The sequence below is a fragment of the Asanoa sp. NPDC049475 genome, assembly GCF_040676915.1.
Classification (GTDB): domain Bacteria; phylum Actinomycetota; class Actinomycetes; order Mycobacteriales; family Micromonosporaceae; genus Asanoa.
This window is the reverse complement of record NZ_JBFAPY010000007.1, coordinates 234,740-289,512: the sequence shown is the minus strand read 5'-3', so window position 1 is coordinate 289,512 and position 54,773 is coordinate 234,740. Positions and strand designations below refer to the sequence as shown.

The following is a 54,773-nucleotide window of genomic DNA, read 5'->3' as shown; positions in this document are numbered from 1 at the left end:
CACGCCAAGAGACGCGATCAGCAGCGCCGGAGCACCTGTCACCGGAAGGCCGCCGCCCTCACCGGAACCGCCACCGACGCCCCCGCCGGCACCCAGGTTGAAGACGTCCGCCGCCGCGCCTAGACGCAGGAAGACCGTCTCGCCCGTGGCGTCGTCGACGCCGTCGTTGTCGGTGACCGCGTACACCTGGCCGTTGCCCGCGATGGTCAGGCCCTCGACCTTGTCCTGCACCCACCCGTTGTCCGCCTTGAGCGCCGGCAGCAGGTCGACCGCGAGGGTCTTGGTGGCCGTCGGCAGGGCCGAAGTGCCAAACCCAGCCGGCACGTCGAAGGTGTAGACCTTCTTGACCGAAGCCTTCAGCCCGCGCTGGTTGTCGCGCTCGATCACCGCGAACGTGTCGTTGTCGACCGGGACGAGCTCCGACAGGCCGATCCAGCCAGCCGGGGCAGTGTCGAGCTGGTAGCCCAGCCACGCCCACGTCTTGGAGGCCACCGAGTAGCGGCCGATCCGGACGGTGCCCTTCGGGTCGCTCTTGAGCTCGCGCTGCACCGCGACCCAGACCTGCTCGTCAGCGCCGGTCCCCGTCAGAGCGACGCCCTCGAAGCCGTTGCTCGTCACCGCACCGGCCACGTCGGCCGGCAGCGGGATCTCCTCCTGGACCGCACCCGACGCGTCGAGGCGGACGATCAGGTTGGGCTTCGCGGCGGTGCCGTCACCCTCGATGGCGATCCAGTAGCCGTCGCCGGCGGCGCGCGCCGCCACACCCTCGGCGTCGTAGCCGACCGGCTTGCCGTCCTTGGTCACCGTCAGCTCGCCACTGACCAGGGCCGGCCGCTGCGCCGTGTCGATCGTGAGCAGGCGGGTCGGCGTGTAGACGTTGTCGGTGATCGACACGAGCTGGTCCGGCTTGCCCGGCACCGCCGAGAGCCCGGAGAGAGCACCCCAAGAGATAGGAGCCTTCTTCTGACCCGGCTCGTACGCCGAGCGGATCGTCGGGAAAGCGCCCTTCGAACCGTACTTGAAGATCGTGACCGACGCGCGGATGCCGTCGTCCGGCAGGTCTTCCTCGCTCGACACCACGAGCAGGCCGCGGGACGGGACCGTGGTCACGCCCTCCGGGCCGTTGGTCGTCGGCAGGATCTGCAGGAACGTGGGCGCCTTGGGCTTGCTGATGTCGTACGCGGCGACGAAGTTGCCCCGCTCCGAGTTGACGAACAGCACCGGCTTGCCGTCGAACCTGCCGAACGCCACGTTCTCGGGCTCGGTGCCCTTGGCGTCGGAGCGGCCCTCCGGGTAGAGGCCGTGCGCGGCCGCCAACCGGTCGAACGAGTTGCCGGCGTCGTACACGACCTCACCGTTGCGCTTCCACACGGTGAAGCCGCGCGAGCCGCCGACGTAGTCGCCCTCGTTGGCGGTCGCGAACGTGTTGTCGTCGATCCAGGTGACACCGTCGGGCTCACGGCGCACGGTCACGGAGTCGTCCTGCGCGATCGTGCCGTCCTCGACGGTGTCCACACCGGACAGCTTGACCTGGCCGGCGCTGAAATCCTTGACGACCTTCTTCTTGTCGAGGTCGACCAGCGCGATGTGGTTGTTCTCCTGGAGCGTGACGACCGCCTCGTCCTTGCCGTTGATCGCCACGTACTCGGGCTCCGGGTCGCCGGGCGCGACCTTCGCGAGGCCCGTGAGCTCGACGGGCGTCGCCGCCCACTTCTTGACGTCCTTCTTGATGTCGATCACCTGCAGGAAACCGGCCGGCTTCTGCGGGATCTCGCCATCGTTGAGGTCCTCGTCGCGCTCGTTCTCGATCGCGATAGTGAGGTACTTGCCGCTGGGCGCCACCGCGATCGAGTCGGGCTGGCCGCCGAGGTCGATCTCGTGCACCTTGGTGCGGCTCGCCAGGTCGATGATCTCCAGCACGCCGCTCGTGTCGACGAAGTCCTTGCTGGTGTTGACCACCGCGAGCACGTAGTTCTGGTAGACCGCGACCGACGTCGGCTCGCCGGGCAGCGCGAAGGTGCCCTTCGGCTTCGGGTTGGCCGGGTCGGTGATGTCGAGGAAGCCGAGGCGCTCACCGGGGCTGTCGGTCGAGATGACCGTGTTGCCGTCGGTGCTGACCGCGCTGATCTCGGCGACGGTCTCCTGGTCCTCGGAGCTGTTCAGGTAGACCGGCACGGTGGCCAGCCGCTCGAAGCCGGCGAACGTGGCGTCGGGCGCCGCGGCGAAGGCCGCCTGCCCGACCAGGGCCGGAACAGATATGAGGCCGGCGACCATAGCCGTCCGGACAAACCGGCCGGTCGCGGGTGGTACAGACATGCTGACACTCCCAGATTTAGCGGACCTGCCTTGCTTAGTGGCCCGCGTTGGCCGGGACTCGACGGAAAAACCAACGGCCGGTGTCGTACGGGATGCGGAAAGGCGTGTGCCCCGGGATCTGCCCAGGCCGGCGCTAGGCTGAATGGATCTTCCTGATTGGGGTGGCTTGTGGATCTTGACGGTGGTTTGTCCTGGTCGCCGGCGGAGATCGACCGCGACAAGCCGAACGCCGCGCGGGTGTACGACTACTACCTGGGCGGAGCGCACAACTTCGCCGCCGACCGGGCCATGGCGGACGAGGCGATCGCGGACTGGCCCGAGCTACCGGCGATCATGCGGGCGAACCGCGGGTTCCTGCGACGGGCGGTGCGCTTCATGGTCCGCTGCGGCATACGGCAGTTTCTCGATCTCGGTGCCGGCCTGCCGACTTCCGGCAGCGTGGTGGACACAGCGCCTTCCGCACGGGTGCTGTGTATCGATATCGACCCGGTCGCGGTGGCGCACGGCCGGGCTCTGCTCGCGACCAACGAGTTGGTGTCCGTGGAACAGGCCGATCTGCGCGATCCCGCGGCCGTGATGGCCCTCGCCCGCACCGAGCTCGATCTCACGTTGCCCGTGGGTGTGCTGTTGGTGGCCGTATTGCACTTCGTCGAGGGCGACGCCGCCGCGGTCGTGGCCGGCTATCGGGACGCGCTGCCGTCGGGGAGCATGTTCGCGGTCACCCATGCCACCGCCGACGCGCAACCCGTGCGGGCCGCCACGCACCGGCAGCTCTACCGCCGCACGGCGCTGCCGATGACCATGCGGTCGCGCGCCGAGGTGACCGCGTTGTTCGCGGGCCTGGAGCTGGTGCCGCCGGGCGTGGTCGACATGACGCACTGGCAACCCGACCCGGACACGGACCAATCCATGGAGCTGGCCGGGTACGCGGCGATGGGCCTCAAGCCTTGAGGCGCGGCTCAAGCCCTGAGCCCAGTGCGCAGCTTTTCGACTGGCAGGTCGGTCAGGTAGACCGGCGTGCCGGGCTGCTGCCGCCAGCTCGCGTCGAGCGTGCCGGCGTCGACGGGGTCGAAGCCGAGCTCGTCGACGAGTCCCTCGACCACCTGCTTGGCGGCCGTGTCGTCGCCGGCGATGGGCAACGCGATCCGACCTGGTTCGCCGTGCGGCTTGCCGCCGTCAGCCAGCCGCGGGGCGCTGATGTTGTTGAACGCCTTGACGACCCGGGCGCCGGGGAAGTGATCGGCGACCCAGCGGCTCGAGCTGACCGCCCGGTCGGCGATGTCCTCGATCTCGCCGTCGCGCTCGGCGTAGTAGTTGTTGGCGTCCACGACGATCTTGCCGTCGAACGGCTGGGGCGGGAGATCCGGCACCGCCCTCATCGGGACGGCCAGCACCACGATGTCGGACTTCTCCGCCGCGTCACTCACGGTCGCCGCGGTGGCGCCGGTCTGGTCCGCGAGCGGTCTCAGCGACTCGGGACCACGCCGGTTGGCGACGGCGACGTCGTGCCCGATCTCCCGGAACCGCCTGGTGAGCGCGCCGCCCACTTTGCCTGAGCCCACGATGCCAATCCTCATCTGCTGGTTGCTTCCCGCTTCTGGCCAGCTCTCCCCTCGAAGCTTGCGGTTTCTGTCGGATTTCGGCGTTTTCACTCTGGGTGGTTAAGCCGGTCTGGCCTGGCTGGCAGGACAAGTTCCCGATGTGCCCATCCGTCCGATCTGGCACGGTTAGCGGTGTCTTTCGAAGGTGTGTCGTTTCGCTGGGGGTAGGTGGCCGGCCCTCGCAGCTCGTCCCGGGGCTGCGGGGGCCGGTCGTGGCACGCTCTAACTGATGGACGCCATAGGCATCGGGTACGAGGGCCTGACCCTCCCGTTAGTTGTCGCCCGGCTGCGTTCGCTGGGCGTTTCGGGGGTCGTCGACGTCCGTTTCGCGGCCCGGTCGCGGAAGCGGGACTTCAACAAGAAGGCACTGGCGTCGGGGTTGGCGGCGGCCGGGATCGGCTACACGCACGTGCCCGCGTTGGGCAACCCGCCCGCCAACCGGCCTGGCTTCGGTGGATCTGCCGTGGAGCTGGCTGCTGCCCGTGCAGCCTACGCCGCCCTGATGCCACCCGCCGCCTTGTCGTTGGTCGCCTCGCTGGCGGCTTCGGAGAAGGTCGCGCTGCTGTGTTTCGAGGCTGACCAGTCCCGGTGCCACCGCGACGTAATCCTGTCGGCCCTGTCGTGATCACCGTCGGGGTGGACCTGGCGGCCGCGGACGAACGGTCGGGTCTGGCGGTGATCTCATGGTCGCCAGGGCGGGCGGCGGTGTCTTCGGCCGCTCTCGGTGCGTCGGACGCTGCGATCGTGGCGGCCGTTCAGGGGTCGGACAAGGCGGGCATCGACTGTCCGCTGGGCTGGCCGGCGCCCTTCGTGTCGTTCGTGGCAGCTCACGCTTCCGGAGCGGTCTCCCCGCCCGCTCCGGGTGGTGGCGCGTCGTGGCGACGCCGGCTGGCGTACCGGATGACTGACGAGGTTGTCCGTGCGCAGACCGGGCTGATCCCGATGAGCGTGTCCGCGGACCGGATCGGCCACGCCGCGTTCCGGGCAGCGGGCCTGCTGTCGCTGCTCTCCCCCGACGGCGCGCCCCTGTCCCGCGCCGGCGACGGCCAGGTGGTGGAGGTCTACCCGGCGGCGTCGCTGTTGCGCTGGGGCTTGACCCATCGCGGCTACAAGCGGGCCGGTCTGGCGTCGGACCTGGTCTCGTCGTTGCTAGCCGCGGCGCCGTGGCTGTCGCTGGGCGCGTTCGAGCCACTGTGCCGCCGCAGCCACGACGCCCTGGACGCGGTGGTGGCGGCGTTGGCCGCACGAGCGGCGGCGACCGGCCGAGCGACCCAGCCGACGCCCGAGCAACTGCCGGCCGCGACCACCGAAGGCTGGATCGCCCTGCCGACCTCTCCCCTCGCGGACCTGGTCGCGGCTTCGCCTCAGTCGTCGTAAGGCGATTCGCCGAGTGCCTGCGCGAGCCGTTGCGGACCTCGTCGATCCCTGAACGGTCAGCCTTCGTACGAAGGCTCACCGAGCGCTTGAGCGAGCCGGTTGCGGACCTCGTCGATCCCTGAACGGTCAGCCTTCGTACGGAGGCTCACCGAGCGCTTGAGCGAGCCGGTTGTGGACCTCGTCGACGGCGAAGTCCCAACCGGTCAGGTTAGGCCCGCTCCAGTTGATGCCGACCCGAAAGCTGTCCCTAGCGAGGTCAGGCAGCGCCGCGTTTCGCCAGTTGTCCAAGGGCATGGAGACGACGCGGAACTCTGGACCCCAAAGCCGCGCGGCCCGCAGCGCCCGCTCCTCCGACGACCAGTAAGGGAATGCTGCCTGCCCGTCCTCGGAGACCGGCACCGGGCTGCCCTTGTCATCCCGAACCCACCACACCGTGCGCGACTCGACGACCTCACGAAAGAACGCCGCCGCTTGGGCGCCACTAGCGCTCACCGCGCTCCTCCGGCTTCGCTCGGCATGGACATCGCTTCCTCCAGGACACGGTCCGTCTGCTCTGCCGTCAAGCGTCGCAATTCCCAGATCAGCTCGGCCAGATCGGCCGCCGCCCGATGTGGCGGCCGCGGTTCACCCGGTAGCTCCGTGCCCGTCAGTGCGGCCAGGTCGTCGGGCGGGATGCCCAACACCGTGGCGAACGCGGCCACCAGCTCCGGAGTCAGCTTCTTCCGGCCATGTCCGATCGCTCCGATGGTCGACGCCGCGAGCGGACCCGTTCGGGTCAACCCGAACAGAAGCTTGGCGGAGCTGACCCAGCTCAGATTGCGGCTATGAAGCATCCTCAGGACCAGCGCACCAGGTCCGGGCTCGTACTGTTCGTAACTCCGCACGTCCTCGACCGGCTGCCATCGATCAACCTGGGGCAGCGACCGCACGAGTTGCCGCAACCGATGTCGTTGATCTGGCCCCAGAAGAACGGCGTGCCTGACGACCCGCTCGACCCTCGATTCGTCCCGCGCCGCCAAGGGAGCAAGGTCCTCGGGCACCTCCAGCCCGGCGACGACGAACAGGTCCGCGGCATGGAGTCCGAGCACGGGCGCGAGGCGCCGAAGCAGCGACGGACCCGGCTCGGCTCCGTCCACCACACGCTGGAGCTCAGGTTGGGTGACATCGACACCGCGATGAAGCAACAGCCGCGCCAACGGCGTCGCCACAGCCTTCGCCTCCCTTACACACAGGATGGTGCCGGGTCAGTCAACCTCGCGCGTCGACTTTTGGAAAGTGCTGGCACGCCCCACCCAGAAGCGCTTGGGTGAGGCGTACCAGGATCGATCAGGAAATCGCTATGTCCTCGTAGTAGTGGCGCAGGATTGTCTGGTAGCTGTTGCCCGCGTTCGCGAGGTCGCGCGAGCCGTACTGGGACATCCAGTCGCCGTCGACCCAGGCACCGCAGGCCGTCGTCGTCGCGCAGTAGTGCGCCTGCAGGATGTTGCCGCTGCGGGTCATTCGGGTCGACCACGTCGTGTCCACCGCGGCCGAGGTCGAAGTCACCGCCGACGACGGGCGGTAGACCTGGTCGCCGACATCGTCACGGACGTCGTAGCACGCTCCGCCGGGCGTCTTCCGGGTCGAGTGCAGCGCCCAGTACCAGGCGTAGCTCTTGACCGCCATGGCTCCCGACTCCAGCGAGGCGCGCGGCCAGCTCGAAATCCACTCGTTCGGAAGGACGTTTTTGACGTACGTCTTGAAGTCCACCCGGTCCACGCGACCGAGATTGACTCGGTAGACCAGAATCGTCGTCGGCAACTTGGTGTTGGTGCCGTCGGTGCTGCAACCCGTCGGCCCGCTCAGCAACTGGTGCGACGCGTTGTTGTTCTTCAGCGTCGCGTTGAGGTTGCCTTTCGCCCCGGCCGCGAAATCCTGGGTCGCACCGGCGTAATTGCTGTTGAAGTAGACCCGCACCGTCTTGCTCGTGCGGTTCCACACCGACGCGGCGTTGTTCTTCACGCACAGGCCCTGGCCGGCGCCCGATCCCTTGAACTCGTAACAGGTCGGCTGGGTCGCACCGTAATCGTCCTGGGAGTCCGTGAAATCCGAGATCGATCCGGCGTTGTTGCTGTTGTAGTAGTAGCAGAACTCGCCGCTGTCACAGACTCCGTCGCGGCTGGCGGCGGATGCCGCGGTCGGCGCGACGAAGATTCCCAGGAGGGCCGCTGCGAGCGCGGCCAGCAGGACCCTTCTCATGCGGTTCACCAGCTGCCCGGGACGTACGCCCAGCCCAGGTAGTCGGACCGGTCGCGGAACGTGTTGGTCTGGTAGACGGTCGGGCCGGTGCTGATCGCGCTGTTGCCGCCGATGGACAGCATCACGTGCCCGGCCGAGGTGGTCGACGTGAAGAACACGGCCGTTCCGGCCGGCGGGACCGTGCCGGTGTGAATGCGGCCGTTGTCACGCTGCCAGATGTAGTGGGCGCGAGCGGTGGCGAACCGGCCGCTGGTGCCGAACGCCCGCTCGACGAAGAGCTCGCATTGGTTGTTCCAGTCGGTGTGCCCGAGCCGCGCCTTCGCGAACGCGACAGCCTCGGCGGCGCGCGGGTCGGCCGGGTTGGTGCTGCCGCCGATGGCGTGGGAGGCGTTGTTGTTCTTCAGCGTCGCGTTGAGGTTGGCCTTTGCGCCGGCCGCGATCGTCTGGGTCGCGCCGGCGTAGTCGCTGTTGAAGTAGACGACCACGCTCTTGCTGGTGCGGTTCCACACCGACGCGGCGTTGTTCTTGATGCACAGGCCCTGGCCGGCGCCGGATCCCTTGAACTCGTAGCAGGACGGCTGGGTCGTGCCGTAGTCGCCGACCGACGTGGTGAAGTCGGAGATCGAGCCGGCGTAGTTGCTGTTGTAGTAGTAGCAGAACTCGCCGCTGTCACAGACCCCGTCGCGGGACGCCGCGGAGGCGGGCGAGGCGGCGGCCAGGATCGAGGTGGCGATGGCGAGCGCCGTACCGACGACGGCGAGGCTCTTGCGGATGTTCATGATGTCCTTCCCAGGGGTGGTTGGGCTTACTGCTGGCGCTGGTACTGCTCCCAGGTCTTGATCGGGATCCGGGGGCCGTCGTCCGGGCCGTGGTTGGCCAGGCCGTTCATGCCGAGGTAGTAGTCGCCGACCTGGTTCTGCGCCTGGGTGGACAGGTCGGTGTCGCTGATCGCCACGGCGTGGATGTGCCAGGGCCAGTCGCCCTGGCTCGGGTCGCGGACCCAGGCGGCGAAACCGACCTGGCGCAGCGCCCTGGCCGCGGCGGTGCGTCTTGCGGCGGTCATGCCGGTGACACTGATGTCGACCACGCCGCCGCCGTCGTGCGTACCGGCTGAGGTCGGGTCTCCTCCGGGGTTGTAGGAGCCTTGCTCGAGCACCAGGGTTTGACCGAGCAGGCGTTGGGTTTCGAGCAACATCGCCTGTGTACGGGCATTCACGACGAACCCGTCGCGCTGGACCTTCGCGCCCGGGCCGATCGTGTTGGTGACCGTGTAGCGGTTCAGGCCGAGCTTCGTCAGCGATGTCGTGCCGGGCAGCCCGTTGGCGGCCAGGCCGGTGTAGCCGAGCTCGCGCTGATAGGCCGCGTAGGCCGAGACGGTCAGGGTTCCGAAGTAGCCGTCGACCCATTTGGCGTCGAGCAGGCCCTTGGCTTGGAGTGCTTGTTCGACGGCGAGCACGGAGCTCTTCGCGCCCGGCGTCAGGGTGTTGTCGGCGCGGCGCGGGTCGATCTGGGCGGCCAGAACGGTGGCCTCCATGTTGACCTGCGCTGTGGTCGTCGTCGCTCGGGCGTTAGCCGGGGCGACGACGGCCACACAGAGCGCCGCGAGCCCGACGGCGTACCAGGGACGGCGCATCGATCCTCCTCGTGGTGAGTCGTGGACATCACCTTGCGAGGAGGCTTGAGGTGTTCGGTAGACCGCAACCGTTGTCAGATTCGCCAGGCCGGCACTGACCTGGACCGTTGCGGTGTTGTCAGCTTTGTCAGGCGGTGACGTTGACCATGAAGTAGACGGGCCGGCGGGTGGGGAAGTACTCCTGCCCGTTGGAGTCGACCATCTTCCAGCTGACCCAGCACTTGCCGGGGTGGCTCGGTGCGGTGACCTTGACGCTGATCATCACCTGGTCGCCAGGCGGCGTATCGCCGATCTCCACCCGATCTGGAGTCTGACAACCGTCGGCGTCCGCGGTGGGGTTGATGCGCGCGAGGTAGCGGTTGTGCCAGTCGACCTTTCCGACGTTGGCGAGGGCCCACACCTTGGTGAACTCGGTGTTGACCTTCACCTTCGTACCGTCGGGGATGGTGACGTCGCCGACGAACTTGCTCGAGTCGCCAGGGATCAACGAGTCGGAGAAAGGTGTTGAGGACGGCGTCGGTGCCGTCGCAGCGCTGGAGCCGGCCGGGCGCGACCACGGGTGGAAGGTGACGGTCAGGACGGCGGCCGCTGCGACGACGACTGCGGCGACCGCGGGCCACCATCGGTGTCGACGCGTTTCCTCCGCCTGCGGATGCTGGTCTTCTTCTGATTCGAGTTTGTCCACGGTGGCCGGTGTCACCGCCGGCTCGCGACGTTGGGCGTCTTCCCAACGTGTCCGCCACTGGGCTTCATCGGCTGCACAGGCGCGAACGAACTCGCGGGTGGTCTCCCATGAGGGAAATCTGGTGCCGGCAGCGGCCTCGTGCAACGTGGTGTGGGAGATCCGCCCCGACAGCCCAGCCATCTTCCGAAACGACGGCCCGCCAGCGGTTTCCCGCAATGCCCGCAACTGCTCAGCGAACGCTTCGGCGGCGATCCGGTCCTGAGTCGACTCCGCGGCAACACGCTCGTCCCTCATCGGTCCCCCATGTCAGACATCGTCGTCAGGCGTCGTCAGGGCGTGTAAGAGGGTACCGAACGCGCGTCGGCAGACATCAATGTGGTGGCCACCGCCCATTGAAGGAGAACATCGATGAAGAGCCTCAACCGAAGAGGTGTACGCGTCCTCGCGGCCGCCGCGCTGGCTGTGCCAGCGGCGCTGGCGTTCGCGGGCCCAGCGCAAGCGGAGGTCAACCCTCGCTGCGCAGGCTCGGTCCAGATCGGAGCGACGGCGTACGTGACGGCCGACGGCATGACCGCGGCATCGGTCAAGCAGTACAAGGGCTGCGGCAAGAACTACGCGTACACGTACGTGTGGCAGCAGTACCGGGCGTCCCATGGTGCGTACCAGGTCTGCACGTCGATCGTCACGGGAACAACACTGCGCGACCTGCAGTGCTCGAGCGGGCCGGACGTCTGGTCACTCGACGCGAACACGCTGTCGGTGTGCACACGAGCTCTGGGCGGCATCTCGGACGTCGCATCAAAGGAAACCGAAGTGCGCTGCTGACCGGGCAAGGACGGGCCCCGCACCGCCGTCCGGCGCGGGCCCGTCCACTACGTCATCCTGAACTGCGTAGCAGCGTCGAAGACGGCAGCGGCCTCATCGAGATATGCCTGCCATTCATTGTTGGATCGAGCCTGACCCGCCGTAGGAAATGGGATGCGGACAGCAAGCAGTTGGCGTGGGGTATCCCCGGGGTCGCGGCCAAGCCGCCAGGTCCGCGCGGCCCCCTCACCGGGGTAGACAAGTACCGCCCGACGCATGACGCTCTTGGGATCAACTACCAGGTGGCTGTAGGCGAACATCTGGTACTGATCGCTTCGCTCGGGAGACGCCGTAGCTGCCTTGTCCTTGTATTTGGCGTCCACGACCCACATATCTTCGGCTCTCCAGGCAACGTTGTCGGGCCGCGTCTTTGCCCGCTTGGGCGGGGGATCCGAGAGCCAGGGATCGACGACGAGGTCAGTCGGTTGATTGCCAGGGCTGAGGACGGGGTCAAACCCCGAGCGTAGTAGCACCTGGTGAACCACCCGCTCCCATAGCTCGTTGGTCTGGATGGATAGTTCGATGGGGTCTATCAATTGCGGGCCGGCGTTCTGCGCGGCATGTTCGGTCTCGGCCAAGATCGCCAAACTCAGCTGAAGGGCGTTGCTCCACTGCTGATCGAGCCGGCCAAGCCGTAGCCGAGATCCCACCACCAGCGCAACCCTTGGCGGCAACGTGGTTACGCCTCCCAGCGCACGGCGCAAGGCCACCGCGTCGTGGCGGAGCTGCGGCTCCGCGAACCGTCCGGGGAACGGAGATTTGACGCCACGGCCGTCGGCGATCCACTCCAAAGCGGCGCTAACGATGCCGAGCAAGATCGTCGACTCCGATAGCTCCTCGTAGCGACACGTCAGTCTCGGGTCGGAGGTCACCGAGTAGCGCATGGCGCTGCTTGGCTCAATCCTCCCGCGGACCGAAGAGCGTACGGTCTCGACTGCGCGATAACCGCGGCGAGTGGAGTTGATCCGTGCCAGCACCTCGTCGAGGAGGCGCCTGTAAAGCAGCGGCCGGTGGAGCGGCGACCTCCGAGGAAGCCCGGCGAGGTCTTGCGCGTTGAGGTTCAGGAGCTTCAGACGTTCGAAGAGTTCCAGAAGGCCCGTCACCGTGGCCTGGTCTTGTTCAGCGGGCGTGCGCACATCGCTCAGATATTTAGGCGCCGGATCGACATCGGGCGCGATCAAGCTTCGATCCCACAATGCCCCGTCAGCGTCGGCGCGTCGGGCCACGCCCAAACAGCGCCTCAAGATCTGTAGGGGTTCGGGGTCAGCTGCGGTGACATGTAGTCGGTTCGTCTCGTACAGGAGCAGATCATGGTGACGACGCCGGGACCAGTTAGTAACAGCCAGCACACGGCGGCTATCTGGCCGCCACATCTTCGGAGCCACTGTGATCACGATTTGATGGGCGCTGCCTCCTGCGGCAACAAAGCCAACTCGTGTGCCTTGACGAGCGGCTGCGATCGTCAAGCTCATTCGGTGTCCGCGTGCAGGCCGTTGGCTGGCTCCCGGGCATCCCCCGGCGACTCGGCTTCAGCCTCTGGATTGCGTTGGGCTGCGATTCGCGCTCCGCGCGCGAGCCCCGTGCCTTCGACCACGACCTGGAGCTCCAACGACTTGTGCACGAAGTCGTCGAGTTGAGCCAAGGCAGTCTGCGCGGTCTTGCTGAGGTGATCCAGGTCGGCGTGTTCGGTGAACCAGTCGCCCCGCGTGTGTGGGTCGAGCAGGCTTTCCGCGCCGAGCGCACGGACGGAGTCGATCAGCTGCGGGAGAATCGTGTACTGCCAATGCAGTTTGAGGCGGGATACCGCCAACTCGACTCCGGCCGCGTCTTGCAGCATGGCCGCCGCCGCGTAGAGGTATGAGTGCCCGAGTACCGCATCTGGCCCCAAACACGGCCGCAATGCGTGATCATTTAAATCCCGAAGCACACCAACAGACGTGGTGAACAGTTCGCGCGCCGGGTCCGACACAGTGCTGTTCAGCACGTCTGCCGTAGGCATCTGTGGTTCGAGGCGGTGGAAGGCGAACCGGCGCCGAAGTGCGGCATCGAGTGGGGCGACTGAGCGATCCGTCGTATTCGTCGTGGCGATCACGTAAACGTTGTCCGGAACGAAAAAGGAGCGCTTAGAGTACGGAAGTTGCGCCGGTGTAGGCGTCTCCCAGTCCTGTGCCTTAGCTGATGCCGTCGGCCGCCGGTGCCTGTAGCGGGCGCGGCGCGAAACCTCTAAAGTCAACAACAGGTCGCCGAATACACTTGGCACGTTGCAGCGGTTGAGTTCATCGAGCAAGACGAGCACATCTTTGTCAGGCGCCGCCACAGCCGCAGCACAGATCGATACAAAGAATCCGTCTTGAAGACCGAACTTTCCTGTCGATTCGACAGGTTGGTCAAACATCGTTGCGCCGGTGTCTTTAGCTTCTGGCCGAAGGCCCTCGATAAAGTCCTCATAGGAGCTACTCGGATGAAGAACAATGGCCCCGTACTTCCGCCCGTTGAACTCAAGCAAATCCCGCCCCGTCCGCTCGCGCCAACTCGCAGCAAGACGTTCGATCGCGTAGGACTTTCCTGTGCCGGGGACCCCTTCGAGCACGACGTTCTTGAACGTCATCAGGGCCTCAAAAACGGGGTCTTCGGTCATCGACGGCTCCGGCAGGGGCTCGGTGAGGTGGGGATGGGTGGTCGCGTCACCAAAAAAATCAGGGATCCGCTCGTTGAGAAAGCTCAGCAAGCCAAAAAGGTTGGCGTCGCCTATTTTGAACAGGTACCCCTGCTTGACGTTGCCCTGAACGTCAAATGGTCCGACGTCTGCGCTCCTATTGGGAATCTCGGCTCGAGGAATTGGGATATCTAGCTCGTGATAGTCAACCGGGCAAAGATTCCCGAGTTCACCCCAAGCCTCGCCACTGAAGCCCGCCGGACGCCGGGCCTCATACGGCGCTTCTGCCACTGTCCCAACGGCGCGAATCGCCCCGTTGGCGTAATGGACGATCCGCTGCCCCACCCGGAGCCGAGCCACATCGGTGTGATGCGCGACCCGATATCCAGCCTTCGTCTGTTGCGGCGCCCATACGAACCCACCGTCACGCTCAAGGTCGTAGGTAGCGCCCTGATTGACCCACCACAGGCCCGGAAGCGGAAGCACCTCAAGTCCCAGCGCCGTCAACCGAGCGATAGCTTGCGTGGCGTCGAAAGCACCAGCGGCTAGCGGTTCGCCGGCGGGCGTATAGCGGTGCGCCACACCGGCGACGGCTTTGGGATCGTAAAAGCGGCCTTTGTGGCGTAACACATATGTAGTCGCCGTACCAAACCCATACTTCGCGAGGAACGCCTCCCGACCGAGCTCATCGAACTCAGCGAGAGTCACTTCTACTGCGGATAGGTCGATCTCCGATAGGGACATGGCTGGGAGCCTAGATCCGGCCAACCACAGCGTCCACGCCCTCTTTCGCCCGGACCGAACGTGACCGCTCCTAAAAGGTCAAACCTCGCGTTTACGGCTTATCTCTTTAGTCTTCCCTGAATCTGTTCGAAGGCTCTGAAGCTGTTTGCACCTTCGGCGTCCAGCTCGGCATGACCGCGGCTGCACCGACATCAGCTCGGCCGGTGCTGCCAGTCCAGCAGCGTCAGCCGAACAGGCCGTGGACAACGGACCATCCGTCAAGCCGGATGAGGACCGGCCAAGCTCGGAGGTTCTACGGTGGACACAGCGAAGGCGTCCGACCGCTTTCGCTGGTCGGACGCCCTGCTTGACCTCGCGCGCCCGAAGGGACTCGAAAGCTGACCGACCTTCCGCCACTACTGCCCTTGGTGGGGACAACATCCGCACAGAGGCTGACGTCACGCGCACGCACGAGCGGCCGATGAAGCACTTCCCGCGATGGAGTTCAGACTGACTGCGGACGACCTCGCCGAGATCGAGACAGCGGTGACAGGGCGCCGTGCGCGACGACCGATGCCCATCCGCGTGGATGTCCACCCGTGGCGTAGGAACCGAGTCAGCCCCTCGGCGGAACCCTGCACCGTCGCGGTCCGTCAAGGAGTCGGCATTCTGGGCCGCACTCACCGCCGAGATGGAGTGCCGCTGCGGCAAACGTCCTCGGCTGCGGCGTCGCGTCGCCTACGCGAATGACCGCGGAGAGTTATCGCCATCTGACATAGTGTATTGGACGATCTTCCTCATCGATTAGCGTCTCAACATGTCTATGCGGGCGTTGGGGAGAGTGGCGCGCGCTCGCCTGGTAGAGCCAGAACAAATGAGCACAGTCGGAAGCGGTGCAGCGCGCCTACGTTCCGCGTTGCAGCCTGGACTGCCCGAGCGGCGGTACGGCCGGACCTGGCACCTCAGCCAGATGCGCGACGAGGCGGGCTTTCTTTATGGGCGTCTGGGGTTTGGACAGCAGGTCGGCGTGGATCTGTGGCAAGACGAAGTTCAGGACTTTGAGAAAGCGCGTGTTGACAGCGGAATCGCCGCACCGTTCGTTATTCGTATGTCTGATCTTGTCCTGGTGTACCAGCCACGTAGACAAGGGATCCGTCCGGAGTCGTTCGCCGGTGCTTTTCGAGCGATACTGAAACAGAGCGGTAGGCGTGAAGAATGGCGGATCGAAACTCTCGCTGGCGAAGGCGTCTCTTTCAAGGATTGGCGCACCACGGTCGACATTGTCACGCGGCTGAGGTTCCGGATGGAGCCACCAGATCTGCCGAAGCGGTACTCGTCGACGGTAGCCAGCCAGGTCGCTGCGGTGCACCCCGACCTCGCTGCAATCGAGTGGCGGGCGTCCGCCGGTCTCGACACGGACGCCAGTCTCGTTCGAGAACTGCTCGAGCAAGTTGCGAACGGCGTCGGCGAGATGGTGGCATACGGGCGCTGTGGGGCGACGGCCAATACTGAGCGGCGGTGGAACAGCGTACTCGGAGATGAAAACGTAATAATCGATGTTGAAGTGCCTGAGGATGGCGGAGAGGTCGGCCGCGAAATGCTCCTCGAGCAGTTCAAGGCGATCGAGGTTATTCAGTAACTAAGAATAAACGGGTCGGCAGGTCGCTACCGTTGGCCAGGTGTCGAAGGTGACGCCTCTCCGAAACCGATGTCGCCGCGGGAGTTTCTGCCAGGCGGCGGCCCAACATGGCCATCGCAAGTCGGTGAGAGAGTTGTACTCAACTTAAGACCAGCTCAAGCATCTCGAAGAGCTCGGCCACGTCGACCGTCGCTGCGCAGGCCTTGATGTGGGGCGCCAAGCCTGGAAACGTGCATCGATGAGGCCCGATACAACTCGGCACCGGCGGCGGGCCGTGGCGGTGGCCGGCGCCTTGCTTCGGTGCCATACGACCCGGCCAACTACAGGCTTCGACCGCCGCGTCTCCGCCAACGCGCTGGCTCTGCCCAAGCCGTCGAGCCCGATGACTTCGCGAGTCCCCGCTGGGACTGCGCGACCGCTTCGCCACGTGGCGTGAACGGCCCCTGAAGGCCGGACGCAGCGCGGATGTTTAGCAGCACAGAACAGCAGCGGACACCGAGGCGCCCCGCCGGACGAGCAACAGCCGAGCACCGACGTTCCACAGTAGATGCAAAAAGCGAAGGCGCCCGACCGCGTTTCCGCAGGTCAGGCGCCTTTCCGATCTTGCGCGCCCGAAGGGACTCGAACCCCTAACCTTCTGATCCGTAGTCAGATGCTCTATCCGTTGAGCTACGGGCGCAGGTGCCACGCCAGCATACACGCTGGGTTTGGCGCGGAGACTCCGGGATTCGAACCCGGGAGGGGCGGTTAACCCCAACCGCATTAGCAGTGCGGCGCCATAGACCAGACTAGGCGAAGTCTCCAACGGTGGCTGTAGACCACCGCCGGTCGAGGATACAGGTCCGGCTGGGGACCGGGCAAAGCGACCTCCGGTGGTCGATCCCAGCAGACTTGCGGCTCTTGCAACCTGTGAACCGCTGGTTCCGGGACTACGCTGCCAAACCATGGGAACCGGTGCCAAAGAGCCGGAGCAGCCGGCTGGTCCGCGGCGTCCTCGGCCTGCCAAGGCCGCGTTTGCCGCTCCGCCTGAGCAGACCGATCAGCGCGCTCCGCAGCCTCGGGCTGGTGATCGGCCCAAGCAGCCGCCGGCTCTGCTCTTCCAGCCGCCTGCCGAGTCCGCCGAGCCTGCCACCGCCGCAGCGCCGCAGCCGCGCAAGAATGCGCCGACCGGGCCCGCCGATTCGGCCGAACCTGCATCCGCCACAGCCCCACAGTCCCGCAAGAACGCGCCGACCAGGTCCGCGGAGCCGGCCGAGACTGCCGAGACCGCAGCTCCGCAGCCACGCAAGATCGGCCCGACCAGCTCCGCCGACCAGGCCGAGATCGGCAAGCCCGCTAGCGCTGTGACTCCTCCGCCTCGCAAGAACGCGCCGCCCAGGCCGGCGGAGCCCGCCGAGACCGCCGAGACCGCTGAGCCCGCTGCCTCCGCGGCTCCGCAGCCACGCAAGGACGCCCCGGCCAACTCCGTCGAGCCTGCCGCCGCCACACCCGTGCGGCCGCGCGAAAGTGCGCCGGACAAGTCCGCCAAGCCGGAAGAAACCCCCACCGTGCGACCCCGGAAGAAGGCGTCAGCTACGTCCGCCGACACCACTAACCCGCGATCGCGGGACAGCGCGGCAGATGAGAACCCGGCGCCGACGGATGCCCGGGCGGCAGGCCCGGACGTGACGGACGCCACGCCGGCGCCTGCGCCGCGCCCGCGTAAGAAGGCCGCGGCGAAGAAGGCCGCTCCGGCTAAACGGACCACACCGGCGAGCGGCGCCGAGGGCCAGGCCGACGCGGTCAAGGACCCTGTGCCCGCCCCGACCGCCAAGGCCTCGGCCAAGATCCCCGCGCGCCGGAAGGCGATCGCCGCCGACGAGAACCCCGCCTCCGCGCCGGTGAAGGCGACAAAGAAAGCCCCCGCCAAGAAAGCCGCACCAGTAGCCACGACGACCGCCGACGATCCCGCGCCCACGCCTCCGGTCGTCCAGGAGACACCAGCGGCGCCAGTCAAGACGGAGCCGGCGAACCCGGACCGTTCGCTGCGGCGCCTTCCGGAGCTCGCCGCCGTAGCCGCCGTCGAGCGCCTCACGCCGAAGGCCGCCGAATGGGCTCGGGAGGTCCGCACCACGTACCCGACCGCTACCCCGGACGGCCTCGCCCGCCTCGCTCAGCGCCGCTTCACCAGAAAGGCCACCGCCACCGGAGCCGCGGTCAGCTTCGCCAACGGCTGGTCTGCCGCCGCTGATCTTGCCGGCACGAGCTGGGTCAACGCCGAGCTCATCACCCACATCGCGGCCGCCTATGGCAAGCAGGCCACCGCCGCCGACATTTTGGTTCTGACCGGCGTACATCAGGATCATGTCTCTGCTCAGGCCGCCATCGACGGCGAGGAGGGCCACAGCGTCAGCCGAGCCCCGATCACGGCGGCGGGCAAGACCGCGACCTGGGCCGCCCTCAAGATCCTCACCCGCTGGTGGCCAGGTCTGGCGGCGGCCGGCGGTGCCGCCACCGCCAGCCTCAACTCAGAGCGTGTCGCCGCGAGGGCGATCCAGCGCTTCAGAGCCAGCTGAACCAGTCGCGAGGCAACAGCGAATAACCCACGAACGCGACCACATCCAGCAGCGTGTGCGCCACCACCAGCGGCAGCACACGCTTGGTCCGGATGAAGAACAGCGCGAACACCACGCCCATCACCGCGTTGCCAAGAAAAGCGCCGAAGCCCTGATACAGGTGGTACGAGCCCCGCAGCACCGCTGACGCCAGGACCACATAACCAAGGCGCCAGCCAAGCTGACGGAGCCGGGTGACCAGGTAGCCGACCACCACGATCTCTTCCAGCACCGCGTTCTGCGCCGCCGACAAGATCAGGACCGGCACCGCCCACCACACCGACGGCAGCGCGGCCGGCACCAGGTTGGCGTTGATTCCCAGTTGGGCCGCGATCCAGACCAGCCCGAGCCCCGGCAGCCCGATAGCAGCGGCCAGCGCGAAGCCCCACCCAAGATCAAACCAAGGTCGCCGCGCGTCCAGGCCCAGCAAGGAACGCGGCGAGGAGTCGCGCGAGAGCAGATACAGCGCCAGAAGAACCGGGACCAGGGCGAAGAAGATCCCCAGCAGCTGGTACGTCAGATCCAGGTAAGGCCGCACCGACTGCGACGGGTTCAGCGTGGCGGTCTGCTGCGACAACGGCCGGTCAGCCGTGAGCCGGGCAACGATCGTGACCAGCGAGTACACCGCCGACTGACCGAGCGACAGACCCAGCACGATCAAGATCTCAGGACGCAGCCCGTTGCGCGTGGCCACCGCAGGCCGCTCGAGATCGACTGTCACGCGCCTAACTGTGCCGGATAAACCTGACCGCGCGCATCAGGGGCGCGCGACAGGCCCTTGATCCGCGAACCAGGCCTCGTCGACCCGCACCTGCACCCAGGACTCCGGCTGCGGACCAGCATCAGGCAACGGACCCGCACCGCACACCTGCAACGGCCGATAAGGCCCAGCCGACGCCCGGCCCTTCACGTGCAACCCGGTCCGCTCGGCGAGCAGATCGAGCAGCAGCAGCCGCACCGGCCCGGAGACCACCGGATGGCTGCCCGACTCCGGCCACGCGATGAGCCCCCGCGACGGCACGCGCAGGAACCCGACCGGGCCGATACGCGAGGTCCGTTCACCCCACATCGGCGTGATGAAGACCATCTCCTGCGCCCGGACGAACTCGACCATGCGGTCGTCCAGGCGAAAGGCACGCGGCGGGTCCACCGATCCGGGACGCCCGACCGGCGCGCGTGATCGCCGACCGGGGGACCGCACGCGGCGAGCGGACGAACCCGATTGGGCAAAGCTGATGGTGCGCTCCATGCGGACTCCAGAACCGATTTTGACCAGCCGGAACACGCAGCGCCTTACCACACGCAGTTCAGGGTTCCACAACGGTAGATCCATAGACAGGCCCGGATCGCGTTCGTCGCACATTCTGTGCGATGGACCTCCACGGTGAGTCATCAGGCTGGTCAGACGTGCACAGCGCGACCACACACACCCTGATCAACCAGAAGTGCGGCGGGCCGGGTGGAGGCCAAGGCACGTCAGACAAGCGAAAAGGGCGTCAATGGGGAACCTTTCACGGCTGCTGAAAGAAAGCTGGACCCTCGTCGAGGAACAGCAGGACAAGGTCGCCGGATACTTCTACGCACGCATTTTCCTGTCCAACCCACACCTGCGGAACCTCTTCCCGGTGACCATGGACGTCCAGCGGGCCCGGCTGCTCGGCGCCATCGTCACCGCGGTCCAGAGCCTGGACGACCCGGACCGCTTCGAGGAATATCTGCGCCAGCTCGGCCGCGACCACCGCAAGTTCCACGTGGAACCAGAGCACTACGACGTGGTCGGCGGCGCGCTGCTCGAGGCGCTGCGCACCTTCGCGGGCGAGTCGTGGAGCATCGAGTACGACCAGGCCTGGGGCGACGCGTACAACGTGATCGCGAAGAAAATGATCGCGGGCGCGGAGGCCGACACGAACCCGGCGTTCTGGCATGCCGAGGTGCTCACACACGAGCGCCGCAGCCGCGACATCGCGGTGATGACCTGCCGACCGCTGCAATATCCGCTGGAGTACCGCGCCGGCCAGTACGTCAGCGTCGAGGCCCCGCGCTACCAACCGCGGCTCTGGCGCACGTACTCGATGGCCAACGCCCCCAACAAAGAAGGCACGGTCGAGTTCCACGTGCGCGCGCTGGGTGCCGGCTGGGTGTCGAGCGCTCTGGTCCGCCGCGTGCAGGTCGGCGACCTGCTCCGGATCGCCGCACCGATGGGCACGATGACCCTCGACCGCAAGTCGACCCGCGACGTCGTCTGCGTCGCCGGCGGCACCGGCCTCGCACCGATCAAGGCGCTGATCGAGGAGCTGACCCGCTACAACCGAACCCGCTGGGTGCACGTCTTCTTCGGGGCCAAGGACCGGGACGACCTCTACGACCTGCCGGAGCTCAACAAGCTGGCGGCGCGCTACCCATGGCTGTCGGTCGTGCCGGCGTGCAGCGACGACCGCAACTTCGTCGGCGAACAGGGCAACATCGGCGAGGTCCTGGCGCGGTATGGGCCGTGGGGCGATCATGATTTCTTCGTGTCGGGGTCGTCCGCGATGGTCAAGAGCACTCTGCGGACGTTGGCCGAGCTGAAGGTGCCGGCCGTAAGGATCAAGTACGACACCTTCGGAGACATTTAGAGATCGGCTCGGGTCCGCCTGGGGCGCGACCGTCGCTCCCGCCAGAGACCGCTGCGCTTCGCTCCGCTGCCAGGCCCGCGCCCGGTCACCCTCAAAGCCAGAACCACTCAGGCTGCGGTTCTTGACTGACGGGCGGCCGACCGAAGTCGCCAATGTGCCGAGCAAAGGCTCGCGAGCGCCCTATGGGCACGGACGGTGCACCGATAGCGTGGCCGGATGAGTGTTGATCCAGTGGCGCACAACCGCGTCGCCTGGGACCGGCAGGTTGACCAGGGCAACGAGTGGTCGCGGCCGATCTCCGCGGAGACGGTCGCCCGGGCGCGGGCCGGTGACTGGTCGGTCGTGCTCATCGGCTACCAACCCGTGGACCGCTCCTGGTTCCCCGCCGACCTCACCAACGCGGACGTGTTGTGCCTGGCCTCCGGCGGCGGCCAGCAGGGGCCGACACTCGCCGCGGCCGGCGCCCGGGTCACCGTGCTGGACAACTCGCCGCGCCAGCTCGAGCAGGACGAGCTGGTCGCCCGACGGGACAACGTGCCGCTGCGGACGGTCCTCGGCGACATGCGCGACCTGTCCGCGTTCGCCGACTCCTCGTTCGACCTGGTCTTCAACCCGGTCTCGAACCTGTTCATCCCCGACCTCGCCCCGGTGTGGCGGGAGTGCTTCCGGGTGCTGCGCCCGGGCGGTGTGCTGCTGTGCGGCTTCCTCAACCCGGACGTCTACCTGTTCGACCACGAGGCGCTGGACCAGCGCGGCGAGCTGGTGGTCCGGCACAAGCTGCCGTACAGCGACCTCACGCACGTGCCGGCCGAGGAACGCGAGCGGCTCTTCGGCGCGGACGCGCCGCTGGAATACAGCCACAGCATGGCCGCACAGCTCGGCGGCCAGCTCGCCGCGGGCTTCGTCATCACCGGGTTCGAGGAGGCACCGCACCACTCGGACGCCACCGCGGGCTGGCTGCCCGGCTACTTCGCGACTCGCGCCGTCAAACCATGACGGATCCGGGCGGCAAGAGTGCGTGACGGCGGGAAAGCTGGCCTACGACTTGTAGCGCCAACCAGCCCGGCTCGGCCTTCCCTGGCCCGGCCGGCGGCAGCTTCCCGGGCTTCGGCGCTCCGCAAGACCAGCATGCCTAACGCGAACTCGCTTCCATCGCGCCGGGCGTAGACAGCCTGGCGGTCTTCGCGCAGGCACGTCAGTAGCTCCAGGGCACCCCGGTTTCGCGGTATTCGGTGATCGGCACCAGCCCGGCACCAGGCGGCATCCGCTCGTCATAGAGCCGCCCCTCCAGGTGGTCGACCTCGTGCGCCACCAACCGCGCCAACCCGTGCTCGAACGTCGTCAGCCGCCGTGTCCCGCTCCAGTCCGCGTGCTCCACCTCGATCCGCAGCGAGCGCGGCACCAACCCCCGCACGTCGAAGAACGACAGGCAACCCTCGTAGCGCTCGTCGGTGCGCGGTGACGCCTCGACGATGCGCGGATTGACCAGCACCAGCGGCTCAGCGGCGGGATCCTGCGGACGTACCACAGCGATCGCCACCGACAACCCGATCTGCGGCGCCGCCAGCCCGACCCCCTTGCTGAAGATGTGCATCTCCTCGATGCGCTCCAGAGCGGCGAACAGCCTGTCGACGACATCGCGACCCGCGGCGGCGTCGGCCGGCAGCCGCAGCGGCACCGCCCGGTGCGCGAGCAGCGCACTGCCGCGCTGCACCACTCCGACCGACCGCATGCGCTCGGAAGGCGTCCGCGGCGCGTGCCGCTGCGCCGGCACGGTCACCGCCGGCGCCAGCGTCAGCCCGTTGGACTCCAACACGGCAGCGCGGAACCGCCACTCCAGCCGATAGCGGGCGTTGAGCGTCGGCGAGTCGGTCGTCCACTCGAAGAAGCTGCGCTCGCCCTCGGTGCGGCGGGTCACCGGCGTACGCAGCGGGACCTCCTCCGACGACAGCGACGTCTCGACACCCCAGACCTGGGCATCGAGCTCGGCAGGAAAATCGAGCCGCACGGTGAGCCGGCGGGTGGGCAGGCGCACGGCCCGCTGGAACCAGCGACCCCACTTCTCCTGACCGACCGTGTACGCGTACTCGATGGTGACCCGCTCCCCGGGGTAGAGGGGGAACCGGCCGTTGGCGTTCTCGAAGAGCAGCCACACCTCCTTGAACGCGTCCCGGTCGTGCTTCTTGCGCCAGTCCATCGCCTCGCGGGTCGGCGGGTCGTCGCAGAACGCCTGCAGGTCGAGCTCTTCGAACGTCAACGGGTGGTCGCGGTGGTGCTTGTTGGACAGCGCCGGGTCCTCCGGATAGCGGTCGACCGCGACCCGCACGAGATAGCGGGTGACCGGCTCAGTCCCGGCGTTGTAGAGCGACCGGCGGATGACGCACCGGTACTCGTTGCCCACGAACGCGAGCGTCGCGACCTCCTGCTCGACGATCAAGCCGGTCCCGGGTGGCATCCACTGCTCCGGCACCGGCGGGTCGCGTTGCGGCATCGACATCCCGCGGGCGTGCCGCAGGTCGTCGTACTCCTGGAAGCGCAGCCAGACCGCGCCCCCAGCGCCGAGGACCGCTTCGGCGCGGCGGGCGAAGTCCTCGGTCGGGCGATGGCGGCGGCCTTCGACGTGGCTGACGTACGACGGGTCGAAGCCCATCTGGGTGGCGAGTTGCTTCTTCGTCAGGCCGCGCTCCACCCGCCAGCGCGACAGTTCCGCGGCGAACGACTCGGCGGCGCGTTCTATCGGCGAGATTGGTGAAGTCGGCGGCGGTGAGCTCGGCATCACGCATCCCTTGAGGGGCCGGGGCTCCCCTAGAGGCCCGGAAATCCAGTCTGCTGCGCAAGAACCCGACCCGGCCATAAGTGCCGCGTTACCGACAAATGCCTTGACAACCGTCGCTCAGCGCGACCCAGTCGACACGGCGCGAAGTACTCAGAAGAGTAGTAGCCCACTCCGGCCCGCGAATCTCTGGTTAGGCTAGCCTTAGCACGCTATGTTGTTTCGGCTGGCGGCCCTGCGGTACTAGGCCAGCCAAAGGGACGTCAAGCGATGGGTGGGAACTCGATGGCACGGATGCGGGTGGCGGTGGGGTGCCAGTGACGGCGACCATCGACTTCCGCGCGATGGCCGGAGCCCCGTTCGACCCCATCAGCGCGACATTGCGATCCATGTTCGGCACCGACGACCTGCCCGGCCTCACCCAGGGCCTGCTGGTCCACGACGCCGCCGGCTGGATCCCCGCCGCGTCGCTCGCCGACGGCACCCACCTGCCCCAACTGCTGGACGCGGCCGCCCACCGCTGGCGCGGCTCACCCCACGCCGCGGCCGCGCTGGCCTGGAAGTCCTACAGCTACTGGCTGACCCTGCCGGCCGTACTGGGCTGGGCCTCCGCCCGCCGGGTCCCCCTGCTGCGCGCCGACGACGTACTCGTGCACTTCGAGGACCACCGCCCACTGCTGACCCTGGGCTACCGCCGCACGATCGACGTCGCGGTGCTCCCCTCGGACCCGCTGGCCATCTCGGGCCTGCCGGAGGTCGTGGTCGTCCCTGACGAGGCCGCGCTGCTGTCGACGTTCCGCACGACACTGCTCGACGAGCACGTCAACCCGATGCTCGACGCGATCCACACCGAGGTCCGGGTCGGCGCCCGCACGCTGATGGGCTCGGTCGCGTCGGGCATCGCGTACGGCCTGCTCCGCGCGGCCGACTATCTGCCGGGCTCGACCGTCGACAACATCACGTCGCTGTTGACGGCGCTCGAGCTGGACGACCTGGTCGACCTGGAGACAGGCCCGAACGGCCAGATCACCGTGCAGCGCAAGACGTGCTGTCTGGCCTTCACCCTCCCGAAGCCGAAACTCTGCTCGGGCTGCGTCATCAAACCCTCCTGAACGGGACGCGGAACAGCGTGGATGGCCACCGCGCCGGATTCGTCGAAGCGACCGAGCCGTTCCGGCGCGAGCTGTTCGCGCACTGCTACCGCATGCTCGGCTCGATCCAGGACGCGGAGGATCTGGTCCAGGAGACCTACCTGAGAGCCTGGCGGTCCTACGACGGCTTCGAGGGGCGATCGTCGGTCCGCACCTGGCTCTACCAGATCTCCACCAACAGGTGCCTCACGGAGCTGGCCAAGCGGGGCCGGCGAGTGCTGCCCTCTGGCGCTTCCGATCCGGAGCAGGATCCTGACGCGCACCTGGAAGAGGCCGGCAGCGACGTGCACTGGCTGGAGCCCACGCCGGATTCGCTGGTGCTCCCGGACACGGCTGATCCGGCGGCTGTCGTCGCGGCACGCGAGGGCGTCCGGTTGGCGCTTGTCGCCAGCTTGCAATACCTCCCGCCGAGGCAACGGGCCGTTTTGATCCTGCGGGACGTGTTGGCGTTTCACGCCGCTGAGGTCGCGGTCATGCTCGACACCACGACGGCGTCGGTCAAAAGCGCGCTGCAGCGCGCCCGCGGCCGGCTGGAGCAGTTGGCCCTGAGCGACTCGCAGATCACCGAGCCGACCGCGCCACAGGCTCGCGCGCTTCTCGACCAGTACATCGCCGCGTTCGAGAATGCCGACGCCGCCGCGCTGGAGCGGATCCTGCTGGAGGACGCCACGCTGGAGGCCACGCCGCTGCGCACCTGGTTCGCCGGCCGCACCGTCTGCGTACCGTTCCTGCGCGATCACCTGCTCGGTGCGCCTGGTGACTGGCGCATGCTGGCCACCAGCGCCAACGGGCAGCCCGCCGCCGCGGCCTACCTCCGCGACCGACACGGGAACTATCAGCCCTACGGGATCTGCGTGCTCACCGTCACGGAGGCAGGCATCCGCCGGATCTCCTCGTTCGGGGACCCGAGCTTGCTCGCCGTGTTCGGGTTCGGAGCGATTCCTTTCCCTGTCTCGCCGGGTCGTCCTGGGTGAAGGTATACAGCCCTCGATCACCCTAAGGAAACCGACAACCATGCGCGCACTCCAGCAGACGTCCCTGAACGGCCCACGAGACCTGCGATTGATCACCGACGCCCCACTCCCGAGCCCGGGTCCAGGTGAGGTGCTGATCCGAGTCACCGCCGCCGGGGTCAACTTTGTCGACATCTCGCAGGCCCGCGGCATGTTCGCGGGCGGCCCTAAGCCGCCGTACCTGGCAGGCATCGAGGCCGCCGGTGAGATCACCGCAGTCGGTGCCGGTGTGACCGACCTGGAGCCCGGCGCCCACGTCGTCGGCGTCGGTATCGCCGGCGGCGCCTTCGCCGAGCACATGGCGCTGCCCGCCGCGGCGGCGGTGCGCGTGCCGGCGGGCTGGTCCGACGACGAGGTCCTAGGCCTGGTCGTCAGCTGGCCGACCGCGCTGGCCGCGCTCAAGCCCCTCGGCCGCATCACCGCCGGGGAGACCGTGCTGATCCATGCCGCCGCCGGCGGGACCGGCCAGGCCGCGGTCACGATGGCCAAGCACTACGGCGCGACGGTGATCGCCGCCGCCTCACCCGGCAAGCACGACCTTGTGCGCGCGCTGGGCGCCGACCACGTCATCGACTCCCGCGGCGCCGACATCGCCGGCGAGGTCCTGCGGCTGACCGGCGGCGCGGGCGCCGACCTGGTCCTGGAGTCGGCGGGCGGCACCACGCTGGACGACAGCATGGCCGCGGCCAAGCGCGTCACCGGTCGGGTCGTCGTCTACGGTCTGGCCGGCGGGGAGGCGACGGTCACCAACTGGGACCTGGTCTACAAACACCAGGTCCAGGTCGTCGGCCTGAACATCGGCGCCCTGATCCAGTCCGCGCCACAGATCTTCGGTGCGGTCATGGGTGAACTTTTCGGCCTCCTCGCGGACGGGGTGCTCCGTCCCCGCCAGCCCACCACCTACCCGCTGGAAGACGGCCCGCAAGCACTCGCCGACCTGGAAGCGCGAGCCACCGTCGGCAAGTTGGCCCTGCGACCCTGAAGACAGGGCCGCCCCGAGCGGCGGGCCTTGTGGGCTCGCCGGTCGGGGCGGCGGACGGTCGTCCGGGCCTCAGCCAGGGTCGCTTACGAGGTCAGGACGCCGCCTTCTACATAGAGCTCTTGCCCGTTGATGCCGCTGTTGCGGAGCAGGAACTCCGTCGCGTCGACGATCTCCGCGACCGTGACCAGGCGGCCGATCGGGCTGCGGGCCACGTGCGGGTGGTTCGGGACCTCGCGCCACCTCGGGCTGTCGCCGACCACGCCCGGGTGGATGACGTTGATCCGGTGCGGGGCGATCTGGCCGGCCAGCGTCCGGACCAGGCCGCCGAGGCCCGCGTTGTGGGTGGTGACGACCGTGGAGCCCGGGTACGGAAGGTCCTTGGCCACGCCGCCGAACAGCACCACCGAAGCGTTCGGGCGGAAGCGGTCGCGCAGCACCCGCACCACCTCGACGTAGCCGACCAGCTTGACCGTGTGCGCCGTCACAGCCGCGGTCACGTCGAACTCCGCCAGCGTGCTCGTCGTCGGGTGCATCGCGGTGAGGACCAGGTGGTCCACCTCGGTGATCGGCGCCAGGGCGGCCTCGATGGTCTCCGGGTGGGCCAGGTCGAGCGCCAGACCCTGGACGCCGGCGCCGATCTCGGCGGCCGCGGTCTCCGCGCCGTCCTTGGTGCGGCTCGTCACCACGACCGTGTCACCCCGGGCGGCCAGATGCGCCGCGATGGGCAGGCCCAGGCCGCCTGTGCCACCCACAACGATTGCCGTGCCCATGTCCGATTCCCTCCGTCGATAAGCCCCGTCGACTGTGCCATGCCGCGAGCCCGACGGCCCTTGATCGTGAGGATGGTCATTGACTAAGCAACTAAATCCGGCGGCCCAGCGATAGGCTGCCGACGTGAGCACACGGCTCCGCGCGGACGCCGAGCGCAACCGGCAACGAATCATCGACGCCGCCCGGCGGGTCTTCGCGGCCCAAGGGGTGCACGCACCCGTCGAGGAGATCGCCAAGGAGGCCGGCGTCGGGATCGGCACGCTCTACCGCCGGTTCCCCGACCGCACGGAGATCGTCGAGGCAGTCTTCCTGGAGCGCGCCGGCCGCTACCTGGCCGCCGCCGAGGAGGCCCGGCTGATCGACGACCCGTGGGACGCCTTCCGCAGCTATCTCGAACAGCTCTGTGCCATCCAGGCCGAGGACGCGACCGTCACCGACGTGCTCACCTTGACGCTGCCGGCCTCCGAAGCCCTCGAAAAGCTACGAAACAGGTTGTACGCCACCCAGAACCGGCTGATCCGCGCCGCCATGCGTCAGGGCACGCTGCGCGCGGACTTCGTGCCCGAAGACGTGCCCGTCCTGCTCGTCGCCAACGCCGCGATCATCCGGACCGTCGGCGAAGAGGTGGCGCCCCGGTTTCTCGCGATCGCGCTCGACGGGCTGCGCACCGACAACCCGAGCCCGCTGCCGAACCCACCGAGCGCCGCGACACTGGTCGCAGCCATGCAACGGCCCCCCGTCAACCGGCGCGGCCCCTCAACCCCGTAGCGCCGCCGCGTCCCACAGCCACACATCGTCAACCTGCCGTGGCGGTACGCCGTACAACTCGGTCAAGGTCCTGATCCACAGTGTGGAGTCGCGGCGTTTCGGCACCACCACCGCGCCGGCGTTCCAGTAGGTCAGGTCGGCGCGGGCGTTCGCCCGGGTGGCGGCCGAGGCGGACGGGACCTTGCCGGTCCGACTCACGTACCGCAGGAAGTAGTTGGTGGGCCGGAACTCCGACGTGAAGTTGGCGATCCGCTCGGGGCCGACCGGTGCCAGGAAATAGCCACCGGCCAGCGGCATCCGGGTCATGGTCATGGCCGACCAACGGATCGGGTCGTTGACCGCCGAGGTCGGCATCGGCACGAACACGATGCTTTTTCCCCCGGCGGTGTAGCGCGCCCACGTCCCGGACGAGACGAACGCAGGGGTGTTCGACAACTTGGTCGCCGGCAGCGCGGTGGGGGCGATCGGCACCAACGCCACGAGCAGCACCACGGTCCCGACAGCCCGGAACGCGATCAGCGCCGAACCACGCAGCGACGAGGCCCGTTGTTGCGCCGCCGCCACACCGAGCGCCAGCAGGAGCCCGACGATCGGGGTGACGGCCAGCGCCCAGCGGGTCGGCACGGCCGAGCTCAGCACCGGCACGTCGTGCAGCGACTGCCACAGCGACGGGAACCCGGTCGGCGAGCCGTGCAGCCGGACCACGGGGCCGAGTGAGAGATAGGCGAAGACCAGGCCGACCACGAACAGCCCGATGGCCGCCGCGCTGCGCCGCAGTGCGACCACCACGACGACCGTCAGGGCCACCAGGGGCCAGCCGAAGAAGGAGTTCTCCTCGGCCGCGTTCTGGGCCAGCCCGCGCGCGCTCTCCATGCTGCCGAGCAGCGACTCGCGGGACAGCCCGACGTACGCGGCGAGATCGGCGCCGTAGCCCCGGACCTCGTACGGCAGGCCGCTGTAGGACTGGGGTCCGCCCAGCAGCATGGCGATCGGATACCAGAGGGCCGCCAGGGCGACGCCGACCGCGACCAGTGCCCCGAACAGGAACGGCCGCCAACACGCCCGGGCCTCCCGCCACCGGATCGCCGCGGCCACGGCCAGGAAGATCACCAGGCCGACGGCGGTCATGAACAGGATCTCCAGGTTGATGAACGCCTGCCAGATCACCACCAGCCCGAGCAGCACGCCGTTGCGGAGCCAGCGCGGGTTCCGCAGCTCCAGCGTGCGCCAGATCAGCACCGGCACGAGGAACTGGGCGACCAGGTTGGGATGACCGTTGGCCTGGGAGATCATCCCGGGCGCGAACGCGCAGAACCCGGCGCCGACCCAGGCCGCGAACCGGCGCTTGAGCAGGTGGCGGGAGAGCACGAAGTACCAGCTCACCGCCGTCAGGATCAGCGCGCCGGTGAGGAAGACGTTGAACGCCGCGTGTGGGCCGAACAGCAGGGTCACCGGGGTCAGCGGGATCGAGATGCCGAGCACCGAGGTGTTGGCCATCAGGTTGATGCCGTCCGGCGCGTTCATCTGGTCCGAGAAGAACGGTGACGCCTGGCCGGTGGCGACCAGCGCGCCGTGCCCGAGCATCCACTCGAAGAACGCCTGGTCGGCGCGGTTGGCGGCGAGGCCCCAGGTGGGGTGCAGCCAGATCCGCCAGGTGACCCAGAAGGCCAGCACGACATAGCTGGCCATGGCAGCCAGATCCAGCGTCCGGCCAGAGAGCAGCGCCCGGCGGTCGGTCGCAGGGGCCTCAGCGGCCACCCGAGGCAGATCCGACGTGTCGGTCTCCCCTATCCCACCCACCGCCATCGGCTCCTCCAGGGCCTTCAGGGGTTCCGCGACAAGACCGGCAAATCACCGATCTCTGACACATCCGACCTAGGTTTTCATACCGTAACCAATAGGGAAGGGCTCTCACGTTCCATCGAGGTAACTGTCCCTACCGGGGGGAGGCGGCAGATGGCCGAGATCACCGGGGATCAACAGGTCCAGTCCGAGGTACTCGAAGGCTTGGCCACAGCGGTCAACCACCGGCGCTGGTTCGCCGAACTGGCAGAGCCCTACCTGGGCAGCAACCCCATCGAGATCGGCAGTGGACTCGGCGACTACGCGCTCGAGTGGGCGCCACACACCGCCCGGTTCACCGCGACCGAGGCCGACCCTGACCGGCTGGTCGCGCTCAAGGACCGGCTGGCCGGCCACGCCGACATCGAAGTACGCCAGCTGCTGCTGCCCAGCGACGTGGACGGCGCGTACACGGCGGCGGTCTCGTACAACGTGCTCGAGCACATCGAGGACGACCGCCGCGCGCTGCAGAGCATGGGCCGCCTGGTCCGCCCGGGCGGCGCCGTGATCATCATCGTGCCGGCGTTCCCGTTCGCGATGAGCCCGGTCGACATCGCCACCGGCCACGTGCGGCGCTACACGATCAGGTCGCTGGCCCGGGTCATGCAGCGCGCCGACCTGCGGGTCGAACGGATCAACTACACCAACGCGCTGGGCCTGATCGGCTACTACATGGCCACGAGCGTCTTCCGGCTCACGCCGAAGGAAGGCGCGATGGTCAAGTTCTACGACAAGCTGGTGCTGCCCGCGACGAAGGCGGTCGAGACCCGGGTCCGGCCACCGTTCGGCCAGTCGGTCTTCGCGGTGGCCCGCCGGCCGCGCTGACAGGCAGAGAGCGGAGGGTGTGGGATTCGAACCCACGAAGACATCGCTGCCTTACCGGTTTTCAAGACCAGCGCCATCGGCCACTAGGCGAACCCTCCTGGACGCGGGGTCAAGTCTGCCATGCGCCAGGGCACAGGGTAAGAAAGGGCATGCGCGCGATCACTATCTCCGAGCCGGGCGGACCCGAGGTGCTCACCTGGGCGGAGGTGCCGGATCCGACGGTCCAGCCCGGAGAGGTCCTGGTCAACGTCGTCGCCTCCGCGGTCAACCGGGCTGACCTGCTGCAACGCCAGGGGCACTACAACCCGCCGCCCGGCTCGTCGCCCTACCCGGGGCTGGAGTGCGCCGGGCTGGTCGACGGCGAGCCCGTGTGCGCGCTGCTGTCCGGCGGCGGCTACGCCGAGAAGGTCGCCGTGCCCGCCGAGCACCTGCTGCCGGTGCCCGCCGGTGTCGCCCTCGACGAGGCCGCCGGGTTGCCCGAGGTGGCCTGCACCGTCTGGTCCAATGTGGTGCGTGGTGCGCGGCTGGCCGAGGGCGAGACGTTCCTTGTCCATGGTGGATCCAGCGGAATCGGCACGTTCGCCATCCAGCTCGGCAAGGCGCTCGGTGCAAGGGTTGTCACGACCGCGCGCGCGGTGAAGCACGAGGCGTTGCTGGCGCTCGGCGCCGACCACGTCATCGACTACTCCACCGAGGACTTCGTCGCGGTCACCCAGAGCCTCGGCGGCGCCGACGTCATCCTCGACATCGTCGGCGCGTCCTATCTGGACCGCAACATCGCCGCACTGGCCCACAACGGGCGCATCGCGACCATCGGCACCCAGGGCGGTCGGCGCGCCGAGCTCGACTTCGGCAAGCTGATGGCCAAGCGCGGCTCGATCACCGCGACCACGCTGCGGGCGCGTCCGGCAGAGGAAAAGACCGCGATCATCGCCGGCGTACGCGAAACGGTGTGGCCGTTGATCGAAGCCGGCCGGATCCGTCCGGTGATCGACCGGCGGATGCCGATGGACCGTGCCGCCGACGCCCACCGGGTGGTCGAGGAGAACGCGCACATCGGCAAGGTGCTGCTGGTCAATCCTTCGTGACCCGGCGGGCGGCCTTGCGCAGCAACAGTTGCGGACCACTTCCGTCGGCGGACAGCCGATCGCCGGCGTTGTAGAGCTGGCAACGCCGCATCGACAGGCAACCGCAGCCGATGCACTCGGAGAGGTCGTCGCGCAACTCCTCGAGCAGCGCGATGCGCTCCTCTAGGCGGGTGCGCCAGAGCGCGGAGAGGCGACTCCAGTCGGCCCGGGTCGGCGTGCGGTTGTCGGGCAGCTCGGCCAGCGCGGCGGCGATCTCGTCGAGCGCGACGCCGACCTGCTGGGCGATCCGGATGAAGGCCACCCGGCGCAGCTCGGCCCGGTCGTAGCGGCGCTGGTTGCCGCTCGTGCGGCCGGCGCGGATCAGCCCCAGCCGCTCGTAGTAGCGCAACGCGGACGGCGCGACGCCGGATCGCGCGGAGAGCTCACCGATGGTGAGCGTGTCGGTGGTCAGCGCTTGCGGGCGCGCTCGCGACCGAGGATCCACAGTGCTTCGACGCCGTCTTTCCAGGTGATCTTCTTGCCCTCTTCACGGCCGCGGGCGCGGTAGCTGATCGGCACCTCGTAGGGGCGGATCTTGCGCCGCAGCAGCTTGCCGGTCACCTCGGCCTCCATGCCGAAGCCGCGGGACTTGATGTCCAGCGACCGGTACAACGGGACCGGGAGGAGCTTGAAGCAGGTCTCCAGGTCGCCGATGTAGGAGTTGAACAGCACGTTGGCGGCCGTGGTGACGGCCTTGTTGCCCATCACGTACCAGAAGCTGTAGGCGCTGTGGCTGCCGAACGTGCGGTTGCCGTAGACGACCTTCGCCCGACCGTCCAACACCGGGTCGAGGAGCTTCGGAATGTCCAACGGGTCGTATTCGAGGTCGGCGTCGAGGATGACCATGTAGTCGCCCTCGGCGCTGTCGACCGCCGTCTTGATCGCAGCGCCCTTGCCGGCATTGCGCGGATGGGTGATGACCCGCAGCCGGGTGTCATCGGCGGCGTCGAGAATCGCGCCGGTGCCGTCACGGCTGCCGTCGTTGACCACGACGAGCTCGATCTCGCACGGGTACTCGACCGCGAGCGCCTGCTTGAGTGCCTCCGCAACGCGTTCTTCCTCGTTGTAGACCGGCATGAGGATCGAGAGCTTCACGGGAATCTCCAGGGCGGACGACAAATCCGCACCAGCCTACCGGCTGCGTTTGAAGATCGTCCGTCGACCATCCGGGCGTTCCCCCGATAGGGCTCGGTCGATCATCTGAGGACTATTCACATATGCGGGTTCATCAGGCTACTCTCCGGTAACTCGATCGATACCTTCCGATCGAGCCGAAAGGAGTGCGTCGATGCTCGACTCCCGCAAAGGGAAGCCTGGCAACGCGCTCCGGGTGCCACTGCGGCGTACCCTCGCCGCCGCGGCGCTCGTCGCGGGCCTCGTCCTCCCGTCCCTCGTCGCGACCGGAACCACCGCCGGCGCGGCCGACCGTCCCCCCGTCCAGCCGCTGCCGGCCAACCTCGAAGCGATCCGCGCGGCCGAAGCGACCTCGCTCTACGGCAGCCCCGCCGTCCGCCCCCTCGAAGACCGCAAGACCGCGCTGGTCACCATGGGTGACAGCGAGATCTCGGGCGAAGGCGTCGGCAACTACGTCCCCGGCACGCACCAGGACGGCAACTGGTGCGACCGGTCGTACGACCAGGCCGTGTTCCGCACCGGCATCGCGTCCGACACCCAGTTCAACATCGCCTGCTCGGGAGCCACACCGTGGAACCTGATCGCCGGCGGACCGACCCAGTGGAACGAGCTCAACCAAGGCGACAACCTGGCGATCAAGGCGCGCAACACCCGCGTGAAGCTCATCTGGGTGGTGGCCGGCGCCAACGGTGACGGGACGATCCAGTTCGGCCCCGTGGCCACCGACTGCGCCATCAGCCGGGTGTTCTTCCAGGGTGCCTGCTACCCGACGTACACGGATGTCTGGACGACCCGGGTCGACGGCTCGCGCGCCGCGGTCGAGGACGCCCTGCGCAGCATCCGCGCCACGATGACCGCGGCCGGTTACCTGGCCTCCGACTACGAGCTCGTGCTCCAGTCCTACCCGAGCCCCGGCAGCCCCGACGTCGAGGACAACCCCGACTTCCCCGGCTGGTACGCGGGCGGCTGCCTGCTCTACCTCGCCGACGCGGCGTTCGCCCGCAACAAGGCCGTTCCGCTGTTCGAACGCGGCCTGCGCCAGGCGGCGGTCAACACCGGCACCCGCTACCTCGACGCCAGCCGGCTCTTCCACGGCCACGAGGTGTGCACCGACAACACCAGCGTGCGCGGCCTCTACATCGAGGTCGGGATCTGGAACGAGAACGCCGCACGCCAGTCGTTCCACCCCAATGCGCGTGGCCACGGCATGTTCGCCGAGTGCATGACCGCGTTCGTGGCGTCGGGCCTGCCGCAGGCGACCTGTGTCGACCAGGCCAGCACCGGCCACGGCACGCTGGTCGGCGGGCTGCTGGAGTTCAAGCAGCTGCGCAACGCGGGCACCGGGAAGTGCGTCGACGGCAAGGGCTACGACTCCAGAAACAGCACGGCGCAGCAGTCGTACGCGTGCCACGGCGGCCGAAACCAGGGCTTCTGGTACGACCCGGCGCGGCAGTCGCTGCACAGCGAGCTCTCGCACGACCGCTGCCTGGACGTCTCGGGCGGCTCGCTGACCGCGAACACGGCGGTCAACATCTACAACTGCACGGGCGGCGTCAACCAGAAGTGGCTCTTCGCCGGCAACCAGATCAAGGCGGCCGGCAACACCGCCCTGTGCCTGGCGTTCGACAGCCCGCTGCTGGGCACGCCGCGCCTGCGGCTGGCCAACTGCGGCTCCAGCACGCGGCAGCAGTGGTCCTTCGAGTCCCGCAACTTCGCGAACCCGGTCGGCTACGGCCACGACGACTTCATCGGCGACCGGGTGTACTGAGCGTCGGGGCCCCGCTTCGTGCGGGGCCCCGCCCGTTCTCACTTCTCGCGGGGGATGACGACCAGCCGCGCCTCGCCACCGTCGCCGTCCTTGGTGCCGGCGACCCCGACCTGGTCCCCGGCGGCGAGCTCATCGGGCTTGATCGAGTTGCGGCGCTCGACGACCCGCAGATCATCGGCGAACGACCAGGTGATGGTGAACCCGTCGCTGCTCTTCACCGTGATCGAGTCCGCGTCGACGGCGGTGACCTCACCACGCTGGACGAGCACGGTCTGCGTACCGCCGTCCTTGGTCTTGACCACCGCCTCGCCGTGCAGGGTGTTCTTCCGCAGCAGCACCCGCGCCTTGAACCGCTTGCCACGCTCCCGGTCCTTCTCCTTGGGCGCGGCCGACGGCGACGCACTGGGCGCCACGAGCTTCAAATCCGCCAGCTCAGCCGGCGTGATCTCGTCGGGGTCGAACCCCATGGCGGCCAACGCCTGCCCCTCGACCCCCATGCCGGCCGACACCTCGATGCCGGTGTCATCGCCGCCTCCTGCGCCGCTGCCGATGCCACACCCGGTCATGCCCAAGCCGACCAACACCGCGATGCCGGCCGCGACTGCCCAACGCTTCATCGGTTCTCCCTCGTCTCGTCTGTGCGCCAGGCCAGACTGAGCCCGCCATGGCAGAGGCCGATCAGGCGAATGTTCGAGCCGCGTAAGAGTCTTCGGGCTCTGGACTCGACCGCCCGCACGCGAGACGATGGCCGTTTGCTCGACCACCAATCCCTTCTCCGACAGACGTTCCAACTCGCAGCGCAATGCCGAGACGCACATTCGTCTATTGGTCCCGGAAAGCGCGCCAACGGGCCCTAATTCGCGTCATTCGCTAGTGGCACGAACCCGACAGGTACGCTGCCACCCCTCTTTCGGCAGTTACTGTCGCAAGGTCCTGCCGCCGTCTCGTCAGGAGGGCTAAATATGCGTGTCGTCGCGGTCATGAACTACAAGGGCGGCGTCGGAAAGACCACGCTCACCGCCAACCTCGGCGCCGAGATCGCCAGCCGAGGGCACAAGGTGCTTCTGCTCGACCTCGACCCGCAGACCAACCTGACATTCTGCTTCTACACCGTGGAGGAATGGCGGGAGACCCTGCGCAAGGACTCCACCATCATGCGGTGGTACGAGGGAGACATGCCGGGCCGAGACGTCTCCCTGGAGAGCTTGGTCGTCTCTCCCCCGCAGGTGAACCAGTCGATCGAAGGCTCTGGTGGCCGACTGGACCTCATCTCCTCGCACCTCAAGCTGATCGACATCGACCTGCGACTCGCCGCCCGGTTGGGTGGCGGCACCACGTTGGCCGAGTCGAAGCGTCGCTTCCTCGACCTGCACGGCTCTCTTGCCAAGGCATTGCGCTCCGATGCGTTCAACGAGTACGACCTCGTGCTCATCGACTGCGCGCCCAACTTCGGACTGGTGACCAAGACGGCGATCGTCGCGAGCGACCATGTCCTCATTCCTGCGAAAGCCGACTATCTGTCCACGCTTGGTATCGACTACCTCGCGGGGAACTGCGACACGCTCATCGCGGAGTACAACGACTACGTAAGCCACGGCGCGGGGATGCGTAGCACCGATCGAACAATTAATCCACGGTTCCTTGGGGTCGTTTTCACCATGGTGAAGATCTACGCTAACAAGCCGATCTCCACGCAACAGAACTACATCGAGGAAATCCGACTCAACTCCCAGGTGCCGGTGTTGAACGGCATGGTGCGCGACAGTCCGCGACACTTCGGGGACGCCGGATCCAGCGGCATCCCCGCCGTGCTCCGCGCGCCTATCGACGACGAGGTCGCCATGGAGTTCCGAGCGCTCGCCAAAGAGGTCGTCGACGGCGTCGGTGGAGGCCTGGGCCGATGACAGACCTGACGCTTTTCCTCCAGCTGCAGGCTCGGATCGCGACGTTCCTAGCGGAGCAACCGGCGGAACGGCTTCTCGCTCTGGCGGAAGGGCGCGCGATGCTGAGCCTGGTCGACGGCCATCCACGCGCGGTTCCGGACACCATGTCCCAGCCGCCGCCCGCCAACGTGGTCGCTGCGCCCGGGGCCCGACGGGCACCAGCTGTCAGACGCTCCACAGCTCCAGCGGACCTGGACGCGGACGCGATCGCGAAGAGCCTGCGGGCCAAGGAAACGTTGGACGAGGCCACCGAGGAGCTCGCAGGGCACAAGCTCACGGTTGGTGGCCTCAAGCTCGTCGTGCGGGCGCTCGGTCTGATTCCAAAGGGCACGAAGGCCGACATCACGCGGCAGATCATCAACCAGGCGGTCGGCGCAAGGCGCAAGTACGACGGTCTTCGACAGGGATAGGCGATGATCGACAGCGCTACGACGCGTTCGATGCACCTCATCGGCGGCCGTCGTGTCCAGGTGCGGGACCTCATGGACGCCGGCCTGCTGCGCCCAAAGAGCGCACTGCAGTTCGTGCGCAAACGAGTGGGCGAGACTCACCACGCAGAGGTGACCGACGCCGGGTGGATCCGGCTCCAGCCGGACGGCCCGGAGTTCCCGACGCCGTCACGGGCCGCGATGGTGGCGTCCGGCATGCGCGCCGTCGACGGCTGGCTCGCCTGGACGGTGGTGGAGACCGGGCGTTCCTTGGACACCTTGCGCCAGGACCTGCTGGATCGTGCCGTCAGCGTTGCCGCGACCGTGGAAGACGGCGCGGAAGAGGCGCTCACCCAACGCGTCCACGAGCGCCTGCGAGAAGCTCGCAAACGGGCGGACGCCGACCAGCCGGAGGAGTTCTCCGTCCGGGAACTGATCTCGTTGTGGGGAGCGAAGGGCCGCGGCGACCAGATCATCCGCATCGAGGCCGACCTCGCCAACCACGGTCTGGTCACCCACCCCAGCTTCCGCAAGGTGACGCTCGACGCGATCGTGCGGTTGATCGCGGTGCCGGCCGATGCCGAGGAGGAGGTCGAGGCTCCCACCAGCACGACCGTCATCAGCCCTCCCGAAGAAGCTGAGATCGCCGATGACGCCATCGGGCTGACCGTTGGCAACCTTCCGTCGGCGCTCGGCGGCATCAATTCCGTCGAGCCAGGTGCGACCTTCGACGAAGCGATCACCAAGATGCTGCTGAACGACCATTCGCAGCTCGCGGTGCTCAATGGCAAGCGCAACCTGCGCGGGGCGGTCACGTGGCAGTCGATCGCCCACGCTCGGCACCTGAAGACCGACGCGAAGCTGTCCGAGGCGATCGAGCAGGATGTCTCGGACGTGCGCTACGACAAGGAGCTGATCGACGCTCTGCCCGAGCTGCAACGGTCGGGCTTCGTATTCGTACGCAACGAGAACAACGAGGTCGCCGGGATCGTGACGACCGCCGACGTCGTCCACGCGTACGGCGAGATGGCGATGCCGTTCTTCCAGATCGGCGAGGTCGATCGCAACCTGCGCCGAATCATCGCGCGCAACTTCGACCTCGACGAGGTGCAGAGCTTCTGCAACCGAAAGGTGAGTTCCTTCGACGAGCTCACGATGGGCGAGTACCGACGCGTCCTGGAGAACCCGGGCAACTGGACCAAGCTGGGGTGGCCGCTCGACCGCTCTGTGCTCATCGAACGTCTCGACGAGATTCGAAAGATCCGCAACGACGTCATGCACTTCAACCCGGATCCGCCGCCCGAAGGCACGGTGGAGATGTTGCGCAAGCTCAACAGCCTGCTCCGGCGTTACGGCGACCAGGCCTGACCGCTCGGCAACGTGATCGTGAAGCGGGCGCCGCCCTCCGGGGCGTGGCCCGCTTCGATCTGGCCGCCCAGGCGCCGGACCAGGCCCTGCACCAGGGCCAGACCCAGGCCGCTGCCGCCTTTGCGTACACCGTCGTAGCGCTGGCGTAGGGCTCCGCGCTCGAAGACCACCGGCAGGTCGTCGTCGGTGAAGCCTGGGCCGCCGTCGCGGACCTCCAGGAACCCGCCTGGGCGGGTGGCCAGCACGATCGGGGAGCCGGCGGGGACCACCCGCAGGGCGTTCTCCAGCAGGCCGTCGAGGATCTGGCGGGTTCGGCCCGGGTCGGTGACGGCCGGCACCGGAAACGGCGGCGCCTCCACGACCAGGGTGACGCCGGCCGCCGCGCAGCGGGGGCGCCAGGTGTTCGCTGTCTCGGCGACGATCTCGGTCAGGTCGACCGGGAGCGGGGTCAGCGGGAAGTCGACGGCGTCCAGGCGGGCCAGGGCCAGCAGGTCCGTGACCAGGCGGTCCAGGCGTTCCGCTTCGGCCAGCACCGTGCGGCCCGCGCGGGCTGCGCCGTCGCCCTCGATCACGCCGTCCGACAGGGCCTCGGCGTAGCCGCGGATCGTGGTCAGCGGCGTGCGCAGCTCGTGCGAGACCGACAGCAGGAAGTCGCGCTGGCGTCCCTCGCTTGTGGACAAGGCCTCCGCGAGCCCGTTCAGCGCGTGCGCCAGCGACTCCACCTCCTGCGGCGGCTCGACCGGCACCCGCACGCCGCGTTCGCCGCCGCCCAGGCGGCGGGCGGCCTGCGCCGCTGTCCGGATCGGGCGGGCCAGCCGGCTGCCCAGCAGCACGCCGGCCAGCACGCCGGCGGCCAGGCCGGCGAGCAGCGCCAGCCACAGGTTCTGGCCGATCGCGCGCCAGATGCCGGTGGCCCGCGGGTGGGTCAGCACCACCACCGCGTTGGCGTTGTTGTTGTTGATCGGGCGGGCCTCCACAAGGGACGGGACACCACCGACGATGGCCGTTCCGGAGAACGTGCCGTCGGCCACCAGCGACAGCACCGCCGGCGGCAGCCCCGGTTGGTCCGGAACGCCCTTGCGCAGCACGAACAGCGAGATGTCCCGGTCCCGCAACGCGTCGAGCAGCTTCTTGTCGCCCGCCGGGCGCGGTGTGGCCCGCAGCGCGGCCGCCACCACGGTGGCCTCGGCGGCCAGCGACTCCCGGGTGCGCGCCTCGACCGTGCGGGCGGCCAACGGGATCGCGACCAGCGCGGTCACGAGCACGGACACCACGGCGACGGCGCAGCCGACCAGGGCCGCGCGGGCGGTCAGGGTGCTAGGCATCGATCGCGTACCCGACGCCGCGGTGGGTGCGGATCAGCGCGCCGGCGTCGCCCAGCTTGCCGCGCACCTGGGCGATGTGCACGTCGACCGTACGCGTGCCCGAATGTGCGGCGTAGCCCCAGACCGCGGCCAGCAGCTCCTCGCGGGTGAACACCCGCCCGGGTCGGCCGGCCAGGTGCGCCAGCAGGTCGAACTCGGTGGAGGTCAGCTGCACCGGCACGTCGCCGACCGTGACGCTGCGGCGGCCCGGGTCCAGGGTCAGCGGGCCGACCGTGCGCGGACGCTCGGCCGCCGCGGCCACCCCGCCCGCGGCCCGCCGGAGCACCGCGCGCAGGCGGGCGACCAGCTCACGGGGTGAGAACGGCTTGGTGATGTAGTCGTCGGCGCCGAGCTCCAGGCCGACGATCCGGTCGACCTCGTCATCGCGGGCCGTGAGGAAGATGACCGGGGTCCAGTCGCCGCCCTCGCGCAGACGCCGGCAGATCTCGGTGCCCGACAGGCCGGGGAGGGCGATGTCGAGCACGCAGGCCACCGGTCGCACCCGACGGGCCGCGGCCAGACCGGCCTCGCCGTCGTGCTCGACGTGCACGCCGAACCCGTCCCGGCTCAGATAGAGCCGGACCAGGTCCGCGATCGCCCGTTCGTCCTCGACGACGAGCACCAGGCCGTCTGCCACCGGCCCATCATGGCCGACCGACGTACGCCCCTATGTAAGAGGCTTGTCAGAAAGCCACCGCGACGGTGTGGCGGGAACGCCCCAGTGACTCCCAGGCGCCCGTGTCGCGGCGCAGGGCATCCCGGGTGGCGGCCGGGACACCAGCCCCGGCCGCCGTCCCGGCTCCCGCGCGGGCAGTGCGCGGGCGGAAGACGTGGCTCAGCAGCGCGTCCAGGTGCCACACCTGCTTCGGGTGGGCTACCCGGATCCAGAATCGCTCCCGAACCCCGTCGACGGCCGTGGCCGCCAGCTCAACCGCGGACAGCCGCGGATCGGGGTTCCACGTCACGTTGCCCAGGTGGCCCAGTTCCGTGTTCAGATGCAGCCGGAGGCGGTGCAGCATCCGCGACTCGTGGGTCACGACCAGGCGGCGGTAAGTCAAGAGCATCAGGTACTCGCCCTGTGCGGGGCGGTCGGCGCGGGTGCACCGGGCCACCAGAGCGGCGGCATCGTCGGCGGCTACACAACGCCGGAAGACGGGCATGTGGCGGCTGACTGTCGGGATCGCCACACCGGCTTCGGCGGCGGCTGGCAGGAACGTACGGGAGAAGACGTCCATGCCGTTCACAACGACGCGCCTCGCTGGAGGGTCGCGGGTTGCCCCACGCCGACTTCCTTAAACCTCCATTAGGATCATTAGCTCAAAAGTGGACAGGAGCCCTTATAGCGCCTCGACAATCGTCGCGTTCGCCATGCCGCCGCCCTCGCACATCGTCTGCAGGCCATAGCGGATTCCGTTGTCCCGCATGTGATGCAGCATCGTCGTCATGATCCGCGCACCGGAGCCGCCGAGCGGGTGACCGAGGGCGATCGCGCCACCGCGCGGGTTGAGCCGCGCCGGGTCGGCCTCGGTCTCCGCCAGCCACGCCAGCGGGACCGGGGCGAACGCCTCGTTGACCTCGTACACGCCGATCTCTTCGATGCCCAACCCCGCGCGGCGCAGCGCCTTGGCGGTCGCCGGGATCGGCGCCGTCAACATCACCACCGGGTCGTCGGCGGCGACCACCGCGGTGTGGATCCGAGCCAAGGGCCGCAGCCCGTGCCGGGCCGCCCGCTCGCTCGTGGTCACCGCCAGTGCCGCAGCGCCGTCGGAGATCTGCGACGCGGAACCCGCTGTCACCACCCCGTCGGCCTTGAACGGGGTCTTGAGCTCGCCCAGCTTGGCCAGCGAGGTGTCGCGCCGGACGCCCTCGTCGGCCGCGACCTTGCCACCGTCGGCGGTGGCCACCGGGGCGATCTCGGCATCGAACAGCCCGGCATCCTGGGCGGCGGCCGCCTTCTCGTGGCTGGCCAGCGCGTAGCCGTCGAGCCGCGCACGGTCGAAGCCCCACCGGTCGGCGATCATCTCCGCACCGACGCCCTGGCTGAACGGCACCGGGTCGTCGGCGGCGAAGCCCTCGTGGTCGCGGTAGCGCGCCCGCACCTGGTCACCGAACGCGTTCCCTGCGCCGATGCTGGAGCCCATCGGCACGCGACTCATCGACTCGACGCCGCCGGCGACCACCAGGTCGCTCTGGCCGGCGATGACGGCCGCGGCCGCGAAGTGGATCGCCTGCTGGCTGGAGCCGCACTGCCGGTCGAGCGTCGTGCCGGGCACCGACTCGGGCCAGCCGGCGGCGAGCACCGCGCCCCGGGCCACGTTCCACGACTGGTCGCCGACCTGCGACACGCAACCCCAGACCACGTCGTCGACCTCCGCCGGGTCGAGCGCCAGCCGCTCGGCCAGCGCACGGAGGGCATGGGCAGAAAGATCCACCGGGTGTACGCCCGACAAACCGCCGTTTCGGCGTCCGACCGGCGTTCTGACCGCACCGACGATGACCGCGTCCCGCATGATTACTCCCCGGTAACGTGAGCCTTGCCCGGATCCTACGTCGTGCCGCGGCCCCGCTCGGCTGGGATGCTTGTGCGGTGACGACCCGCTGGCGCGTTCGGCCCGCCGTGCCGACCCTCAAGCTCACCGCCGCCGTGCTGCTCGTGGTCCTGGCGGCGTTGTTCGCCACGGACGCGGTAGCGGTGGCCGTGGCCAGCGTGGCCGGGGCCGGGCTGGCGGTGTGGGGTTTCCGGGACCTGCTGGCGCCGGAGCGACTGGCCGCCGACGAGGCCGGGCTCACGGTGCTCACTGGGTTCGCCCGGCGGCGGCACATCCCCTGGTCCGCGGTGGAGAAGATCACCGTGGACCGGCGCGGGCACGCCGGCATCCGCAGCGAGACCCTGGAGATCGACGCGGGCGACTCGCTGCACCTCTTCACGAAGAACGACCTCGGCGCCCCCGTGGAGGAGGTCGCCGAGGCCTTGGCAGCGGTGACAGCTAAGCGGTGACGCTGGCGACCTTGGCGACGGTGAGCCCGATCAACGCGACGAGCACCACCGCGAGCCCGACGTACTGCACCACGGTGCGCCGGTCGCGCGGGGCGTAGGCGAGGATCGCTCCGACCAACGCACCGGTGACCAGGCCGCCCACGTGCCCGGCCCAGGAGACGCCCGGCACGGTGAACGTGATGACCAGGTTGATGACGAGCACCACGAGGATCTGCCGGGTGTCGCCGCCCAGCTTGCGGGCGATGACGAAGTAGGCGCCGAACAACCCGAAGACCGCCGTCGACGCGCCCGCGGTCAGGCTGTTCGGCTCGATGATGAACGCCGCCACGTTGCCGCCCACGCCGGCGAGCAGGTAGAGCGCCGCGAAGCGGAACCGACCGAGCATGGCCTCGAGCGCGCGGCCGACGGCCCATAGGGCCCACATGTTGAACGCCAGGTGGATGATCCCGTAGTGGATGAACATCGCCGTGAAGAGGCGGTAGTAGCCACCGTTGTAGATGCCCTCGTACACCACCTGGTTGGTGTTGGGGTCGACCAGTGACGGGCCGAGCACGCCACCGGACAGCTGCCATTGCGTCTGGCCCGTGAACAGGCCGCCGCTCGGGATCAGGGTGTCGACGCCGTAGAGGGCGAGGCCGATCACGGCCGCGATCACGTTGAGGGCGATGAGCGTCTTGGTGACAGTGCCGGCACGGCCGGCGGCACTGCCACCGAAGGCGGTGCGCGCCGACCGCTGAGTCCGGCGTCCTTCCGCGACGCACTCGGGGCATTGGTGCCCGACCGAGGCTTCGCGCATGCAATCTGGGCATATCGGGCGCTCGCAGCGCGTGCAACGCACCCACGTCTCCCGCGACGGGTGGCGGTAGCAGACCGGCGCCGCCGTCGGGGGCGATTCACTCATGCCAAGAAAGGTACCTGGCTTCGTCTATCAGCTGTTGACGCGCTGGATCTCGACGCGCTCGATCACCACGTCCTCCAGCGGCCGGTCGCCGTGGCTGGTCGGGGTGTTGGCGATCGCGTCGACGACCTTGGCCGAGTCCTGGTCGGCAACCTGGCCGAAGATCGTGTGACGGTTGTTGAGGTGCGGGGTCGGGCCAACGGTGATGAAGAACTGCGAGCCGTTGGTGCCCGGGCCGGCGTTGGCCATGGCCAGCAGGTACGGGCGGTCGAAGCGCAGCTCCGGGTGGAACTCGTCACCGAACTCGTAGCCCGGGCCGCCGCGGCCGGTGCCGGTCGGGTCGCCCATCTGGATCATGAAGCCGGAAATCACGCGGTGCGAGATGGTGCCGTCGTAGTAGGGACCGTTGCCCTTCTGCCCGGTACGCGGGTCCACGTAGTCGCGGGTGCCCTCGGAGAGCTCCACGAAGTTGCGCACGGTCTTCGGCGCGTGGTTCGGGAACAGTTCCAGGCGGATCGGGCCGCGGTTCGTATGCAGGGTGGCGTAAAGGGTCTCAGCCACGGGTACTCCTCCATCGTCGGTGAGTTTCAGTTCGATCCTCCCATGTGCCCGTTCCGGCAATGCGGACACGTCCAAAGGTGGAGGATGCAGGAGGAACTACGCCCAGGAAGGTGGGGGTCTGGTGTTTGGTATCCGGCGGAGAACTCACGCGGAGTTGGTCCGTACCGAGCTCGGCGACAGCTTCGAGCATCTCAAGGCGGCCGCGGGTCACGCTGCCGGCGGGGTGACCACGGCCGTCCGGCCGCGCGTCGACGCCGCCCGTGACTTCGTCGTTCCGTCGGCGGCACGGGCTCGCGACATGGCCGGCAGCGGCTGGGAGACGACGCGCGGCACCTGGGAGACGACCCGGTCGTCGCTGCGGCCGCTGGCGTCGAGCGCGGGTCACAGCGCGCGGGACGCCGCGAAGGCCGTCCGTCGACCGAAGCGCAACGGCAACGGCAAGAGCAAGCGTGCCGAGAAGATGATCGAGGCGTCGTCCAGCCGGCGCTGGCCGATCGTCGCGGCCATCGTGGTCGCCGGCGCCGCGTTCGGCGCCGCGGCGATCATGCGCAAGCGTCGGCAACAGCAGTGGGACGAGTACGACCCGAGCCGCTCGCTGGACGCGGCCCGGTCCAGCGGTGCTGGTGGCGGCGGTCGTGGACACAGCCACGGCCGGCTCGGCGACGCGGCCGACGCGGCCCGCTCGTCGGTGCGCAGCGCGGCGGCGACCGCCAAGGGTGCCGCGGAGACCGCCCGGTCCAAGGCCGGTCAGCGGCTCTCGTCGTCGAGCTCGAGCCCGCAGACGACCGACCCGACGGCCAGCAGCGACCACCTGAACTCGCCCAACGGCCGCAACTGAGTGATCTCGAAGGAAGGGCCTCCCGCGCGCGGGGGGCCCTTCCTCACATTGGTCAGAGCCAGCCCGACCGGCGGAACCACCGGTACAGCACGATCGCCGCGACGAGCATCAAGGTCAGTGCGCCGGGATAGCCGTACTGCCAGCGGAGCTCGGGCATGTTGTGGAAGTTCATGCCGTAGATGCCCGCGATGAACGTCTCGACGGCGAAGATGGCGGCCCAGGACGCGATCTTGCGCATGTCGTTGTTCTGCTCGACCGACACCTGCGCCAGGCGCGCCTGCAGGATCGAGTTGAGCAGGTCGTCGTAGCCGTTGACCTGCTCGGCGACCCGGATCAGGTGGTCCTGGACGTCCCGGAAGAAGCGCCGGATCTCCTTGGGTACGTGCCGGTTGGTCGACTCGGTGAGCTGCATGATCGGCCGCAGCAGCGGGACCACCGCCCGCTTGAACTCGACCAGCTCGCGCTTCATCTGGTAGATCCGCTGGATCCGCCCGTGCACCTGGCGGGCGAAGACCTGTGTCTCCAGGTCGTCGAGGTCGGTCTCCACCTGGTCGCTGACGTCGATGTAGAGGTCGACCACATGGTCGGCGATCGCGTACGCGACCGACCACGGACCCTGCGCCAGCAGCTCTTTGCGCTTCTCCAGCCCGGCGCGCACGGGCGCGAGCTTGCAGGCGTCGCCGTGCCGCACGGTGATCACGAACTCCGGACCGATGAACAGCATCACCTGGCCGGTCTCGACGACCTCGGTGTTCTCGGTCAGCTCGGCGTGCCGCATATAACGCGCGGTCCGCAGCACAAGGGAGTTGATCTCGCCGAACTGCTCCAGCTTGGGCCGCTGCTCCGCCGCCACGGCGTCTTCGACGGCGAGCTCGTGCAGCTCGAAGGTCTCCGCGATGCCGGCCATCGTGGTCAGGCTCGGCTCGTGCAGCCCGACCCAGACGAAGGCGTTGCCCACCTCTTCGCGGGCGGCGTGCAGCGCGTCCTCCGGCGTCCACTCACCGGGCTGGCGCACGCCGTCCACGTACAGCGCGCAATCCACGATCTTGTCGCGACCCGTGAATCCGGGGGGCGGCACCGGCTTGGGCTCGGCGGGACCGAGGATGCGGGTCATCGCCCGGACGGGATCGCTCCACGACCTGGTCCGAGGTCGAACCTGACCTGCCTTGTCGGCGTCACTCGCCATCGACACGACTCCCTCCGAACCCGGCAACCCGGATGGGCCGAAGAGGAGGTTACGCCTGGAAGGTGGCCAGGGGCCGTCAGGATCTCGTCATGATCGCCGCCAGCGGCGATGATGCGGGACCGCGCGGCCACGCGCGGACGCCGACCGCGCGAATCCGCACTCGCGCGGGTGCGGAAGAAGGCCGAGGAGGGCGCCGGGTGGACCGGCCGCGTCGGGGGGTGGGTGCGAGCGGCCCACCCGGCGCCATCGGGGGCGGGGTAGTGCGCAGGGGGTCGGCTCGCCAGCACCGGGCCGACCGGTGGCTCGCATTGTTCACCGCGGACCGCTCCTGGGCTGCCCCTGGTCACCCGAACGGGGCACTCTGTCGGGAACCCGACAGAGTGCCCTTGGCAGTGCCTTCTTACGCGCGGATATCCTCGATGGCCGCCGCCAGCCGGCGCACGCCTTCGTCGATCTCGTCGACGGTCACGGCCGAGTACGCCAGCCGCAGCGCGTGCTTGCCGCCCTCAAGCAGGAAGTCGCTGCCCTTGACGACGGCCACGCCGCGTGCGGTCGCCGCCGGCAGGAGCTTGTCGACGTCGACGTCCTCGGGCAGTTCGACCCAGAGGAAGTAGCCGCCCTCCGGCTCGGTGAACGAGACGCCGGGGATGTGCTCGCGCAGCGACGCGGCCAGCACCCGGACCCGCTCGGCGAGCGCGGTGCAGACGGTCTCGATGGACCGCTCGATGTCGCCGGAGACGCAGAACTGGTAGACGATCCCCTGCGCCACCATGTTGGGCGAGATGTAGAGGTTCGTGGCCTTCTTGGCGATGTCCGCGATCAGCGGCGCCGGCCCGACCAGGTAGCCGACCCGCACACCCGGGCAGACCGTCTTGGTGAAGCTGGAGGCGTGCACGACCACACCGGCGTCGTCCAGCGACAGCATCGAAGGCAGCGCGTCGCCACGGAACCGGATGTCCGCGTACGGGTCGTCCTCGAAGATCGTGAAGCCGTACTCGACCGCGAGCCCGATCAGCGCCCGCCGCTTCTCCAGGGAGAGCGTGACGCCGGCCGGGTTCTGATAGTTCGGGATGATGTGGGCGAGCTTCGGCCGCACACCCGACTCCAGCAGCTTGCGCAGCTCGTCCACGTCGATGCCGTCCGCGCCCGTGGTCACGGCGTGCACGTCACCGCCCTGGTTGCGCAGGTTGAGCAGGGTGCGGTCGTACGTCGGCCGCTCCACGACGACCGCGTCGCCCGCGCCGACCAGGTGGTCGAAGAGGAACGCGTCGGCCTGCAGCGAGCCGTTGGTCACGAGCACCTGCTCCGGCGCCACGCCGTGCTTCTCGGCGATCCACTTGCGCAGCGGCAGGTAGCCGACGGACGTGCCGTAGGCGGTGACACCCCCCGGGTCGGCATCGAAGGCCCGGACGGCGGCGGCCTTGAGGCCCTCGACGTCGACGATGTCCAGCGAAGGAGCCCCACGGGCGAAGGAGATGAGCTGCGCAGCGGTCATGGCTACCTAGCGTAGGTGCGACCACTATGTGGGCAAGGTGTGGGCGGTCGGCATCACACGCTCGATCCACCAGGCCAGCTCCGTCTGGTCAGTCGTCTTCGACCAGCCCAGTTGCACGAAGGCGCCGAGCAGCGCGAGCTCGAGCTGGCGGTCCCACCAGTCGGCAGTATCGATCTTGTGGCGGTGCAGCGCCGCACGGAATGCCTCGATCGTGGCGTTCTTGGACTCCGGCAGCCGGCCCGCGTTGAGCGCCAGGTAGCCGGCGAGGTCGACGCAGCTGCCGGCGATGCCTGCCCAGCCCCAGCCGAGCAGGACGGTGTGCCCGGCGTCGACCGGGCGCGCGTTGCCGAGCCGCCAGTCGCCGTTGACCAGGGTGGTCGGCAGCCCGTCGAAGGCCGCCAGCAGCGGGGCCGGCTCGACGGCGAGGGACAGGGCGACCTCGTGGGCCTCCGGTTGGTCGGCGGCGAGCGCGGCCCAACCCACCACGAGCGCGTCCGCGCCGTCGCCCGCCTCGCGGATGCCGGTGGCCGGGGCGAGGGCGGTGTAGCGGGCACCTGGCGGTGCCAGCCCGACCGGGTCGGTGAAGTGCCAGAACCGCTTGTGCAGGGCGGCCATGTGATCAAGCACGGCCCGATGGGCGTCCAGATCGAGATCATGGGGCACGGGTGCCTGCTCGTCGCGTACCAGCAGATCGGCGATCTGGGTCGTCGGGTCCCAGGCCACACCCATGATCGTGTGGTCGACGCTGCGGGGCAGGCGGTCGAGCAACCCGCCCTGCCACATCCGCACCGTCCAGGGCAGGCTCCCGTCGGCGCCGTCGCCGAGCGCGCGCATCACCCAGTCGAGGGGCCGCCCGATCCGCTCGATCCGGAAGCGCTCGCCGTCGATCCAGAGGGGGTCGCCCGAGGGGTCGTCGGGGGCATCCTGGCGCACAGGCCGGCCAGCCGCGACCGCCTTGATCATCTCGGTCGTCGAGCCGTGGACCGTGCGCCCCGTCATGCCCCCAGTCTGCCCCCGAACAGGCTAGACGCGCTCGCGGTCGGCCGCCCAGACCCGCATGATGTCGCGGACCGAGACCACCCCGACCACCTCGGTGCCATCGAGCACCACGAGATGCCGAAAGCCGCCGCGGGACATCGCCATCGCCGCGTCCTCGAGCGTCCAATCAGGACCGGCGTAGACCACGTCCCAGGTGATGTGGTCACCGACCGTTTCCGTGTCGGGGTCGAGGTTGCCACCAATGGCGTAGAGGACATCGCGTTCGGTCATGATGCCGATGCCCTGGGCGTCGGGATCGATGACGACGGCGGACCCCACGCGGCGGGTGGCCATCATGCTGGCGGCCTGCCGGAGCGTGTGTTCGGGACCCACCAACAGAACCTGTTTGGACATGGCATCACGAACCTGCATGACACATCCCCCTTGAAGGCCACCGTACGGACATAGTGGTCCTGCTGGGACAGAACTACAAGACTTGCGCCGTCAACCAGCCTGTCGTACGGCAGGAAGGACCTCCGCACCGAGCCAGGAGACCCGCTGGTCCCGGTCGGCACCGGCGACGCGGAAGTTGAATGCCGTGAAACCCAGCCGCAGGTAACCCAGCAGTGTCTCCACCACCTCGTCGGCACCACCGGGTGGCACGTCCAGGTGATAGGCGCAGGTGATCTCCTCGATGGAGCGTCCGGCGCGGTCGGCGGCCCGGGCGATCCGGTCGCGCAACGCCGGGATGGTCTCCGGCGGCGCGTGGCCGAGCGACGGGATCCACCCGTCGGCGAGCCGGCCGGTGACCGCGAGCGCGCGCGGCCCGAAAGTGCCGACCCAGATCGGGATCGGGCGCTGCGGCCGGGGAGCGATGGTCGCCGCGTCCGTCCGATGTATTCGCCCGGCGAACGTGAACGACGGTTCCGTCCAGAGCCCGCGGATCACCTGGATCGCCTCGTCGAGCCCGTCGACCTTGTCGCGCGGCGACGGCACGCCGATGCCGAACGCGCGGAACTCGTCGTCGGAGTAGCCGCCACCGAGGCCGAGCAGCAGCCGCCCGCCGGAGAGGCGGTCCGCCGTCTCGGCCATCTTGGCCACCATCGCCGGGTTGCGGTAGGGCACGCCGAGCACGCGCGGCAGCACCCGTAGCCGGGAGGTGCTGGCCAGCATCCAGGTCAGCATCGTCCAGGTCTCGTAGCTGGGGTCGGTGCCGCACGGGTGGTCGGACGCCGAGACGAAGTCGAACCCGGCGGCCTCGGCGGCGCGCGCTGCGGCCACCGGGTCGACCGCCGGCTCGCCGGGAACAGTGGTGGCCGGGACGTCCAGCCCAAAGTGGATCATGCCGGTTCTCCTTCCGCCGCGGTGCGCGGCGCGATGGTCAGCCGGGGCAGGAAGACCCCGACGAGCGGACCGATGGCCAGGGCGTATGCGATGGTGCCGAAACCGACCGAGCCACCCAGCAGGAAGCCGATCGCCAGCACGGTGAGCTCGATGCCGGTGCGGACCAGCCGGATCGAGTGGCCGCGGGCGGCCAGGCCGGTCATCAGCCCGTCGCGCGGGCCAGGACCGAGACCTGCGCCGACGTAGAGGCCGGTCGCGACCGCGTTGGCGAGGATGCCGGCGACCAGCAGCGCGATCCGGGGCGCGAGGGCGTCGAGGTCGGGCAGCAGCCACAGCGTGCCGTCCGTGACCAGCCCGACCACGACGACATTGGCGACCGTGCCGATGCCGGGCCGCTGCCGCAGTGGGATCCAGAGCAGCAGCACGACGACGGCCGTGAGGTTGACGACCAGGCCGATGGACAGCCCGATCCGCTCGGCGACGCCCTGGTGGAAGACGTCCCACGGACCGAGGCCGAGGTCGGCACGAACCATCAGGCCGAGGCTGACCCCGAACAGCACCAGGCCGCCGAAGAGCCGGAGCAGTCTGCTTGACATGTCAAACAGCGTAGGCGCGTCGTGTTTGACATGTCAAGCAGACTGTCTACGCTGGTGGCATGACCCGCTGGCTGACCGACGACGAGATGCGGGCGTGGCTCGGCTACCGGCGGCTGCGCACGCTGCTCGACCTGCAGATCACCCGCGACCTGGCCGCCGACTCGGGGCTCTCGGACGCCGACTACGACGTGCTCTCGACCGTCTCGGACGCACCCGGTCACCGGATGCGGCTCGGTGAGTTGGCCGCCGAGATCAAGTGGTCGGTCAGCCGGCTCTCCCACCACGTCAGCCGGATGGGACAGCGCGGCCTGGTCACCCGCGACGACTGCGCGAGCGACGGCCGCAGCGCGACCGTGGTGCTCACCGACGAGGGCTGGGCCGCGATCCAGGCGGCGGCCAAGCTGCACGTGGCGTCCGTCCGGCGGCATTTCATCGACCTGCTCGACCCGGCCGACCTGGCCGCGCTGACCACCATCTCCGGCAAGGTGCTCGCCCATCTGGAACAGGTGACGCCGCCGGACCCGGCCCGCCGGGGCACCCGCCGCCACGACTAGCTTCGGTGATCGACGCTGGCTAGATTCGATGCGTGTCCGTCGAACCCATGCGCTGCGCGGCAGGTGTGATCGTCGACGACGACGGGCGGGTGTTCATCCAGCGCCGATCGGCGACCCGCAAGCTCTTCCCGGACACCTGGGACATCGTCGGCGGCCACCTCGAACCGGATGAGAGCCCCGAGGAGGCGCTCTACCGCGAGGTCACCGAGGAGACCGGCTGGCGGGTCTCGATCGTCCTCGGCACGATCGGTGAGCTGCGCTACCGGGGCAACGACGGGTTCGAGCGGCTGGAGACCGACTTCCTGATCCGGGTCGACGGCGATCTCTCCCGACCGCGGCTCGAAGCCGGCAAGCACACCGGCTTCCGGTGGATCACCCGCGACGAGCTCGACGTGTTCGACGAGCAGCGGGACATGGACGGTGGTCTACTCCGGCAGGTCGTCGAGGGCGGTTTCGCCCTTTTGCGCCAGATCGGCTTGTAGAAGACAACACCGCTATCCTCCACGTCGGGAAGAGTTTTCTTCCCGTACATCTGCTGCATGTGTGGAGGAAGCTCCAGGATGATCGGTCTCGTGCTCGCTGCCGGCGCTGGCCGGCGTCTGCGTCCCTATACCGACACGCTGCCCAAGGCCCTCGTGCCGGTCGACGGCGAGACCACGATCCTCGACATCGCGCTGCGCAACCTCGCGGCCGTGGGGCTGACCGACATCGCGGTCGTCGTGGGCTACGCGGCCGAGACGGTCGAGAAGCGCCGGCCGGACCTGGAGTCACGCTACGGCGTCACGCTCAACCTGGTGCACAACGACAAGGCCGAGGAGTGGAACAACGCCTACTCCCTGTGGTTGGCCCGTGACCAGTTCGCCGGTGGGGCGCTGTTGGTCAACGGCGACACCGTGCACCCGGTCTCGGTCGAGCAGACGCTGCTCGACAACCGTGGCCCCGGGGTCCTGCTCGCCGTCGACAACGTGAAGTCTCTCGCCGACGAGGAGATGAAGACCACCTTCGACGCGAACGGCCAGCTCACCCGGATCACCAAGCTGATGGACCCGGCCGAGGCGTTCGGCGAGTACATCGGCGCGACGTTGATCGAGTCCTCGGCCGCGGCGGGTCTCGCGGACGCGCTGGAGGCGACCTGGCGCCGCGACCCGAACCTCTACTACGAGGACGGCTACCAGGAGTACGCGCAGCGCGGCGGCGAGGTCCGGGCGGCGACCATCGGCGACATCCCCTGGGTCGAGGTCGACAACCACGCCGACCTGGCCCGCGCGCGGGAGATCGCATGCCACTACTAGCCCGCACCGTCACCACTCCGCTGGCCATCGAGGTGCGCCGCGGCGCCGTCGCCGAGCTCGGCACCCTCCTGCACGACCGACGGATCTCCGGCGGCGGCGACGTCGCGGTGGTGGTCGGTCCCGGCCAGGGCGACCGGATCGCCGAGATGGTGCGTCCGGGCCTGGGCAACGCCGACGTCTTCCACATCGCCGGGGGCACCCTCGACGCGGCGGCCGAGCTCGGTGAGCGGCTGGGCGCGCGGTCCTACGACGCGGTGGTCGGCATCGGCGGCGGCAAGACCATCGACACCACCAAGTACGCGGCTACCCGGTTCGGCATCCCGATGGTGACCGTGGCGACCAGCCTGGCCAACGACGGCATCGCGTCGCCGACGGCATCGCTGTCGCACGGCGGGCGCCGCAACTCGTACGGCGTGCAGATCCCGATCGCGGTGATCGTCGACCTCGATTTCGTCGAGAACGGTCCGGACCGGCAGACCCAGGCCGGCATCGGCGACGCGCTCTCGGACCTCAACGCGGTGGCCGACTGGGAGCTGGCCCACCGCGAGCGCGGTGAGCCGATCGACGGCCTCGCGGTCACGCTGTCGCGGGCCAGCGCCGAGGCGTTGGTCAACCATCCGGGCAAGATCACGGACGACGCGTTCCTCACGACGCTCGCCGAGGCGTTGATCATGGGTGGCCTGGCTAGCGCGGTGCACGGCACCACCCGACCGGTCAGCGGCGGCTGCCACGAGATCTCCCACGCCATCGACGCGCTCTTCGGCGAGGTGGCCTCGCACGGCGAGCAGGTCGGGGTGGGTGCGCTGTTCTGCACGTACCTGCGCGGCGAGCAGGAGCGGCTGGCCCAGCTGGTGAGCTGCATGCGCCGGCACGGGCTGTCCCTCACGCCGGCCGACCTCGGGCTCACCGAAGCGCAGTTCGCGCAGGCGGTCGCGCACGCGCCGTCGACGCGGCCAGACCGCTACACGATCCTCGAACACCTCGCCATGTCGCCCGCCGAGATCGACGCCCGACTGGAGGGATACGCCGATGCGCTCCGCGACCTTGCCGGCTGAGACCGCGGCGCCGGGCGCCGCCGAGTTCTACCGCGTCAACCGGGGCGGCGGGCTGTTCAGCGAGGCGCTGAGCCAGCGCGCCGGAGCGGTGTTCGCCGCGGCCGCGTACCGGCTGCGTGTCCCGCCGACGATCCTGACCGCCGGCAACCTGGTGGTCGGCCTGGCCACCTCGGCCGCGGTGGTCGCGCTGGCGTCGACCGACGTGCCGACCTGGGTAGCCGGGTTGGTCGCGCTGATGGGTTGGCAGCTCGCCTACGCCCTCGACTGCGCCGACGGCCAGCTCGCCCGGGTGGCCGGGCAGACCAGCCCGGCCGGCGCCCGGGTCGACGTGCTGTGCGACATCGCGGTGCAGATCTCGCTCGTCACGGCCCTGTCCGCGGTGGCCGTCGACCAGCGCCCGTCGACCGCCTCATGGGTGGTCGCACTGTTCGCCGGCACGTGGATGGTCAACCTCGTGACGTCGGTGATGCAGGCCGGCCCGAACAGCGGCAGCATGGTCACCTCGACCTCGCTGCCGGTGCGAGTGGTGAAGCTGGTCCGCGACTACGGCGCGGTCATCTTCGTGGCCGCGCTGGTGCTGCTGCTAGTTCCACAGTGGACCATCTGGTTGATGACGGCGTTCATCGTCGTCAACGGAGGCTTCCTGCTTGCCAGCATCGCCTTCACGGGCCGCACCGCCCTACGTTCCTGACACCACAACGCTCTGACGGCCGGCCGCCGCCGGTCAGTGACCGGCGGCGCGGACCAGGCCCGAGTAGGTGTCCAGCAGGCGCTTGGTGA

The 54,773-nt window shown here is 68.8% G+C and carries 56 protein-coding genes and 3 tRNA genes (2 of these 59 running past the window's edge); 25 read left to right on the top strand and 34 right to left on the bottom strand.

Annotated elements, in window-relative coordinates:
• Positions 1–2,316: the 5' portion of an esterase-like activity of phytase family protein gene (locus AB0J88_RS28645; protein ID WP_364350254.1), read on the bottom strand. It extends 69 nt beyond the left edge of the window; only the first 2,316 of its 2,385 coding nucleotides appear in the window; its start codon is at positions 2,314–2,316; its stop codon lies off the left edge, out of view.
• A 168-nt stretch (positions 2,317–2,484) separates the two neighbouring features.
• On the opposite strand from AB0J88_RS28645, the gene AB0J88_RS28640 reads away from it, so the two are divergent.
• The gene (locus AB0J88_RS28640) at positions 2,485–3,267 is read left to right on the top strand and encodes an SAM-dependent methyltransferase (protein ID WP_364350257.1); all 783 of its coding nucleotides are present in this window, start codon (positions 2,485–2,487) and stop codon (positions 3,265–3,267) included.
• An 8-nt stretch (positions 3,268–3,275) separates the two neighbouring features.
• Here the strand turns inward: AB0J88_RS28640 and AB0J88_RS28635 are convergent, their stop codons facing one another.
• Complete coding sequence (locus AB0J88_RS28635; protein ID WP_364350260.1) at positions 3,276–3,968, bottom strand: NADPH-dependent F420 reductase; 693 nt, start codon at positions 3,966–3,968, stop codon at positions 3,276–3,278.
• A gap of 178 nt (positions 3,969–4,146) precedes the next feature.
• Here AB0J88_RS28635 and AB0J88_RS28630 point away from each other — a divergent pair, with 178 nt between their 5' ends.
• Both AB0J88_RS28630 and AB0J88_RS28625 read left to right on the top strand, forming a co-directional pair.
• Positions 4,147–4,542, top strand: a complete 396-nt coding sequence (locus AB0J88_RS28630) for a DUF488 domain-containing protein (RefSeq protein WP_364350263.1) — start codon at positions 4,147–4,149, stop codon at positions 4,540–4,542.
• On the top strand, positions 4,506–5,294 hold the full coding sequence (locus AB0J88_RS28625; protein WP_364738056.1) for a DUF429 domain-containing protein: 789 nt from the start codon (positions 4,506–4,508) through the stop codon (positions 5,292–5,294). Before AB0J88_RS28630 ends, AB0J88_RS28625 begins: the two co-directional genes overlap by 37 nt.
• 126 nt (positions 5,295–5,420) lie before the next feature.
• Here AB0J88_RS28625 and AB0J88_RS28620 read toward each other — a convergent pair whose 3' ends face one another.
• From AB0J88_RS28620 to AB0J88_RS28595, 6 genes are all read right to left on the bottom strand, one after another.
• A complete protein-coding gene (locus tag AB0J88_RS28620) occupies positions 5,421–5,786 on the bottom strand; it encodes a DUF2750 domain-containing protein (RefSeq protein ID WP_364350266.1) in 366 nt (121 codons plus the stop codon).
• Entirely contained in the window at positions 5,783–6,502 is a 720-nt protein-coding gene (locus AB0J88_RS28615) for an XRE family transcriptional regulator (protein ID WP_364350269.1), read from the bottom strand. The genes AB0J88_RS28620 and AB0J88_RS28615 overlap by 4 nt, the downstream gene beginning before the upstream one ends.
• Before the next feature lie 118 nt (positions 6,503–6,620).
• On the bottom strand, positions 6,621–7,532 hold the full coding sequence (locus AB0J88_RS28610; RefSeq protein WP_364350272.1) for a peptidase inhibitor family I36 protein: 912 nt from the start codon (positions 7,530–7,532) through the stop codon (positions 6,621–6,623).
• A 5-nt stretch (positions 7,533–7,537) separates the two neighbouring features.
• Positions 7,538–8,311 carry a peptidase inhibitor family I36 protein gene (locus AB0J88_RS28605; protein WP_364350275.1) on the bottom strand — a complete coding sequence of 258 codons (774 nt, stop codon included), beginning with the start codon at positions 8,309–8,311 and terminating at the stop codon, positions 7,538–7,540.
• Positions 8,312–8,337: 26 nt separating this feature from the next.
• Positions 8,338–9,165, bottom strand: coding sequence for a peptidoglycan-binding domain-containing protein (locus AB0J88_RS28600; RefSeq protein WP_364350278.1), 828 nt, complete (start codon positions 9,163–9,165; stop codon positions 8,338–8,340).
• A gap of 127 nt (positions 9,166–9,292) precedes the next feature.
• Entirely contained in the window at positions 9,293–10,144 is an 852-nt protein-coding gene (locus tag AB0J88_RS28595; protein ID WP_364350281.1) for an NBR1-Ig-like domain-containing protein, read from the bottom strand.
• Positions 10,145–10,258: 114 nt separating this feature from the next.
• Between AB0J88_RS28595 and AB0J88_RS28590 the strand changes: the two genes are divergently transcribed.
• Positions 10,259–10,675 carry a hypothetical protein gene (locus AB0J88_RS28590; protein WP_364350284.1) on the top strand — a complete coding sequence of 139 codons (417 nt, stop codon included), beginning with the start codon at positions 10,259–10,261 and terminating at the stop codon, positions 10,673–10,675.
• A 47-nt stretch (positions 10,676–10,722) separates the two neighbouring features.
• On the opposite strand, the gene AB0J88_RS28585 is transcribed toward AB0J88_RS28590, so the two are convergent.
• Together AB0J88_RS28585 and AB0J88_RS28580 are read right to left on the bottom strand one after the other, a co-directional pair.
• Positions 10,723–11,895: a hypothetical protein gene (locus AB0J88_RS28585; RefSeq protein WP_364350287.1), complete on the bottom strand. Its 1,173-nt coding sequence runs from the start codon at positions 11,893–11,895 to the stop codon at positions 10,723–10,725.
• 287 nt (positions 11,896–12,182) lie between these two features.
• Complete coding sequence (locus tag AB0J88_RS28580; RefSeq protein ID WP_364350290.1) at positions 12,183–14,114, bottom strand: AAA family ATPase; 1,932 nt, start codon at positions 14,112–14,114, stop codon at positions 12,183–12,185.
• Positions 14,115–15,063: 949 nt separating this feature from the next.
• Between AB0J88_RS28580 and AB0J88_RS28575 the strand changes: the two genes are divergently transcribed.
• Complete coding sequence (locus AB0J88_RS28575; RefSeq protein ID WP_364350293.1) at positions 15,064–15,732, top strand: hypothetical protein; 669 nt, start codon at positions 15,064–15,066, stop codon at positions 15,730–15,732.
• A gap of 606 nt (positions 15,733–16,338) precedes the next feature.
• Here the strand turns inward: AB0J88_RS28575 and AB0J88_RS28570 are convergent.
• Both AB0J88_RS28570 and AB0J88_RS28565 read right to left on the bottom strand, forming a co-directional pair.
• Positions 16,339–16,411 (bottom strand) — tRNA-Arg (locus AB0J88_RS28570).
• Between the two features lie 34 nt (positions 16,412–16,445).
• Positions 16,446–16,535 (bottom strand) — tRNA-Ser (locus AB0J88_RS28565).
• Between the two features lie 141 nt (positions 16,536–16,676).
• Here AB0J88_RS28565 and AB0J88_RS28560 point away from each other — a divergent pair.
• Positions 16,677–18,287 carry a hypothetical protein gene (locus AB0J88_RS28560; protein WP_364350296.1) on the top strand — a complete coding sequence of 537 codons (1,611 nt, stop codon included), beginning with the start codon at positions 16,677–16,679 and terminating at the stop codon, positions 18,285–18,287.
• Here AB0J88_RS28560 and AB0J88_RS28555 read toward each other — a convergent pair.
• Entirely contained in the window at positions 18,274–19,047 is a 774-nt protein-coding gene (locus AB0J88_RS28555) for a CPBP family intramembrane glutamic endopeptidase (RefSeq protein WP_364350299.1), read from the bottom strand. The two genes, AB0J88_RS28560 and AB0J88_RS28555, sit on opposite strands and share 14 nt — an antisense overlap.
• Positions 19,048–19,083: 36 nt before the next feature.
• Positions 19,084–19,440, bottom strand: a complete 357-nt coding sequence (locus AB0J88_RS28550) for a hypothetical protein (protein WP_364350302.1) — start codon at positions 19,438–19,440, stop codon at positions 19,084–19,086.
• Positions 19,441–19,825: 385 nt separating this feature from the next.
• Between AB0J88_RS28550 and AB0J88_RS28545 the strand changes: the two genes are divergently transcribed.
• Together AB0J88_RS28545 and AB0J88_RS28540 are read left to right on the top strand one after the other, a co-directional pair.
• A complete protein-coding gene (locus AB0J88_RS28545) occupies positions 19,826–20,941 on the top strand; it encodes a globin domain-containing protein (RefSeq protein WP_364350305.1) in 1,116 nt (371 codons plus the stop codon).
• Positions 20,942–21,157: 216 nt separating this feature from the next.
• Positions 21,158–21,937, top strand: a complete 780-nt coding sequence (locus AB0J88_RS28540; RefSeq protein ID WP_364350308.1) for a class I SAM-dependent methyltransferase — start codon at positions 21,158–21,160, stop codon at positions 21,935–21,937.
• A gap of 199 nt (positions 21,938–22,136) precedes the next feature.
• Here the strand turns inward: AB0J88_RS28540 and AB0J88_RS28535 are convergent, their stop codons facing one another.
• A complete protein-coding gene (locus AB0J88_RS28535; protein ID WP_364350311.1) occupies positions 22,137–23,717 on the bottom strand; it encodes a peptide deformylase in 1,581 nt (526 codons plus the stop codon).
• A 341-nt stretch (positions 23,718–24,058) separates the two neighbouring features.
• Here AB0J88_RS28535 and AB0J88_RS28530 point away from each other — a divergent pair, with 341 nt between their 5' ends.
• Genes AB0J88_RS28530 through AB0J88_RS28520 form a run of 3 tightly spaced genes read left to right on the top strand, consistent with a single transcriptional unit; the run spans position 24,059 to position 26,860 of the window.
• The gene (locus AB0J88_RS28530; RefSeq protein WP_364351004.1) at positions 24,059–24,826 is read left to right on the top strand and encodes an IucA/IucC family C-terminal-domain containing protein; all 768 of its coding nucleotides are present in this window, start codon (positions 24,059–24,061) and stop codon (positions 24,824–24,826) included.
• 17 nt (positions 24,827–24,843) lie between these two features.
• Positions 24,844–25,839: a sigma-70 family RNA polymerase sigma factor gene (locus AB0J88_RS28525; RefSeq protein ID WP_364350314.1), complete on the top strand. Its 996-nt coding sequence runs from the start codon at positions 24,844–24,846 to the stop codon at positions 25,837–25,839.
• 40 nt (positions 25,840–25,879) lie between these two features.
• Complete coding sequence (locus AB0J88_RS28520; RefSeq protein ID WP_364350317.1) at positions 25,880–26,860, top strand: NADPH:quinone oxidoreductase family protein; 981 nt, start codon at positions 25,880–25,882, stop codon at positions 26,858–26,860.
• A gap of 83 nt (positions 26,861–26,943) precedes the next feature.
• On the opposite strand, the gene AB0J88_RS28515 is transcribed toward AB0J88_RS28520, so the two are convergent.
• Positions 26,944–27,630 (bottom strand): SDR family oxidoreductase, encoded by a 687-nt coding sequence (locus AB0J88_RS28515; protein WP_364350320.1) that lies wholly within the window; start codon positions 27,628–27,630, stop codon positions 26,944–26,946.
• A gap of 124 nt (positions 27,631–27,754) precedes the next feature.
• On the opposite strand from AB0J88_RS28515, the gene AB0J88_RS28510 reads away from it, so the two are divergent.
• Positions 27,755–28,399 carry a helix-turn-helix domain-containing protein gene (locus AB0J88_RS28510; RefSeq protein ID WP_364350323.1) on the top strand — a complete coding sequence of 215 codons (645 nt, stop codon included), beginning with the start codon at positions 27,755–27,757 and terminating at the stop codon, positions 28,397–28,399.
• Here AB0J88_RS28510 and AB0J88_RS28505 read toward each other — a convergent pair.
• A complete protein-coding gene (locus tag AB0J88_RS28505; RefSeq protein WP_364350326.1) occupies positions 28,388–30,088 on the bottom strand; it encodes a hypothetical protein in 1,701 nt (566 codons plus the stop codon). The two genes, AB0J88_RS28510 and AB0J88_RS28505, sit on opposite strands and share 12 nt — an antisense overlap.
• A gap of 267 nt (positions 30,089–30,355) precedes the next feature.
• On the opposite strand from AB0J88_RS28505, the gene AB0J88_RS28500 reads away from it, so the two are divergent.
• Entirely contained in the window at positions 30,356–31,066 is a 711-nt protein-coding gene (locus AB0J88_RS28500) for a class I SAM-dependent methyltransferase (RefSeq protein WP_364350329.1), read from the top strand.
• Positions 31,067–31,077: 11 nt separating this feature from the next.
• Here the strand turns inward: AB0J88_RS28500 and AB0J88_RS28495 are convergent.
• Positions 31,078–31,164 (bottom strand) — tRNA-Ser (locus AB0J88_RS28495).
• A gap of 51 nt (positions 31,165–31,215) precedes the next feature.
• Between AB0J88_RS28495 and AB0J88_RS28490 the strand changes: the two genes are divergently transcribed.
• Complete coding sequence (locus AB0J88_RS28490; RefSeq protein ID WP_364350332.1) at positions 31,216–32,154, top strand: NAD(P)H-quinone oxidoreductase; 939 nt, start codon at positions 31,216–31,218, stop codon at positions 32,152–32,154.
• On the opposite strand, the gene soxR is transcribed toward AB0J88_RS28490, so the two are convergent.
• Together soxR and AB0J88_RS28480 are read right to left on the bottom strand one after the other, a co-directional pair.
• Complete coding sequence (soxR, locus tag AB0J88_RS28485) at positions 32,141–32,605, bottom strand: redox-sensitive transcriptional activator SoxR (RefSeq protein WP_364351007.1); 465 nt, start codon at positions 32,603–32,605, stop codon at positions 32,141–32,143. The two genes, AB0J88_RS28490 and soxR, sit on opposite strands and share 14 nt — an antisense overlap.
• Positions 32,602–33,288, bottom strand: a complete 687-nt coding sequence (locus AB0J88_RS28480) for a glycosyltransferase family 2 protein (RefSeq protein ID WP_364350335.1) — start codon at positions 33,286–33,288, stop codon at positions 32,602–32,604. The genes soxR and AB0J88_RS28480 overlap by 4 nt, the downstream gene beginning before the upstream one ends.
• Before the next feature lie 193 nt (positions 33,289–33,481).
• Between AB0J88_RS28480 and AB0J88_RS28475 the strand changes: the two genes are divergently transcribed.
• Positions 33,482–35,095 carry a ricin-type beta-trefoil lectin domain protein gene (locus AB0J88_RS28475; protein WP_364350338.1) on the top strand — a complete coding sequence of 538 codons (1,614 nt, stop codon included), beginning with the start codon at positions 33,482–33,484 and terminating at the stop codon, positions 35,093–35,095.
• A gap of 38 nt (positions 35,096–35,133) precedes the next feature.
• On the opposite strand, the gene AB0J88_RS28470 is transcribed toward AB0J88_RS28475, so the two are convergent.
• The gene (locus AB0J88_RS28470) at positions 35,134–35,712 is read right to left on the bottom strand and encodes a hypothetical protein (protein ID WP_364350341.1); all 579 of its coding nucleotides are present in this window, start codon (positions 35,710–35,712) and stop codon (positions 35,134–35,136) included.
• A 345-nt stretch (positions 35,713–36,057) separates the two neighbouring features.
• Here AB0J88_RS28470 and AB0J88_RS28465 point away from each other — a divergent pair, with 345 nt between their 5' ends.
• The 3 genes from AB0J88_RS28465 to AB0J88_RS28455 are packed head-to-tail and all read left to right on the top strand — an operon-like array spanning position 36,058 to position 38,834.
• On the top strand, positions 36,058–36,999 hold the full coding sequence (locus AB0J88_RS28465) for an AAA family ATPase (protein ID WP_364350344.1): 942 nt from the start codon (positions 36,058–36,060) through the stop codon (positions 36,997–36,999).
• Positions 36,996–37,448 carry a hypothetical protein gene (locus AB0J88_RS28460; protein WP_364350347.1) on the top strand — a complete coding sequence of 151 codons (453 nt, stop codon included), beginning with the start codon at positions 36,996–36,998 and terminating at the stop codon, positions 37,446–37,448. The genes AB0J88_RS28465 and AB0J88_RS28460 overlap by 4 nt, the downstream gene beginning before the upstream one ends.
• A 3-nt stretch (positions 37,449–37,451) precedes the next feature.
• Complete coding sequence (locus AB0J88_RS28455; RefSeq protein ID WP_364350350.1) at positions 37,452–38,834, top strand: CBS domain-containing protein; 1,383 nt, start codon at positions 37,452–37,454, stop codon at positions 38,832–38,834.
• Here AB0J88_RS28455 and AB0J88_RS28450 read toward each other — a convergent pair.
• From AB0J88_RS28450 to AB0J88_RS28435, 4 genes are all read right to left on the bottom strand, one after another.
• On the bottom strand, positions 38,816–40,159 hold the full coding sequence (locus tag AB0J88_RS28450; RefSeq protein ID WP_364350353.1) for a HAMP domain-containing sensor histidine kinase: 1,344 nt from the start codon (positions 40,157–40,159) through the stop codon (positions 38,816–38,818). The two genes, AB0J88_RS28455 and AB0J88_RS28450, sit on opposite strands and share 19 nt — an antisense overlap.
• Entirely contained in the window at positions 40,152–40,835 is a 684-nt protein-coding gene (locus AB0J88_RS28445) for a response regulator transcription factor (protein WP_364350356.1), read from the bottom strand. Before AB0J88_RS28445 ends, AB0J88_RS28450 begins: the two co-directional genes overlap by 8 nt.
• 46 nt (positions 40,836–40,881) lie before the next feature.
• The gene (locus AB0J88_RS28440; RefSeq protein WP_364351010.1) at positions 40,882–41,433 is read right to left on the bottom strand and encodes a hypothetical protein; all 552 of its coding nucleotides are present in this window, start codon (positions 41,431–41,433) and stop codon (positions 40,882–40,884) included.
• Positions 41,434–41,535: 102 nt separating this feature from the next.
• Positions 41,536–42,708: an acetyl-CoA C-acyltransferase gene (locus AB0J88_RS28435; RefSeq protein WP_364350359.1), complete on the bottom strand. Its 1,173-nt coding sequence runs from the start codon at positions 42,706–42,708 to the stop codon at positions 41,536–41,538.
• 77 nt (positions 42,709–42,785) lie between these two features.
• Between AB0J88_RS28435 and AB0J88_RS28430 the strand changes: the two genes are divergently transcribed.
• On the top strand, positions 42,786–43,196 hold the full coding sequence (locus AB0J88_RS28430) for a PH domain-containing protein (RefSeq protein ID WP_364350362.1): 411 nt from the start codon (positions 42,786–42,788) through the stop codon (positions 43,194–43,196).
• Here the strand turns inward: AB0J88_RS28430 and AB0J88_RS28425 are convergent.
• Both AB0J88_RS28425 and AB0J88_RS28420 read right to left on the bottom strand, forming a co-directional pair.
• The gene (locus AB0J88_RS28425; RefSeq protein ID WP_364350365.1) at positions 43,186–44,097 is read right to left on the bottom strand and encodes a rhomboid family intramembrane serine protease; all 912 of its coding nucleotides are present in this window, start codon (positions 44,095–44,097) and stop codon (positions 43,186–43,188) included. The genes AB0J88_RS28430 and AB0J88_RS28425 overlap by 11 nt on opposite strands.
• Before the next feature lie 27 nt (positions 44,098–44,124).
• Positions 44,125–44,655 (bottom strand): peptidylprolyl isomerase, encoded by a 531-nt coding sequence (locus tag AB0J88_RS28420; protein WP_364350368.1) that lies wholly within the window; start codon positions 44,653–44,655, stop codon positions 44,125–44,127.
• A 154-nt stretch (positions 44,656–44,809) separates the two neighbouring features.
• Between AB0J88_RS28420 and AB0J88_RS28415 the strand changes: the two genes are divergently transcribed.
• A complete protein-coding gene (locus AB0J88_RS28415; RefSeq protein ID WP_364350371.1) occupies positions 44,810–45,493 on the top strand; it encodes a hypothetical protein in 684 nt (227 codons plus the stop codon).
• Positions 45,494–45,545: 52 nt separating this feature from the next.
• Here the strand turns inward: AB0J88_RS28415 and corA are convergent, their stop codons facing one another.
• From corA to AB0J88_RS28385, 6 genes are all read right to left on the bottom strand, one after another.
• Positions 45,546–46,679 carry a magnesium/cobalt transporter CorA gene (gene corA / locus AB0J88_RS28410; protein ID WP_364350374.1) on the bottom strand — a complete coding sequence of 378 codons (1,134 nt, stop codon included), beginning with the start codon at positions 46,677–46,679 and terminating at the stop codon, positions 45,546–45,548.
• A gap of 400 nt (positions 46,680–47,079) precedes the next feature.
• Complete coding sequence (locus AB0J88_RS28405; RefSeq protein ID WP_364350377.1) at positions 47,080–48,174, bottom strand: PLP-dependent aminotransferase family protein; 1,095 nt, start codon at positions 48,172–48,174, stop codon at positions 47,080–47,082.
• Between the two features lie 24 nt (positions 48,175–48,198).
• Entirely contained in the window at positions 48,199–49,173 is a 975-nt protein-coding gene (locus AB0J88_RS28400) for a hypothetical protein (protein ID WP_364350380.1), read from the bottom strand.
• A gap of 24 nt (positions 49,174–49,197) precedes the next feature.
• Positions 49,198–49,584, bottom strand: a complete 387-nt coding sequence (locus tag AB0J88_RS28395) for a CBS domain-containing protein (RefSeq protein WP_364350383.1) — start codon at positions 49,582–49,584, stop codon at positions 49,198–49,200.
• A 72-nt stretch (positions 49,585–49,656) separates the two neighbouring features.
• Positions 49,657–50,496 carry an LLM class flavin-dependent oxidoreductase gene (locus tag AB0J88_RS28390; RefSeq protein ID WP_364350386.1) on the bottom strand — a complete coding sequence of 280 codons (840 nt, stop codon included), beginning with the start codon at positions 50,494–50,496 and terminating at the stop codon, positions 49,657–49,659.
• Complete coding sequence (locus AB0J88_RS28385) at positions 50,493–51,092, bottom strand: hypothetical protein (RefSeq protein WP_364350389.1); 600 nt, start codon at positions 51,090–51,092, stop codon at positions 50,493–50,495. Before AB0J88_RS28385 ends, AB0J88_RS28390 begins: the two co-directional genes overlap by 4 nt.
• A gap of 59 nt (positions 51,093–51,151) precedes the next feature.
• On the opposite strand from AB0J88_RS28385, the gene AB0J88_RS28380 reads away from it, so the two are divergent.
• From AB0J88_RS28380 to AB0J88_RS28360, 5 genes are all read left to right on the top strand, one after another.
• On the top strand, positions 51,152–51,646 hold the full coding sequence (locus AB0J88_RS28380; protein ID WP_364350392.1) for a MarR family winged helix-turn-helix transcriptional regulator: 495 nt from the start codon (positions 51,152–51,154) through the stop codon (positions 51,644–51,646).
• Between the two features lie 32 nt (positions 51,647–51,678).
• Complete coding sequence (locus tag AB0J88_RS28375) at positions 51,679–52,128, top strand: NUDIX domain-containing protein (RefSeq protein WP_364350395.1); 450 nt, start codon at positions 51,679–51,681, stop codon at positions 52,126–52,128.
• 78 nt (positions 52,129–52,206) lie between these two features.
• On the top strand, positions 52,207–52,938 hold the full coding sequence (locus tag AB0J88_RS28370) for a phosphocholine cytidylyltransferase family protein (RefSeq protein WP_364350398.1): 732 nt from the start codon (positions 52,207–52,209) through the stop codon (positions 52,936–52,938).
• Complete coding sequence (locus AB0J88_RS28365) at positions 52,926–53,993, top strand: iron-containing alcohol dehydrogenase family protein (protein WP_364350401.1); 1,068 nt, start codon at positions 52,926–52,928, stop codon at positions 53,991–53,993. Before AB0J88_RS28370 ends, AB0J88_RS28365 begins: the two co-directional genes overlap by 13 nt.
• Positions 53,968–54,684 carry a CDP-alcohol phosphatidyltransferase family protein gene (locus tag AB0J88_RS28360; protein WP_364350404.1) on the top strand — a complete coding sequence of 239 codons (717 nt, stop codon included), beginning with the start codon at positions 53,968–53,970 and terminating at the stop codon, positions 54,682–54,684. The genes AB0J88_RS28365 and AB0J88_RS28360 overlap by 26 nt, the downstream gene beginning before the upstream one ends.
• A 33-nt stretch (positions 54,685–54,717) precedes the next feature.
• Here the strand turns inward: AB0J88_RS28360 and AB0J88_RS28355 are convergent, their stop codons facing one another.
• Positions 54,718–54,773 carry the final stretch of a glycosyltransferase gene (locus AB0J88_RS28355; RefSeq protein WP_364350407.1) on the bottom strand. 1,111 nt of this gene lie beyond the right edge of the window, so only the last 56 of its 1,167 coding nucleotides appear in the window; its start codon lies beyond the right edge, outside the window; its stop codon occupies positions 54,718–54,720.

What these genes read in the sequence shown, in the direction of transcription:
- AB0J88_RS28630 (WP_364350263.1), top strand. Translation starts at nt 4,147, where the DNA reads ATGGACGCCATAGGCATCGGGTACGAGGGCCTGACCCTCCCGTTAGTT.
- AB0J88_RS28610 (WP_364350272.1), bottom strand. Translation starts at nt 7,532, where the DNA reads ATGAGAAGGGTCCTGCTGGCCGCGCTCGCAGCGGCCCTCCTGGGAATC.
- AB0J88_RS28605 (WP_364350275.1), bottom strand. Translation starts at nt 8,311, where the DNA reads ATGAACATCCGCAAGAGCCTCGCCGTCGTCGGTACGGCGCTCGCCATC.
- AB0J88_RS28600 (WP_364350278.1), bottom strand. Translation starts at nt 9,165, where the DNA reads ATGCGCCGTCCCTGGTACGCCGTCGGGCTCGCGGCGCTCTGTGTGGCC.
- AB0J88_RS28595 (WP_364350281.1), bottom strand. Translation starts at nt 10,144, where the DNA reads ATGAGGGACGAGCGTGTTGCCGCGGAGTCGACTCAGGACCGGATCGCC.
- AB0J88_RS28590 (WP_364350284.1), top strand. Translation starts at nt 10,259, where the DNA reads ATGAAGAGCCTCAACCGAAGAGGTGTACGCGTCCTCGCGGCCGCCGCG.
- AB0J88_RS28580 (WP_364350290.1), bottom strand. Translation starts at nt 14,114, where the DNA reads ATGTCCCTATCGGAGATCGACCTATCCGCAGTAGAAGTGACTCTCGCT.
- AB0J88_RS28575 (WP_364350293.1), top strand. Translation starts at nt 15,064, where the DNA reads ATGCGCGACGAGGCGGGCTTTCTTTATGGGCGTCTGGGGTTTGGACAG.
- AB0J88_RS28560 (WP_364350296.1), top strand. Translation starts at nt 16,677, where the DNA reads ATGGGAACCGGTGCCAAAGAGCCGGAGCAGCCGGCTGGTCCGCGGCGT.
- AB0J88_RS28550 (WP_364350302.1), bottom strand. Translation starts at nt 19,440, where the DNA reads ATGGTCGAGTTCGTCCGGGCGCAGGAGATGGTCTTCATCACGCCGATG.
- AB0J88_RS28545 (WP_364350305.1), top strand. Translation starts at nt 19,826, where the DNA reads ATGGGGAACCTTTCACGGCTGCTGAAAGAAAGCTGGACCCTCGTCGAG.
- AB0J88_RS28540 (WP_364350308.1), top strand. Translation starts at nt 21,158, where the DNA reads ATGAGTGTTGATCCAGTGGCGCACAACCGCGTCGCCTGGGACCGGCAG.
- AB0J88_RS28535 (WP_364350311.1), bottom strand. Translation starts at nt 23,717, where the DNA reads ATGCCGAGCTCACCGCCGCCGACTTCACCAATCTCGCCGATAGAACGC.
- AB0J88_RS28530 (WP_364351004.1), top strand. Translation starts at nt 24,059, where the DNA reads ATGGCCGGAGCCCCGTTCGACCCCATCAGCGCGACATTGCGATCCATG.
- AB0J88_RS28520 (WP_364350317.1), top strand. Translation starts at nt 25,880, where the DNA reads ATGCGCGCACTCCAGCAGACGTCCCTGAACGGCCCACGAGACCTGCGA.
- AB0J88_RS28515 (WP_364350320.1), bottom strand. Translation starts at nt 27,630, where the DNA reads ATGGGCACGGCAATCGTTGTGGGTGGCACAGGCGGCCTGGGCCTGCCC.
- AB0J88_RS28505 (WP_364350326.1), bottom strand. Translation starts at nt 30,088, where the DNA reads ATGGCCAGCTATGTCGTGCTGGCCTTCTGGGTCACCTGGCGGATCTGG.
- AB0J88_RS28500 (WP_364350329.1), top strand. Translation starts at nt 30,356, where the DNA reads ATGGCCGAGATCACCGGGGATCAACAGGTCCAGTCCGAGGTACTCGAA.
- AB0J88_RS28490 (WP_364350332.1), top strand. Translation starts at nt 31,216, where the DNA reads ATGCGCGCGATCACTATCTCCGAGCCGGGCGGACCCGAGGTGCTCACC.
- AB0J88_RS28475 (WP_364350338.1), top strand. Translation starts at nt 33,482, where the DNA reads ATGCTCGACTCCCGCAAAGGGAAGCCTGGCAACGCGCTCCGGGTGCCA.
- AB0J88_RS28470 (WP_364350341.1), bottom strand. Translation starts at nt 35,712, where the DNA reads ATGAAGCGTTGGGCAGTCGCGGCCGGCATCGCGGTGTTGGTCGGCTTG.
- AB0J88_RS28465 (WP_364350344.1), top strand. Translation starts at nt 36,058, where the DNA reads ATGCGTGTCGTCGCGGTCATGAACTACAAGGGCGGCGTCGGAAAGACC.
- AB0J88_RS28460 (WP_364350347.1), top strand. Translation starts at nt 36,996, where the DNA reads ATGACAGACCTGACGCTTTTCCTCCAGCTGCAGGCTCGGATCGCGACG.
- AB0J88_RS28455 (WP_364350350.1), top strand. Translation starts at nt 37,452, where the DNA reads ATGATCGACAGCGCTACGACGCGTTCGATGCACCTCATCGGCGGCCGT.
- AB0J88_RS28450 (WP_364350353.1), bottom strand. Translation starts at nt 40,159, where the DNA reads ATGCCTAGCACCCTGACCGCCCGCGCGGCCCTGGTCGGCTGCGCCGTC.
- AB0J88_RS28440 (WP_364351010.1), bottom strand. Translation starts at nt 41,433, where the DNA reads ATGGACGTCTTCTCCCGTACGTTCCTGCCAGCCGCCGCCGAAGCCGGT.
- AB0J88_RS28435 (WP_364350359.1), bottom strand. Translation starts at nt 42,708, where the DNA reads ATGCGGGACGCGGTCATCGTCGGTGCGGTCAGAACGCCGGTCGGACGC.
- AB0J88_RS28425 (WP_364350365.1), bottom strand. Translation starts at nt 44,097, where the DNA reads ATGAGTGAATCGCCCCCGACGGCGGCGCCGGTCTGCTACCGCCACCCG.
- corA (WP_364350374.1), bottom strand. Translation starts at nt 46,679, where the DNA reads ATGGCGAGTGACGCCGACAAGGCAGGTCAGGTTCGACCTCGGACCAGG.
- AB0J88_RS28405 (WP_364350377.1), bottom strand. Translation starts at nt 48,174, where the DNA reads ATGACCGCTGCGCAGCTCATCTCCTTCGCCCGTGGGGCTCCTTCGCTG.
- AB0J88_RS28400 (WP_364350380.1), bottom strand. Translation starts at nt 49,173, where the DNA reads ATGACGGGGCGCACGGTCCACGGCTCGACGACCGAGATGATCAAGGCG.
- AB0J88_RS28395 (WP_364350383.1), bottom strand. Translation starts at nt 49,584, where the DNA reads ATGCAGGTTCGTGATGCCATGTCCAAACAGGTTCTGTTGGTGGGTCCC.
- AB0J88_RS28390 (WP_364350386.1), bottom strand. Translation starts at nt 50,496, where the DNA reads ATGATCCACTTTGGGCTGGACGTCCCGGCCACCACTGTTCCCGGCGAG.
- AB0J88_RS28385 (WP_364350389.1), bottom strand. Translation starts at nt 51,092, where the DNA reads ATGTCAAGCAGACTGCTCCGGCTCTTCGGCGGCCTGGTGCTGTTCGGG.
- AB0J88_RS28380 (WP_364350392.1), top strand. Translation starts at nt 51,152, where the DNA reads ATGACCCGCTGGCTGACCGACGACGAGATGCGGGCGTGGCTCGGCTAC.
- AB0J88_RS28370 (WP_364350398.1), top strand. Translation starts at nt 52,207, where the DNA reads ATGATCGGTCTCGTGCTCGCTGCCGGCGCTGGCCGGCGTCTGCGTCCC.
- AB0J88_RS28365 (WP_364350401.1), top strand. Translation starts at nt 52,926, where the DNA reads ATGCCACTACTAGCCCGCACCGTCACCACTCCGCTGGCCATCGAGGTG.
- AB0J88_RS28360 (WP_364350404.1), top strand. Translation starts at nt 53,968, where the DNA reads ATGCGCTCCGCGACCTTGCCGGCTGAGACCGCGGCGCCGGGCGCCGCC.